Origin of the sequence: Stenotrophomonas sp. CC22-02, from assembly GCF_004365115.1 — a bacterium.
In the GTDB taxonomy this organism is placed as follows: domain Bacteria; phylum Pseudomonadota; class Gammaproteobacteria; order Xanthomonadales; family Xanthomonadaceae; genus Stenotrophomonas; species Stenotrophomonas forensis.
In genome coordinates this window covers 1,020,917-1,075,781 of the sequence record NZ_SOCO01000001.1, presented here as the reverse complement: position 1 = coordinate 1,075,781, position 54,865 = coordinate 1,020,917, and the positions used below count along the sequence as shown (strand labels likewise).

Sequence of the window (54,865 nt, the reverse complement as noted above, 5' to 3'; positions counted from 1 at the left end):
GGCAGCGCCGAGCAGCACGGAGGTGAGCGCAGCAGGCTGCGAATCGCCGCCCCCGGGCAAGCAGCGCCAGGCTGAAGACGATGATGGCCGCTCCACTCAGCATCGGCGCGGCCTGCACCGCTCTGGCCGGCAGGCCCGGCATCAGGCCCAGTTCGCTCAGATGCTGTGACATGGAGTCGTAGCCAGGCACCGTGAACGCAAACCCGATCAGGGCCAGCATGGCGCCCAGCGGAAGGTACTGCGCTTGCCGGATCGCTGCGTCACGCGTGGAGCACACCGCCATGGGCCAGGGAACGCGGACGGTAGCAGCTGTACCTGTGCGGGTGCATATGCGGTTTGGCAGGGGCACTTCGCGAGGGGCTGCACAGAAAAGAAAAAGCCCTGACCGGAATCAGGGCTTTTCAATTGGAGGCCTCAAGCGGAATCGAACCGCTGTAAACGGATTTGCAATCCGGTGCATAGCCACTCTGCCATGAGGCCAACGTACTGCGCGCCAGGAACGAAGCCCTGACAAGACAAAACCCCAAGATGGGGCCTGTCGGAACATGGAGCGGGAAACGAGACTCGAACTCGCGACCTCAACCTTGGCAAGGTTGCGCTCTACCAACTGAGCTATTCCCGCGTAAGCCGACATGGTACCGGAAATCCGGGACACACACCAGCGATTTCACCTTTCTGACTGCGCGCAAAGCCTTGTGGCCCAACGTGCCCCGCCTTGCCGTGGCGGGAGAAAAACAAGGCCCCTACCGGGGCCCTGTAGAATCTGGAGCGGGAAACGAGACTCGAACTCGCGACCTCAACCTTGGCAAGGTTGCGCTCTACCAACTGAGCTATTCCCGCAGATTCTTCGACCTGCGTCGAAGGAGCGCTATTGTGTCCAAATTCCTTCACGCCGTCAACAGTCTTCACACGATGCGGTCACGGGCGTCCGCACTGGGGTACGCTGCTCCGCCCAGCTCCCTTCGGCCATGTTCCTTCGCGGCAAGCCCCTGTTGATCGCCCTGCTGCTGCACCTGCTGGTGGCACTGCTGTACTGGACGCTGATTCCGCTGGGGATGAACGCCTATCGCGACCATTTCGGATTCACCTCCCATCGCGACATCGGCCTGGGCATCGCCCAGTTCCACCTGTTCTGGATGTTCCTTGCCGCCCAGCCATTGATCGCTTTGCTGCGTCCACTGTTCGCGAAGCTGCTGGTGCTGGCGATCCCGCTGGCGTTCGCGACCTGGACACTGATGCACAACCATCCGCTGCGCCTGCTGTATTTGACCGTCGGGCCCGGCCTGCTGGCGCTGGCCGCCATCGCGGTAAGCCTGCGCTATTCGTCGCTCGGGACCTCACGCCCCACCACGGACATCGCCGATGCCTAGACGCTACGTCCGCCTGTTCTGGCTGCTGGTCTCGCTCACCTGGCTGGCGCTGATCGCCGCGCTGGTCAATGCCGGTTTTACCCCGGACTACTGGCTGCTGCATCGCCTCGAAGGCGTCGAGCCGCGCTACCCCACCAGCAGCGTCATCGTTTTCGCGTTGCTGGGAACGGTGGAGCTGGTGGTGGCCGCACTCATCGTGCGGCCCTGGAAGCTGAAGCGGCTGTGGCTGCGCCTGTTGATTGCGTTCGCGTTGTTGGTGGCGTGGTCGGTACCGTGGATGCTGTCGGCCATGCACCAGCCTCCGGTGCACGGCATGCATCTGCTGTGGTTGCTGCTGCTCGACGTGGGACTGCTGCTTGCACTGTGCGGGGTATCCGCAGTGAGTGCCTGGCGGGCGCTCAGGCACCGCGCGGAAGACGGCCCGGCCCCGCTGCAACGCTAGTATTACTTCCGGAACTCCACCCGCACATGCTGGCCGAAGCGCGCCTTGGCCGCGCCGTCGAACTCCAGCACGCACTCCACCACCTTGGCCACGCCGCGCCCTGCGTCTTCGGGCAAGCGTGCCTGCGCGAACACGGGGCTGATGCGCACCACGCGTGCGGACGGCAGCGTACTGGTGTTCTCGGCGCCATCACTGTCCTGCACCACGGTGGCCTTCATGCCCACCTGCACGGCATCGGCATAGGCAGCGCTCAGTTCGGCACGCACCTGCAGCGGGCGTGCCGGCAGCAGCGAGATCGCTGGCTTGCCCGCCTGCACGAAGGCACCAAGGCCCGGTACCTGGCCGACTACAGTGCCGGCTTCCGGTGCACTCAGTGACATCTGCTGCAGTTTCAGTCTGGCGTGTTCCAGCTTGTGCTGGGCCATGTCGACCTGCGCGCCAGCCACGTCGACGTCGGCACGCACGCCGGCCAGCTGCTGCTTGGCCGCATCGGCCTGCTGATTGGACGACACGCCTTCGCTGGCGCCGGTGGACAGGCGGGCAGCATTGCGCTCCAGTTCGCGCAGCTGCGCCTGGCTGCCTTTCAGGCGATCGTTGGCGAGGGCCAGATCGGCGGTGGCCATTGCCACCTCCTGCTGCAGCAGCGCACCGTCCAGCGACAGCAGCAGCTGCCCCTTCTTCACCGTGGCGCCCTCCTTCACCGGCGCGGCGGTGATCGATCCATCCACCGGCGGCGCCAATGCGATCAGCCCGCCCTCGACATCGATGATGCCGCGCGCCACCGCGACCTTGCCGGCGGTGGCAGCGCTTGCTTTACCTGCAGGTGCCTGGGCGGGCGCGTCCCTGGAACAGGCGCCAAGCAGCAATGCCGCGGACAGGGCCAGGCTGAGGGGGAGCAGGTGCGACGTCTTGGTCATGGGGCGGACTCTACAGTTTCGTTCTGGCGGCGGTCATCACGGACCATGCCGTCTTCCATGGCGATCACCCGATCGGCATGCCGGATCAGGCGCGGATCGTGGCTCACGCACAGCACGGTGGCGCCATGCGCGCGTGCATAGCGATGCAGGATGTCGATCACGCGCTGGCCGTTCTCGGCGTCCAGCGCGCTGGTGGGTTCATCGGCGAAGATCAGCGTCGGTGATTTGGCGAAGGCGCGGGCGACGGCAACGCGCTGCTTCTCGCCGCCGGACAGCTGCGCCGGGCGCATATGGCTGCGATGGCTCAAGCCGACTTCTTCCAGCGCCCTGCGGGCCAGCGGCTCGCTTTCGCGATTGCTCATGCCACGGTAGCCCAGCGGCAGCTGCACCTGTTCAAGCGCGGTCAGTGCAGGGAACAGGTTGAAGCCCTGGAACACAAAACCAACGTGGTGCAGGCGGAAACGCTCGACCTCGCTGCGGGTCATGTGGCCCACATCCTGGCCCAGCGCATGCACGCGGCCACCATCCGGTGAAGACAGGCCAGACAGCAGCGACAACAGCGTGCTCTTGCCGCAGCCCGACGGCCCCGACACCAGGGTCAGCTCGCCGGGGTAGATGTCCAGCGACAGGCCGCGCAGCACGGGCACCTGCACATCGCCGGACATGAAACCCTTTTCCAGTGCGTCGGCCTGCAGGGTCGGGGCGACGGCGGGTGTGGAAGTCATCGGCCGGTCCTCAACGCAGCAGCAACGATGGATCGGAGCGGACCACGCTGCGGACCGCCATGATGCTGGACAGCATGGCCATCACCGCGACCAGTGCCACGCAGCCGATGATGACCATCGGCGTCAGCTGTACCGGCACACGCTGGGTCTGCGCGATCAACAGCACGACGGTGCTGAACGCCGCCGCCAGCAACATGCCGACGCCGCCGATCAGCAGCGCCTGCTCGAACACCACCCGCGCCAGCGCATAGCGGCCCGCGCCGAGCGCATTGAGCGTGGCGTATTCGCGAACCGAGCCGGCCACTACCGAAGCAAACGACTGGTTGGTGATCACCGCGCCGACGAAGCAGACGATGACCGCCATGAACAACACCGCGATGCCGGCACCGGTATCGAACAACCAGTACTGCTGCGAGCGACTGGCAAACTCGGGCGCCGTCCAGAACTCGACCGGCGTCGCCTGGCCCATCGACGCGGCCAGACGATCGCGCACGCGGTCGGCCAGCTCCGGCGAACGCAGGCCCGCCACGAAATAGGTACTGCCTTCATGCGGGTCGGTACCGGCGATGGCACGCGCGGTATCCAGCGACGCCAGCACGTTGACACCGCCAAGGCCGCGCAGCCCCGGTTGTGCGGCGACCACACGCACCGCCTTGCCGTTGATCCAGGCACGGTTGTTCTGCAGGTCCACACCCAGCGTATCCAGATCGGCACTGTCGACGATCACCGCGCCCGGCTCGCGCAGCTGCGCGCGCAGGTCGGCCGGCAGGATGCGCGCGAACATCATCGCGTCATCCTGGGTGGAGATACCGGACAGGTACACCGAGACGTTGCCGGTGCCCTGCGCGCCGGAGCGCCATTCGCCATCGACCCATTCGTAGGGTTCGACACGGGTCACATCCGGGTCCATGCGTAAGTGGCTTTCCACATCCGTGCTGATCGCGTGGCCATAGTTGACGCTCTGGGTGCCGGGAAAACCGGCCCAGATATCGGCCGAGGATGCCTTCACGTAGATCGCGGCGGTACCGAAGATGCCCAGCACCAGCGCCGCCTGCACGATCAGCAGCACACCGGCGAAGCACATCGCCAGCACCACCGGCAGGAACCGGCGCCACTCGTAGGCCAGGGTCTTGCGGGCCAGTGCGATCATTGCGACTCGCCCTCAGCCTCGACCGGCAGCGGCGCGCCGCCCAAGGCGCGGTACAGCGAGGCGAATGCCAGCACACGCGCACCCTGCGCACCGATCAGATCGGCCTGCGAGGACAACGCAGCGCGCTGCGTGTCGAGGCCATCGAATTCGCTGGACAGGCCCAACTGCACCTGCCGCACCTGGCGCTTGACCTGCTGGCCGGCAGCATCATTGGCCGCACGCAGCGACTGGATGCTGCTGTCCTGGCGTGCCAGGCTGCCCAGTGCGCCCTCCACTTCGCTCACACCTTCCAGCACCGCCTTGCGGTAGCCGAGCAGCGCGGCATCCAGCTGCTTCTCATCGGCATGGAAGCGTGCGCGGCGCTGGCCCCAGTCCCACAGCGGAATATCGATGTACGGGCCGATCGAGGGACTGGAGTCGGAATTGGAGCGGGCGTTCTGGGTGAGGTTGTAGGCGTACAGGATCGAACCGCCGAGGCTGACCCGCGGATACATCGCCGCACGTGCGGAACCCTTGCTCGCCGCAGCCTGCATCACTTCCGATTCGGCCAGCAGGATCTGCGGGCGGTGGCGAAGCAGATCGGCCGGCACCTGCTGCAGCGAGAATGCGCCCAGCGTCGGTGGCGTGCGATAGGCATGCCAGGCCGGGTCCGGGCCATCGCGGCCCAGCAGCAGGGCCAACGCGCGGGCGGCATTGTCCGCATTCTCGCGGGCCTGCGCCGTGGCTGCCCGCGTGGCTGCCTGGCGGGCCCGCAGCCGATCAAGTTCGCCCGGTTCATCCAGGCGCAGGCGCTGGCGCACCCGGGCCAACTGCTCGCCGCGATCATCCACCGCCTGTTGCCGGGCCAGCAGGTCCTGCTGGGCTTGGGCCACGGTCAGATCCAGGTAGCTGCGCACCACGTCGGCAATGACCGCAACCTGCGCGGCATTGCGCAGCGCCCCGGCATTGCCGGCCGAGGCCTGCGCGCTCAGCTGCGCACTCTCGGCCGCGCCGAACAGGCCCAGGTCCCAGATCGCTTCAATGCCCGCATGGAAATAGGTGTCGACCGCGGCGGCGTCCTGCACCTGCTTGGCGCTGGCCGAGATTTCCGGCAGGAAGCGCGAGTCCGAAGTACCGGCGACAATCCGCACGGCCTGCAGGCGCAGCGTGGCCTGCTGCAGGTCGAGGTTGCCGGTGATGGCCTGATCGACCAGTCCATCCAGCGCCGGGTCGGCCAGCACCTTCCACCATTGCCTGGCGTCCACCGCCACGCCCTGCCCCTGCGGCACCTGGGTCCAGGCGCTGGGCGTGCGGTCGGGCAGGTCCGGCACCGGCACCGACATGCAACCCGCCAGGGCCAGGCTGGCCAGCAGTGCGCCGGGGCGCAGCACCGCCTGCAGGGAGAATCCGCGCCCGGTCCTGGGCACTGCCACTGGAGTGATACGCCTGACCACCAGCCCGCCAACGTGTAGAAGGAGCATGAAGGCTACCGTGCGATTGTGGAGCGAACATGGAGAAATGGTCCGAAAAACGTCACAACACGCGTGCGGTTCAGGCAACGCTGGCGTTGGCCTTTCGCCAGCCTTTCACCACATGGGACGCGCAGAACGCTGGTGCAGATTCCAAGCCATTGAACCCTGCTGCCGCCCAGCCCCGAGCCTTGCACCCGCGATCGTCCCCACGACCGCACGCCCCGCCATTCCGATTGCGACACTGATGTCGGGATCACCCCGCAGGCGCACTGATACCACGCCTTTCATGAAGATGCCGTGGCGTGACTGTAGCGACTGCAGCGGCCGGCATCATGACAAACGAAAAAACGCCCCCTTGCGGGAGCGTTTCTACTGAATCTGGAGCGGGAAACGAGACTCGAACTCGCGACCTCAACCTTGGCAAGGTTGCGCTCTACCAACTGAGCTATTCCCGCAGATTTCGTTCGACCTGCGTCGAAGGAGCGCTATTGTGTCGATATTGCTGCACGGCGTCAACAGGAATTTTCACCTCATATGTGGGGTCGCACTCGGGCGTCACGGCCCGCTCCCTTCACATGCGAAGACCTCGACGGTGGAAGTAGATCTGCTCGGCGATGCGCCGTGTAACCGCCGTATGCAGCAATGCGTTGAGCGGCCAATCGGCCTGCAGGTGATCCATCGCCCAGCGCAGCAGGCGCTTGCCGCGGAAGGCCGGCGCCGCCTGCCGCGCCACCCGCTCCGGCTGCGGGCCACTGCCCCGCAGGTGCCGACCGATGGCATCGCCCACGGCCCAACCGTGCCGCCATGAGGAATGGATGCCGCCGGCCGAGAGCGGCGAGACGATGCCCGCGGCGTCGCCGGTCAGGATCAGGCGAGGGCCCGTGATCGGGCCTTCCGGCCGGCCGCACGGCACCAGGCCGGCGCGGGTCGCCGAGGGACTCGCTGATTGCGGAATGCCGACCACATCGCGCACGTGGCTGATGAACCCGTCGATGTCCGGCGCCCGCACCCGTTGCGGATCATGACGCAGCGCCAACCCGACCTGCAGGCCCGTCGGATTCTGTGCGACCCAGCCGATGTAGCCCGGTGCGAAGCGCTTGCTGATGAAGCAATGCAATGCATCGCCCTGCGGCAATTGCAGGCCAGCGAACTCGCGCTCGACGCCGTACAGGTTGTCACGCACCTGGCCGAGGCCGGTGCGCTGGGCCACGCGCGAACGCGCGCCATCGGCACCGACCAGATAGGCGCAGCGCCCCGCACCCTCCACCTGCCAGCCGTCGCCACTGCGACGGGCATCGATGAAGGACTGTTGCAGTCGCAGGTCCACGCCGTTCGCACGCAGCTCGCTGGCCAGCCAGCGCATCAGGTTCGGCGTATCGGTGGTGAGGAAGTAATAGCCCGGTGCAGTCAGCAGCACGCTGCGCAGGTTCGGCGCATACAGGCGCACATTCGCAACGCGTTGCACAAGGTGTTCGGGCATGCGACCCAGCCAGGTCTGCTCCATCGCTTCCTTCACCACGATGCCGGTGGTGTGCAGGCGTTCGCCGGGATCGGCTTTGCGTTCGAGCACGCAGACGCGCAGGCCGTACTGGGCAGCAGCCAGTGCGCAGGCGGCACCGGCGAAACTGGCGCCGACGATGACCACGTCATGGTCGTAGGCGGAGGGGATGTGGGGCATCGCTGCATCACCGGCTGGAAACGAGGGATACAGCTTCAGTCCAGCGCATGGTGGGACGATGGGATGACGGTGAAGTGGGGATGAAGCGATGCCCTGCACGTGTTGCGCCGGAAGAGCAACGCTCCCTTCGGGGAGCGTTGCCTGCAGAGCGTCCTGGCGCTATCAGGCGACCACGATCCTGAGCGGGTCGGCCAATGCCAGGATCTCCGCACGCTCACCACTGGGCGGATAGATCCATTCGGTGTTGATGCGGGTCTTCAGCGCCTTGGCTTCCGCACCGGACAGCACGACCTGGCGGTCCCAGCCCTCGGTGTAGACGGCGCCCCACGGCCCCAGGTCCAGGCAGGTCACGTACTTGGGCTGCGCATACGGAATCATCGCTTCCCCGATCAGATCAGCTGCAACGTTGTGGCCAGCCGAGCGTCCCAGGTTCATCGCGTGCTGGCAGGACATCATCGCTACGTTGCCCTCGTCGTCCGTGGCGGCGTGCGCGCAGTCACCCGTGGCGAACACCGCGTCGACACCCGTCGCCTTGAGGGTGCGATCCACGTGCAGGCGACCCACGGCGTCGTGCTGGCCGGGGATCTGCCCGGTCAAGGCGCTGGCGCGTGCACCGGCCGTCCAGATGACGGTCGCGGCGTCGATGCGTTCACCGTTCTCGAGGGTCACGCCATCGGCATCCACGTGGGCCACGCCCGAACCCAGCCGCCACGACACGCCCAGCTCGGTCAGGGCCTGGGTGATGACCGGGCGCGGGCCTTCACCGAGGTCAGGGCCCAGCGCATCGGCGCGCTCGACCATGATGACGTTCACCGCGGCATCGGCACCGAGTATGTCGCGCAGGCGCGCCGGCATTTCGGCTGCGGTTTCGATGCCGGTGAAGCCGGCGCCTGCGATCACCACCGTGTTGCGTCCTGCGCTTTCCGGCCGGCCGGCAAGACGCTGCAGATGCGCCTGCAGTCGTGCCGCGTCGGCGATCTGATCGACATTGAAGGCGTGCTGCTGCAGGCCGGGAATCGGCGGGCAGTTCAGGCGACTTCCAGCGGCCAGCACCAGGCGATCGTAGTGCAATGCCTGCGTTGCGGCATCGGCTCCCACGCCCACCACCTGTACCTGCCGGTTGGCGACATCGATGTGTTCGACGCGGCCGGCAAGATAGCGCACGCCAACGGCATCGAAGATGGCCCGCAGCGGTGCCGCCATGCGCTCCGGCCCCTTTTCGTAGAGGCGTGGGCGCACATGCAGCTCAGGGGACGGCGCGACCAGCACGATCTCCACATCATGACGCGCAGCCTGATCGAGAAGACGGGCGGCGGCCAGCGCGCTCCACATGCCGGCAAAGCCGGCGCCGATGACAACAATGCGTTTGGACACGGAAGTAGATCCTTCAGGGGACATGAGATTCAGGCGCCCCTCCGCACGCGGACGGCAGGGGCGAGAGTGATGTGCTGCGCCGGCACGCCGCATAACGCGGATCATATTAGTCCGCGTTATGTGAGGCAAGCGACTGATGGCGGATGGTTCAGGCCAGCAGTCCCTGCCCCGCACACCCTCACGGCCACAACGCCAATGAAATCAAGGCCCTGGATCAGGTGCTCCGCGCTTGCAGCGGGTAACTCAGGCCCCTATAGTCCGCGTTACATTTTTCTGGACCCGCCCCATGGCCCACATCGGAACGGGCGTCGAGTACGCCCTGCACTGCCTGCTCTGGCTGGTCCCGCCGCTGGAACAGCGGCCCAGCAGCCGCGACCTGGCCGAACTGCAGGGCGTGCCGGCAGCCTTCATGGCGAAGATCTTTCCGAAGCTGGAGAAGGCGGGCATCGTCGAGTCCACTGGCGGCATCCGCGGCGGCTACCAGCTGGCGCGTGCGCCCGAGGACATCAGCGTGCTGGATGTGGTCGACGCCGTTGAGGGACAGAAGGCATTGTTTGATTGCCAGGAGATCCGCGGGCGCTGCGCGCTGTTCGATGGCAGTCCACCGCGCTGGGCCAACCGCGGCGTGTGCGGCATCCACGCGGTGATGATCAATGCGCAGAAGGCCATGCGCGAAGAACTGGCGCGTTCCAGTCTGGCGTCGATTGCCGAAGGTGTGCAGGGCAAGGGGCGCCCGGCGAGTTTTGCAGGCGATGTGCAGGAGTGGTTTTCCGACCGCCAGGTGGCACGCGAGGAAGCGCGCATCACCGGCATGCGTGCGCGCACGTCGACGCAGGACGATGACTGATCACGGTGGCGCGCACGCAAACGAAAAACGCCCCCTTGCGGGAGCGTTCTTCTTGAATCTGGAGCGGGAAACGAGACTCGAACTCGCGACCTCAACCTTGGCAAGGTTGCGCTCTACCAACTGAGCTATTCCCGCTTGGGAGGCGAAATTCTACCTGTTCCAGGAATGGCGTCAAGCGGTTTTTTCAGGCGTATGCGAGGCACCTGGCATTGCCTATCTACGCATGGCATGGATGCATGCATTTCCAGTAGATCCACGCCATGCGTGGATGTCGCGCCCGATCAACCGTTGCCCAGCTTCTTCTGCCGCGAACGCTCGCGCGCAGCGCGCTCGTCCTCGCGCAGGCTCGGCCAGGCGGCGTGCAGGTACTGCAGGCCCGACCACAGGGTCAGCACGGCGGCAATCGCCAGGGTCCAATCGCCGATATGGAACACCGGCCAGCCCATCCAGATGTCCTGCACAGGTACGTTCGGCGCCACTGAATACAGCAGGCACAGCAGCGCGACCATCTGCGCGGTGGTCTTGACCTTGCCGATCATCGCCACGCGTACCTTGGCACGCTGGCCCAGTTCAGCCATCCACTCGCGCAGCGCCGACACCGCGATCTCACGGCCGACGATCACCGCCGCCCAGAACGCCATCCACGGCGTCGGATGACCCTGCACGATCAGGAACAGCGCCACTGCCACCATCAGCTTGTCCGCGACCGGGTCCAGGAACGCGCCGAACGCCGACTCCAGCTGGTAGCGGCGTGCGATCCAGCCATCGAGCCAGTCGGTGATCGCGGCCAGGCCGAAGATCGCCGCCGAAGCGAAGTTGGTCCAGGTGTAGGGCAGGTAGAACACCAGCACCAGCACCGGGATCATCACGATCCGCAACAACGTCAGCCAGGTGGGGAGGGTCAACTTCATGGCGTGCGTGCTTCTCTCTCTACTCGGCCGCATCGGGCGTGGCCAACCCGTGCAGGTTAGCGTAGATACGTGCCGCGAGGGCGTCATTGATGCCTTCCACCTTGGCGATTTCCGCTTCGCCAGCGGCTTTCAGGCCGACAAGACCACCGAAATGCTTGAGCAGGCTGGCACGGCGGCGCGGCCCGATACCGGGGATGTCCTCCAGCTTGCTGGTCATCCGCGCCTTCTGCCGGCGGCCGCGGTGGCCGGTGATGGCGAAGCGGTGCGCCTCGTCGCGCACCTGCTGGATGAACTGCAGCGCGGGATTGGCCGCGCCCGGGCGCAGTTCGCGGCCGTCGGGCATCACCAGCGCTTCATGGCCGGCGCGGCGTTCCACGCCCTTGGCCACGCCTACCAGCAGCACGCCTTCCACGCCCAGGTCAGCCAGCGCGGCCTGGGCCTGTGCCAACTGGCCGGCGCCACCGTCGATCAGCAGCACGTCCGGCAACACGCCCTGCTCTTCCACGGCACGGCGGAAACGGCGGTCGATGGCCTGGCGCATGGCGGCGTAGTCATCCCCCGGCTCGATACCGCTGATGTTGAAGCGGCGGTACTGCGCGCGCACCGGGCCGGCGGCGTCGAACACCACGCATGAGGCCACGGTGGCTTCGCCGAGGGTATGGCTGATGTCGAAGCACTCCACCCGCTTGACCGGCTCGGCCAGGCCCAGCATGTCGCGCAGCGCATCGCTGCGTGCGTGCTGTGCGTTGCGGCTGTTGAGTTCGGTGGCCAGGGTCAGCTGCGCGTTGCGGCTGGCCAGTTCCACATAGCCGGCACGCTCGCCACGCACGTTCCACTTCAGCTGCACCTTGCGCTCGGCCGAGGCCGACAGCGCGGCGACCAGCAGGTCGGCATCGGGAATCTCGCGATCCAGCAGGATCTCGCGCGGCGGCTCGAATTCGATGTAGTACTGCGAGACGAACGCGGCCAGCACTTCCTCGGGACTTTCCTCGCCATTGGTGCGCGGGAAGAACGGACGGGTGCCCAGGTTGCGCCCATCACGGAACGCCAGCAGCAGCACACAGGCCTGCGAGCCCTGCATGGCCACCGCCAGCACGTCCAGGTCGGCGGCGCGGCCATCCACGTACTGACGGGTCTGCATGCTGCGCAGCGAGGAAATCAGATCGCGCAGGCGCGCGGCCTGCTCGAATTCCAACGCCTCGCTGGCCGCCTGCATCTGCTCGCCCAGCTCGCGGGTCAGCTCGTCGCTCTTGCCTTCCAGGAACAGCGCGGCACGACGCACCGACTCGGCATATTCGCCGGGCGCCACCAGCTCCACGCAGGGCGCACTGCAGCGGCCGATCTGGTACTGCAGGCACGGCCGCGAACGATTGCGGAACACGCTGTCCTCGCAGCTGCGCAGCTTGAACAGCTTGTGCATCAGGTTCAGCGTCTCGCGCACTGCGGTGACGCCCGGATACGGCCCGAAATAGCGGCCGGGAATGGCACGTGGACCGCGATGCAGCGCGATGCGCGGCCAGTCCTCACGGGTCAGCAGCACATGGGGATAGGTCTTGTCGTCGCGCAGCGAGACGTTGTAGCGCGGCGACAACGACTTGATCAGCTGGTTTTCCAGCAGAAGCGCCTCGGCTTCCGAGCGCGTGACAGTGACGTCCATGCGCGCGATCTGCGAGATCATCGACATGATCCGCGCGTTCTTCGGGCTGCCGTTGAAATAGCTGCCGACGCGGTTGCGCAGTGCACGCGCCTTGCCCACGTACAGCAACGTGTCGTCGGCCGCGTACATGCGGTACACGCCGGGCGCGGTGCTGAGATGGGCCGCAAAGGCCTTGCCGTCGAAGGCCGGGGCGGGAACGTCGGTCATTCGCTGATCGGCACTTCGCTGAGCACGCCACTGTCAGGGTCCAGGCGCAGTACGGCGTGGGCGTCGGTCTCGGCGATCCACACCGCGCCTGCGCCCACGGCCAGCCCGGCCGGGCCCTGCAGGCGACGCGGTAGCGGCTGGGTGGTAAGTTCGCCACCGCCCAGGCGAAGCGTGCGCAGGCGGCCGTTGCCGGAATCGGCGATCCACAGCAGTGGAGCGTCCGGACTCAAGGCGATCGCCTGCGGGAACTGCAGGCGGGCCTGCGCGCGCGGGCCATCCTCATTGCCGAAGCGCCAGGGCCCCTGCCCGACCAGCGTCTGCACCAGATCGCCGCGCAGCTGCAGCGCACGGATCGAAGAACCCAGCGCGTCGGCCACGTACAGCACCTGCTGCACTACGGCCAGCGCGGTGGGCTGGGCGAAGGCGGCCAGGTGGCCACTGCCGTCACGCTCATCGATGGCACCGCTGCCAGCGCGCCATTGCAGGCTGCGCTGGCCCAGGTGATAGCTCCAGATGCGGTTGTCGCCGGCCATGGCGATATGCAGCTGGTTGTCGGCGATGGCCAGGCCGATCGGATGGTCCAGCGATACCTGCCGCGCCTGCGCAACCGGGCCCTCTACCGGCGCGCCGGGGCGGCCATTGCCGCACAGCGTGTCGACGATGCCGGTGAGCAGGTTGATGCGTCGCACCGCATGGTTACCCGTATCGGCCACGTACAGCGCGTCGCGTTCAAGGACCAGCGCCTGCGGTCGATGGAACGCCGCCTCGGCAAGGTTGCCATCCATGAAATCGGCGGTGCCCAGCCCGAACTGGCGCAGGATGCGGCCACCATGGCTGCATTCGAGGATGCGGTGATGGCCGCTGTCGGCGATGTACAGGCGCTCGGTGCTGACGGCCAGCCCCAACGGAAAACGCAGGGCCTGGCGCGGCTCCGGATGCAGTTCGCTGCCTCCCCGCGGCGGCGCCGAAGGGGCGCCCTGGCACAGCGCGTTCAAGGCACGCTCAAGCTCACCGGGCGCGCCCTGCCCGACCAGCCGTTGCTGCTCGCGGCCCTGCGCGTCCAGCAGCACCATCGTTGGCCAGGCGTTGATGCCGAAGCGACGCCAGCCATCCCAGTCGGCATCCAGCAGCACCGGCATCGTCAGGCCCTGCCGGCGCAGCAGCTTCAGTGCGGCCCCCGGGTCGCGCTCGAAATCAAAGCGCGGCACCTGCAGCACCAGCGGCTGCAGCTTGCCCGGGTGGCGTGACAGCCACTGGCCGAACTCGGCCAGCCGCTGCGCGCTCCAGGCGGAGGCGGCGTTGACGAACAACAGCGCCACCGGCCGACCGCGCAGTTCGGTCAGGGTGCAGGGGGTGGCGTTGAGCCAGGTGGCGAACTCGGGCAGGTCCGGGACGGGCTGGACGTTCATGGCCCGATTATGCCGGAGTCGGCGTCATGCAACAGTCGTGCCACGACACGTTCTGCAGCAGTGTCGACCAGCGTCCAGACCTGTCGAAGTGATCGTTGCCGCCGGTGTAGGGATCCGGGATCGCCACCCGCCCCTCTCCGCCCGACCACGGCAGGTACAGCGCCAGCTGCTCGCGCTGGGCGGGTGCAGCCAGGCGACCGGCATCACGCAGATTGGCTTCGTCGGCGCACAGGATCCAGTCGAAGCGGTCGAAATCCGCAGCCTGCAACTGGCGCGCGCGCAGGCCACCGATGTCCACGCCGTGCCCGGCCGCGCAGGCGATCGCGCGCCGGTCCGGTGGCTCACCGACGTGCCAGTCACCGGTGCCGGCCGAGTCGACCTGCACCCGGCCGGCCAGCGGCGAGGCGTCCAGGCGTGCGCGCAGCGCACCCTCGGCCATCGGCGAACGGCAGATGTTGCCGAGGCAGACGACCAGCAGTCTCATCGCGCGGCCATTGCCTGCAGCAGCGCTTCGGCGCGCTCGAGGTCCTCGGGGGTATCGATGCCCGGCGGGAACGGTTCCGGCGAGATCGCCACGCTGATCGGATAGCCGGCCTCCAGCACCCGCAGCTGTTCCAGCGACTCGACCTGCTCCAGCTGGCCCGGCGGCATCGCCGCGAACTGCTGCAGGAAGCCGGCGCGATACCCATAGATGCCGATATGGCGCAGCCAGGCATGGCCTTCCGGCAGGGTGTCGCGGCTGCGGGCGAAGCCATCGCGGTGCCAGGCGATCGGCGCACGGCTGAAGTACATCGCCTCGTTGCGCACGTTGCGCACCAGCTTGACCACGTTCGGGTCGAACAGGGTGTGCGCGTCCTCGACGGTGGTGGCCAGGGTCGACATCGGCGCATTGCCGCCGACCAGCGCGTCGGCCACTGCCCGGATGCCGGCCGCAGGCGCGAACGGTTCATCGCCCTGCAGGTTCACCACCACGGTGTCGTTCGCCCAACCGGCAATACGCGCGCACTCGGCCAGGCGGTCGGTGCCGGACGCGTGCGACGTCGCGGTCATCGCCACCTTCACTTCGGCCAGCCCGGACAGCGTGTCGGCAATGCGCTGATCGTCGGTGGCGACCCATACCTCGCCAGCGCCCGCCTGCAGCGCGCGGCGCGCCACGTGCAGGACCAGCGGCTCACCGCCCAGCAGGCGCAGCGGCTTGCCCGGCAGCCGCGATGCGGCGTAGCGGGCCGGGATGGCGACGACGAATTCGGTCATGCGGGCGGTACTCGGCAGGCTCGTTGCAACAGGAATGCGGCCGGCGACGGGTGAATGCAAGCGCCGCCGCGCCACTCAGTTCGGTCTCAGCTTGTCCAGGCGATCGGTCAGCGCCACCCAGAACGCAGCAGGCAGCTCGGCGCGCAGCGGGACGGCGTAGTGCCAGTCGTTGCCGAACTGACGGCACTTCACCGCGTCCTTCTCGGTCATCAGCACCGGCAGCTGGCTGCCGAAGGACAGGTCCTGCGGCTGATACACCTGATGGTCGGCGAAGGCATGCGGCACCACGCCGATGCCACGCGCGCGCAGCATGTCGAAGAAGCGCTGCGGATGGGCGATGCCGGCCACCGCGTGCACACGCTGGCCCTTGAAATACGACAGCGGGCGCGCACGGCCACCGGCCAGCGGCTGCGCACTGTCGATGTGCAGAGCCATCGGCCACTGGCCGAATCCACAGGCCTGGGCTGCGGCGTCCTCATCGGCCTGGCCGAGGTTGACCACACGGAAGTCGCACTCGGTAGCGCGGCTGACCGGCTCACGCAGCGGCCCGGCCGGAATCATCCGGCCATTGCCGTAGCGGCGCTGGGCATCGACCACTTCAATCTCGATGTCGCGAGCCAGACGATAATGCTGCAGGCCATCGTCGCAGACGATCACATCACAGCCGGCCTCGATCAATGCCTTGCCAGCGGCAACGCGGTCACGGTCCACGCGCACCGGCACACCGGTCTTCCACGCGATCAGCACCGGTTCGTCACCGCCCTTGGCGGTTGGCGTGTCGGCCTGCACCCACAGCGGCGTGTCCGCATCCTCGCGGCCATAGCCGCGGCTGGCCACGCCCGGCTTCCAGCCGGCGGCGCGCAGGCGCTCGACCAGGGCGATCGTCAACGGCGTCTTGCCGGTCCCACCCGCGGTGATGTTGCCGACCACGATGACCGGCACCGGCAGCGTGTAGTGCTTGCGCCAGCCGCGCCGATAGGCACGCCGGCGCAGCGCGGTGACACCGGCGTACAGCGGCGCCAGCAGGCGCATCGCCCAGGGAACCGGGCTGCCGTCATACCAGTACGGCGGGGTCTGGGTACCCTTGCCAGCCATCAGTCCTGCCTTTCGCGGAACTGCATGCTGTGCAGATGCTGGTACAGGCCACCCATGCTCAGCAGCTCCTTGTGGGTGCCACGTTCAACGATGCGACCGTGGTCCATCACCAGCACCTGGTCGGCATGCTCGATGGTCGACAGGCGGTGCGCGATGACCAGCGTGGTGCGCTCGGGCATCAGGCGCTGCAATGCGTCCTGCACCAGCCGCTCGGATTCGTTGTCGAGCGCAGCAGTGGCTTCATCAAGGATCAGGATCGGGGCATCACGCAGGATCGCGCGCGCGATCGCCAGGCGCTGGCGCTGGCCACCGGACAGCAGCGCGCCGTTCTCGCCGACCGGGGTCTGCAGCTGCTGCGGCAAGCGCGCGATGAATTCCCACGCGTTGGCCGCTTCGGCGGCCGCGCGGATCTGATCATCGGTTGCCTCCATGCCATAGGCGATGTTGGCGCCGATGGTGTCGTCGAACAGCATGACCTTCTGACCGACCATCGCCACCTGGCGGCGCAGATCGGCCAGCGGATAGTCGTCCAGCGCCACGCCGTCGAGGGTGATGCGCCCGCCACTGGGTTCGTAGAAGCGCGGTACCAGCCGGATCAGGCTGGTCTTGCCGCTGCCGGAACGGCCGACGATGGCGGTGACCGTGCCCGGCTTGGCAACGAAGCTGATGTCATCCAGCGCGATGCCACTGTCGGCGCGGTAGCGCAGCATGACATGCTCGAACGCCAGTTCGCCCTGCACGCGCTGCACCGTGTTGCGGCCTTCGTCGCGCTCGACCGGCATGTCGAGGATGCCGAACAGGCGTTCGGCAGCGGACACGCCACGCGAGATCGAGGACTGCACGCTGGTCAGGCGGCGCAGCGAGGGAATGATCGCGGTCATCGAGATCATCAGGCCCATGAACTGGCCGGCGTTCAGACGGCCGGCGAGTGCTTCGCGGGTCGACACCCAGACGATCACCGCCAGCGCCAGAGCGGCCAGGAACTGGACCACGCTGGACGCACCGGCACGGGTGATCTCCACCTTCATGTTCAGCGCCAGCATGCGGTTGGCCAGGCGCGAGTAACGCGACATCTCATGCTGCTGGGTGCCGTGCACCTTCACTTCCTGCTGCGCGGCCAGCGACTGCTCGGCAGTCTGCGCCATCGTGCCCATGCCGTCCTGGATGCCACGGCTGATGCGCCGGTAGCGCTTGCCGACGTAGGACACGATCACACCGATCATCGGCACCACCACCAGCATCGCCACGGTGACCTTGACGCTCATCTGCAGCATCACCGCCAGCATCGCGATGATGGTGAGGGTATCGGCGACCACTGTCTTGAGTGCATCGGCACTGGCCTGGGTGACCTGCTCGGTGTCGAAATTCAGGCGGCTGACCATCACCGGGGTCGATTCGGTATCGAAGTGCGAGGACGGCAGGTGCAGGTACTTGGCCAGTACCTGCTCACGCAGGTCGCGCACCACGCTGCGGCCGGTCTTGGCCAGTGCGTAGTCGCTGACCCAGGTGGCGGCACTTCGCATCAGGAACAGGCCGAGGATGGTCAACGGCAGGATCACCGCCATCTTTGGCTCGGGATTGACGAAGCCGCGGTTGACCAGCGGCTCCATCAGCTTGGTGAAGAAGTAGCCGGCCACCGACTCCACCGCCATGGCGATGACAGCGGCGACCATCAGGACCCAGTAGGCGCGGGTATATCCCAGCAGACGCTTGTAGATCGGCCACACCGGCGCGTGTTTGGAACTCATGGACGCACCTCGGGTGCTGTTGCAATGGCAATACGGCGGAAGCCGAGCTGGCCCAGCGCGTCCTGCGCGGTCACCACGGCCTGGTACGGAGTGCGTGCATCGGCGCGCAGCAGCACGGTCTGCTCGCGATCGCTGCCCGCCACGGCGGCAATGGTCTGCTTGACCGACTCCACGTCGCTGCGCAGCACTTCCTGATCATTGATGAAGTAACGGCCTTCGGCGTTGATCAGCACGCTGAGCGAGCGCGGCGGCTCGTTGGTCTGCTGCTGGCTGGCGGTCGGCAGCTGCACCTGCAGCGTCGAACGCGCATCGAACGTAGTGGTGACCACGAAGAAGATGATCAGCACCAGGATGACGTCGATCAGCGGTACCAGATCGATATGCGGCTCATCCTGTGACCGGTCGTTGCCGATACGCATCGATCAGGCCTTCGCCGTGGCAGCGTTGGACGCACGCACCGCCGCAGCTGGGTTCATCACCCCGGGGCGGCCATCGAGCGTATCCAGCAGTGCGCTGGCTTCCTGCTCCATCTCCACCACGTAACCATGGATGCGGCCCTTGAAGTAGCGATGGAACATCAGCGCCGGAATCGCCACGATCATGCCGGTGGCGGTGCAGACCAGGGCCTTGCCGATGCCACCGGCCAGCTGGTTCACGTCGCCCACGCCGTGGTCGAGGATGCCCAGGAACATCTGGATCATGCCGATCACCGTGCCGAGCAGGCCCAGCAACGGGCCCGCCGAGGCGATGGTGCCCAGTGCGTTGAGGAAACGTTCCATACGGTGCACTAGGTGGCGGCCGGTGTCCTCGATGCGCTCGCGGATCTGGTCACGCGGGCGATTGCGCGCTTCCAGCGCGGCGGCCAGCAGCGCGCCCAGCGGCGAATTGGCACGCAGGGTCTGCAGATGGGCCGGATCGAGCTTGCCGCGTGCGGCCCAGTTGCGCACTTCCTGGCCGAGGCCGGGCGGCAGCACTTCCGTCCGCCGCAAGGACCAGAAACGCTCCAGGATGATCGCCAAAGCCAGTACGCCCAACAGCAGCAGCGGCACCATCGGCCAGCCACCGGCCTTGACCAGTTCCCACACGTTTCAACCCTCCGGCCCAACGGCCGCTTGTTCGATCGACGATAGGATAGCAGCCGACCGCGCCCGCCCAGCGGCATCCCACCAACGGGATGCGTGGACACGCTGTTCACGCAGCTGCAGCCCTTGCGCGCCAAGCCATACGCGGATCGCCCCGGTGTCGGCGGTCGCCAGCACCTCGGCTCCCTGCGCCTGCCAGCGCTGGACCACCTCCCGGCGCGGGTGGCCGAAGCGGTTCTGGTGCCCGGCCGAAACCAGCGCCAGCCGCGGTGCCACCGCCGCCACCCACGCCGCGCTGGAGCTGCCGCCACTGCCATGATGCGGCACCAGCACCACGTCGGCCTTCAGCGCCGCTGGTGTCGCCTGCAGCAGTCGCTGTTCCGTCGACCGGCCAATGTCACCAGGCAGCAGGACAACGCCGTGACGGCTGGCGATGCGCAGCACACAGCTGTCTTCGTTGCCGGCCTGGCGGCTGCCGGGCGCCGGGTGCAGTACCTGGAAATCAACACCGTCCCACTGCCAGCGCATTCCCTGCTGGCACGGCAGGGCCCCGGCAATCGCGCTGCCGGGCGGGGCCAGCGCCTGCAGCCCGGGCAGTTGCCGCCGCAGGCTGGGCAGGCTGCCGATGTGATCCAGATGGTCATGGCTGAGCATCACCTGCCGGGGAGGCCCCTGGCCCAGCGCGCGCAGGGCCGGGACCAGGATCCGTTCATTGCCGTTGCCACCGTTCGGCGGCCCGACGTCATACCAGAGCGCGTGCTGCGCCGTGCGCACCAGCACCGCCGCGCCCTGGCCGACATCGTGCACCAGCAGTTCCAGTTCGCCCTCTGCGGGTGCCTCGCGCGCCGGCCACAGCAACGGCAGGCACAGCAACAGACCGCTGAGTGCACCGCCTGCCCCGCGCGGCAGCAGCCACCAGAACACCCCCAGCAATGCCGCCGGCACCGCCCAGACGGGCGCTTCGGCCAGCCACCACATCGCCCGCGGATGCAGCGCCAGGGGCTGCAGGGCCTGCCAGCTGAGCTCGAACAACCCGGCGGCGGCACGCCACGCCCATCCGCCCGCGCCGTCGTGCAGGGCGTGAAGAGCGGTCCCCAACAGCGACAGCGGCACCACCAGCAGCGTCCACCACGGGATGATCGGCAGGTTGACCAGCGGCCCCAACCGCGCGGTACCGCCGAACAAGGCCACGCACAGGGGCAGCAGGCCCAGGCTGGCCACCCCCTGCGCCGCCAGGAAACCGCGCAGGCCACCGCCGATGCCTTCCGGCCCGGTGCGCGGCAGGCACCACAACAGCCACAGCACTCCGCCAAAGCTCAACCAGAACCCTGCCGACAGGACCGACATCGGCGCCGGCAGCAGCATCACCATCGCAGCCAACGCCAACCCCTGTCCCGCAGCAACCGGGCGGCGTCCGGCCCGGGCCAGCGCAACCAGGCCGATCATCAATGCCGCGCGCACGGTCGGCAGCGCGCCGCCGGCCGCAACGGCATAGGCGGCTGCGGCCAGCGCGGCGCCCCACGCGGCGGCCTGCGGCCGTGGCCGGACCCGCCCCAGCGCCGGGCACAACCACCACGACACGCGGCACAACAACACACCGAATCCAGCCACCACGCCCACGTGGAATCCGGAAATGGCGACCAGATGGGTCAGGCCCAGCGCGCGCAGGTGCTCCCAGTCGGCATCGGACACGCCACGGGTGTCGCCCAGTGCCAGCGCCTGCACGAACCGTGCAGCCGGATGCGCCACCTGCGTGGCAATCGCGGCGCTGCTGCGTTCACGCCAGGCCTGCAGGCCCCGTGCGGGCAGCCGCTCACGAGCGCTTGCCGGATCACGAACCGTGCCATTGCCGGAAATGCCCCGCTGCAGCGCATGCCGCTCGGCATCGAAGCCCCCCGGATTGATCCGTGAACGCGGCGCCCGCAGGCGCAATGACAATTCCCAATGCGCCCCGGCGCGCACTGCGTGGCGCCCGCCGTCACTACCGGCGCTTGCAGCCCCGCGCCACGGATCATTCCAGGTGACCTGCAGGCGTGTGCCACGCAACGCTGGCAGCGTCTCGGACTCGTCCACATGCAACATGAAGCGCGTGTAGCCCGGCCCGCTGTGGGGAAGGTCGATCACGCGCCCCTGCACCCGCACATCCTGCGCCAGCGCAGCCGGAGCTATCTGGTGGTGCAGCGCCCAATGCCCGTGCAGCGTCGCCCATGCCAGCCCGAACACCGCCATCGCACAGCCCCGGCCCCGCCAGCGCGCCAACCAGCCGGCAACAGCGGCAACCGCCAACGGCGCGCACAGCCACAACGGCAGCAGCACCGGCAACTGCATGCAGGCCAGCGCGCCCAGTACCAAGCCTGCGGCACTGCCCGCACCGAACAGGGGCGACGCGGAGTGTTCGGGAGCCATCCGTGCAGCCTGCCGTCGAACGTGACGGGCTGCCTATCGGGCAATGCCGCGTGCAGGTGTCAGCGCCGAACGGTCCCGCGATGGAAATTGACCCGGAAGCTGGCGCCGCCGCCGGTCGCTTCGCCGACACTGACCGAGCCGCCGTGGTGCTGCACGATCTCCTTCACCAGATGCAGGCCCAGTCCGCTGCCACTGCCGGCCGCACGCAGCCGGTGGAACGGCTCGAAGATCGCCTCGCGATCATTGACCGGAATGCCGGCACCCTGATCGCTGACCTCCAGCAGGCCGCGCTCATCCAGGCGCACGCAGATGGTGCCGCGCCCGCCACCGTGAACGATGGCGTTGTGCACCAGGTTGGCGATCACCCGCCCCAGCGCCAGGCTGTCGCCGTGGATCCACGCCGGCGCGTCCGGCGCATCCACCTCGAAGCCATAGCCCGCCCCTACCACCAGCGGCGCCAGCTCGGCAGCGGCTTCGCGCACCAGCAGCGCCAGGTCCAGCCGTTGCAGCGCGCCGACATTGCGGTCGAGCCGCTGCAGGTCAAGCAGATGCTCGGCCACGTTGCCAAGGCGGGCGACGTCAGTGAGCAGCTGTGACTTGAGTTCGCCCTGCGGCAGCTGTGACAGGCGCGCCTGCACCACCGCGATCGGCACGCGCAGCTCGTGTGCGGCATCGGCGAGGAACTTGTCGCGCGCCGCGTAGCCCTGCTGCACCTTGTCGATCGCATCGTTGAACGCTTCCACCAGCGGTGCAACTTCGGTCGAAACCAGCTGCGCATCCAGCCGCGCGCCCGGCTGGCCGATATCCAGCTCCTTGGCCTGCTGCGCGGAACGCCGCACACCGCGCATCGCGCGGTGGATCACCGTCGGCATCACCAGCAACGTGACCACGATCAGCGGCAGGAAGAACCACAAGCCAATCAGGCGCAACACCATCAGTGCGCCATCCAGCAGCCCACCCTTCGGTGCGCCCCCCACCATCACCGTGATGCGCCGACCATCCTCGTTGCGGATCATCACCCTTGCCACATCCAGATACGGCGGCACCAGCGAACCGAGTTCGGTGGCGCCCAGCGCCGGCAACCGCGCCAGCAGCGGCGCGTGGATGGCTGGAATGGTTCCGCGTTCCAGCCAGCCCCCCTTGTCGTCGACCGCCGCGAACCAGAGGTTGCCCCCTGCATCCGCGTCCAGCCTGCGCCAGCGCGCCTCGTCCAGCACCAACCTGCCACCCTCACTGTGCACGGCCTTGGCCACCGCCTCGGCCATGAACATGTCCATGCCCCAGGAGTCCTTGTCACCCCAGGTCAGGATCAGCGCGACCACCGCGAACAGCACGGTGAATGCCTGCGCCAGGAACAGCCGCCAGGCCAGGCCGAGCGTGATGGAACGGATCGGGCGCGCCATCTCAGGCCTCCGCCAGCAGGTAGCCGACGCCCCGGATCACGTGGATCTCCACGCCCGCCCCGGCCTGCTGAAGCGCCTTGCGCAGCTTGGAGATGTGCGCGTCGAGTGCATTGGACTGGATCTCATCATCGAAGCCGTAAACCGCCGCTTCCAGTGCACTGCGGGTAACCGTGCGCCCCTGCCGCATCGCCAGCGCCTGCAGCACCAGCACCTGCCGGCGCGGCAGCGGCAGCGGCTGGCCTTCCACCTGGGCCTGCAGCGATTCGAAGTCGAATTCGAGGTGTCCCAGCCGCAGGCTCGGCGTCACCATCGCAGACGGCCGCCGCGACACCGCGCGGATGCGCGCCATCAGTTCCTCGATCGCCACCGGCTTGACCAGGTAGTCATCGGCACCGACGTCCAGCCCTTCGACCTTGTCCGACAACGTCCCCTTGGCGGTCAGCATGATCACCGCCAGGTTCGGGCGCAGTGACCGCGCAGTGGCGACAAAACCGGCGCCGTCACCATCGGGAAGCTGGCGGTCGAGCAGCATCAGCTGGTGCACCTGTTCGCGCAGCGCGATGGCCGCCTCGGCCAGGCTGCCGACCACATCGGCCACCACGCCCTGCCGTTCCAGGCCCGATTGCAGGGCACGGGACAGATCAGGATCGTCTTCGACCAGAAGGATGCGCATCAGGGACTCGGCTGCCGGAAACGGTGCCGATCATAGTGCCTGGCGCCTGCCTTGGGCGTCATTGCATGCCGATTGCCCAGGCGCAATGTTCTGACAATGTTGGGCCCGCACCCTGCACAGCCATCCCCCGCAAAGTGGCTGATCGATGCCGTCGCTGTCCCCGACCCTGCTGCGCCCCCTGCTGTTCTCCGCTGCCATCGGCCTGCCGTTGATCACGCATGCCGCCGACCGCAGCCCGGGCGTGCAGGCCGGCATCACCGCGGGTGCGACGTCCGGCGCGTATGCGCACTACGACGTCAAGCCGCTGGTCGTACCGGCGATTTCCTGGCAGGGCCAGCGCTTCTTCGCCAGCCCCGGCTCGCTGGGCATGTACCTGTACAAGGGCCAGGGCCTGCGGCTGTCGGCAGCACTGACGCCCTACACGCTGCGCTTCAAGACCGACGACGTGAATGATCCGCAGCTGCGCCGCCTGCACAGCCGGCAGATGTCGGCCATGGCAGGAATCAACGGTGAATACAGCGCCGACTGGGGCATTGTCGAGGCCGGTGTGATGCGTGAGATCACCGGGCATGGCGGTGGTTTCGAATCGCGCCTGCATTACAGCTATCCGATCCAGGCCGGCCGCTTCACCTGGGTGCCACGGGTGGGCGTGGTGCACTCCAGCGCACGCCTGCTGGACTACTACTACGGCATCAGCGACGAGGAAGCACTGCGCTCGGGCCTGGCGGCCTACCGCCCGGGCAGCACGACATCGCCGAGCCTGCAGATCGCGGTCAGCACGCCGCTGGGTACCCAGTGGCGTGCGACAGGCGTGGTCGCCAACCAGTGGTTCGGCGATGCGGTGAAGGACAGCCCGATGGCACGACGTGGTACACAGACGTCGGCCTTCGTTTCCCTGATGCGCTCGTTCTGATCGAGCGCCTGCTACGGACAAGGACCCCCCCATGGCCTCCGTCTCCCCTGCTGCAGAAGCGCACGCGATCCTGCGTGCTCCCGACCTGGAAAGCGCCGAGCGCGCCTACCTGGGCCTGATGCCCGACCTGGAACACGTGAACGCGTTGGCGCGGCGCGCCCTGGGACTTTCGCGCGTTGCCGATGCGGCACGCGGCTACGCGCTGTCGATGACCCTGGTCGGGCTGCGCCTGCAGGAGCTGGAGATGGGTGAGGCCACCGCGAAGGAACAGCGCCAGGCGACCCTGCGCAGCCTGCGCCAGGCCTTCAACGCCTGAGCGCAGGGTAGCAACGGCGCCTGCAGCCGGTGCTGCAGCGCCGCGCAAGGACTCAGCGGAAGGTGGTCCAGGCCAGGACCGCAGCCAGCAGGGCCACCCAGACCACCGCCTTGAACGTGCCCTCCAGCATGTTGCCGCCGAACAGCAGTTCAAGCACTGGGTTGGGCCGGGACACCGGGACATGATCGCTCATCGGGAAATCCTTCTGGTAATGAGGGGAAGGCAGGCGCGCATGCCTGCGCGGGTGCCACTCTAGTACAGGCGCGGCACCCGCGCGCGCGTGGCGAACATCGGCTTAACAACCTGTGCGCCAGTTCCGGTATGTTCGGCCCAACGCTGCGTTCAAGGATGATCGATGATCAAGCGCGTCCTGTTCCCCGTTGTGGCCCTGCTGCTGTCTGCGCTGATCGTCGCGCTGGGATGGCAGAACCGCCAGCTGCGGCAGATCAACCAACAGATGGCCTCGCAGCTGCAGGAGATGCGGCTTGAAGCGCACGGCCTGGCACTTGGCAGCGTTCCCGGCCCGCTTGCGCTGAAGACCACGCAGCAGGCCCGTGTGCAGCTGGGCGGCCCACGCGCTGCGCCGCAGATCCTGTACTTCTTTTCCACGACCTGCCGCTACTGCCTGGCCTCGATGCCACATGTGCGGAAGATCGCCGCTGCACGGGGTGCCAGCGAACTGATCGGTGTGGGACTTCCCCCCTACGATGAACTGGCCGACTACGCCGGCGCGCACGATCTGCGCTTCCCGGTCGCCATCGACAGCGAAGGCGATGCATCGAAGCGCTATCGCGCAACGGTCACGCCGATGCTGATCGTGCTGGGCAGCGATGGGGGCGTGGCCTACAAGCATGTGGGCCAGCTTGATGAGCAGGTCGTACAGGCCGCCATGACGTCGTTGGCGCCGGACCTCGCCCTGCCCTGACCTGGCACGCGCCAGCCCCTCATCACCACATCACGCGCCACCACTGGCACTCACGTGCCTTCGGCAACTGCAACACCACAACGCCAACCAAGGAGATACACATGATCGGAAAGAAAGTCCTTTCGTCCGTCGCCGGTATCGTCGTTGTCGCGGCCATGGCCTTCGGCGCCGCCCAGGCCTTCGCCGTCGCGCCCAAGACCGGCTACGCGCCGGGCTGCGAACCACACCCGAGCTGTCCGTTCGGAAATTCCGGCAAGCCCGGTCAGGTACTGTGCTGTGATCCGTTGTAATCCCATCCGTTCCGAAGCCCGGGTTCTCTGACCCGTTGCCACCGCCGCGCCGCTGTTCCGGCTCCGCGGCGGTGGCAGGGCCAGGGATCATGGCTACCCTGCCCCGGATTCATCCTCCACGGACCGGCTTGAAGCGCGCTTTACCGGCTTTCGTCGCATACCGGTTTCACCGCGCAGGAGGCAGTGCCACGCTGGACTCCCTTCTCCGGAGCACCGTGCCATGCCGATGCTTGCCCTGCTGCTGTTGTGCGCTGGATTGTTCGGCCGCGACGCCGACGCCGGGGATACCTCACTACGCCGCCAGATCCTGCAGGCCGACGCCGAACACGCAGGTGCGCCGGCGGCACGCGATCCGGCGACCCTGCAGCTGTACCGGCTGCGCCAGGACCGCGTTCTGCGCGTGGGCTACCAGCCTCTGGCCGCAGACGGCCAGCAGCAACGGTCCAGGTCGGCGCGCTTTGCGCAGGTCTGGGAGTGTGTCGAAGGCCACTGGAAGCTGCAGCGCATGATCAGCCTCGATGAATGGGTCGCCCAGCGCTGATACACAGCGAGGCAACCCTCACACATGAAAAAAGCCGGCCCAAGGCCGGCTTTCATCGTGATCCACCACTGCACCGGTCATACCGGGAGCCAGGTGGTGGGCGGTACAGGGTTCGAACCTGTGACCCCTACCATGTCAAGGTAGTGCTCTACCGCTGAGCTAACCGCCCATCTTGTTCTTGCCGCCCGAAAGCTGGCCTTGCTACGTAAAAACCCGGCGCCAGGGCCGGGCTTTGCAGTTCACGACAGCCCCCTTCCAGGGACTTCGTGGTGGGCGGTACAGGGTTCGAACCTGTGACCCCTACCATGTCAAGGTAGTGCTCTACCGCTGAGCTAACCGCCCGTTTTTGCTTCTGCATTTCCGCGATTGCGTCGGTGCAGGCCGCGTATATTACGGATGCCAGCCGTGAAGCGCAACACTTTTGTGAAGATGCGGCTGCCCTGCCGCGTTCAGCCCAGGCTGGCTTCCTTCAGCTGCCGGATCTGGTCGCGCACGCGTGCCGCATCCTCGAACTCCAGGTCCTTGGCATGCTGGTACATCTGCTGTTCCAGCGTCTTGAGCCGGGTCGCCAGCTGGGCCGGGCTGAGCGACCGGTAGTCAGCCCCTTCCTCTGCCACGCCTGCCCGGCTCTTGCCCTTGCCCTTCTTGGCTTCCTTTTCGGCCGCGTCGGAACGGGCGCCTTCCAGCACGTCGACGATCGGCCGTGCCACCGAGCGCGGCACGATGCCGTGTTCCTCGTTGTACTCGACCTGCTTGGCGCGGCGTCGGTCAGTCTCGTCGATCGCCGCCTGCATCGAACGGGTGATCTTGTCGGCATAGAGAATCGCCTTGCCGCGCACGTTGCGCGCCGCACGGCCGATGGTCTGGATCAGCGAGCCGGTGGAGCGCAGGAAGCCCTCCTTGTCGGCATCCAGGATCGCCACCAGCGACACCTCGGGCATGTCCAGGCCTTCGCGCAGCAGGTTGATGCCGACCAGCACGTCGAACTTGCCCAGGCGCAGGTCGCGGATGATCTCCACGCGCTCGACCGTGTCCACGTCCGAATGCAGGTAGCGCACGCGGATGCCGTGCTCGGTGAGGTATTCGGTGAGATTCTCCGCCATGCGCTTGGTCAGCGTGGTGACCAGCACGCGGTCGCCGGCCTTGATGCGCTCGTTGGCCTCGCTCATCAGGTCATCGACCTGGGTACCGACCGGGCGGATTTCCACCACCGGGTCGATCAGGCCGGTCGGGCGCACCACCAGTTCGGTGATCTCGTCACCGGCTTCACGATACTCATAGGGACCGGGCGTAGCCGACACGTAGATCGCACGTGGGCAGCGCTCTTCCCACTCCTCGAAGCGCAGCGGACGATTGTCCAGCGCAGAGGGCAACCGGAAGCCGAATTCGACCAGAGTCTCCTTGCGCGAGCGATCGCCCTTGAACATCGCACCGATCTGCGGAATGGTCACGTGCGATTCGTCGATCACCAGCAGTGCGTCGGGCGGCAGGTAGTCGAACAGGGTCGGCGGCGGCTCGCCGGCATTCTTGCCGGTGAGGTGACGCGAGTAGTTCTCGATGCCGTTGCAGAAGCCGACCTCGGCCATCATTTCGATGTCGAACTGGGTGCGCTGGGCCAGGCGCTGGGCCTCGACCAGCTTGTTCTCCGCGTACAGCTGCTCCAGCCGCTCCTTCAGCTCGACCTTGATGGTGTCCACCGCCGCCAGCACACGCTCGCGGGTGGTCGCGTAATGGGTCTTCGGATACACGGTGAAGCGCTGCATGTTGCGCAGCGTCTCGCCGGTGAGCGGGTCGAACAGGGTGATCTTCTCGACCTCGCCATCGAACAGCTCCAGGCGCAGCGCCTCGCTGTCCGACTCGGCCGGGAACACATCGATCACTTCGCCGCGCACGCGGAACGTACCGCGCTGCAGTTCGTACTCGTTGCGCGTGTACTGCAGCTGGGTCAGGTGATTGATCAGGTCGCGCTGGTCGATGCGCTCGCCCTTGGACAGGATCAGGCGCAGCGACAGGTAATCTTCGGGGGCACCCAGGCCATAGATCGCCGATACGGTCGCCACCACGATCGCATCCGGGCGCGACAGCAGGGTCTTGGTCGCGGCCAGGCGCATCTGCTCGATGTGCTCGTTGATCGAACTGTCCTTCTCGATGAAGGTGTCCGACGACGGCACATAGGCTTCCGGCTGGTAGTAATCGTAGTAGCTGACGAAGTACTCCACCGCGTTGTGCGGGAAGAACGCCTTGAACTCGCCATACAGCTGTGCCGCCAGCGTCTTGTTCGGCGCCATGATCAGCGTCGGCTTCTGCACGTTCTGGATGACGTTGGCGATGGTGTAGGTCTTGCCCGAGCCGGTGACGCCCAGCAGGGTCTGCTTGGCGATGCCCGCTTCGAAGTTGCTGGTCAGCTTCGCGATGGCATCGGGCTGGTCGCCCGCCGGCGAATACGGCGAGACGAGTTCAAAACGGTCGCTCATGGTGTTGCCAGTTCCCGGGAAAGGTGAGTATACGGGGCCAGGAGTGACGGCCGGCTGAGGGGTTTCCGGGCAGCCGAGCGCGGTGCTACCTGATGGCGCAGCCCCTGCGAGGCAGCGAGGCTGGATGCATGCGCCTCCCTCCTGCTTCCAGCCCCGACACGCAGCACGGCATGCATCTGCTCGAACTGCTGGTGGTGGTGGCGGTCCTTGCTGTCCTGCTGGCAGCCGGCTGGCCCGCGCTGCGGGAACTGATGCTGCATCAACGGGCGGAATCCACCCGGCTCAGCCTGCAGTCTGGCCTGGCCACCGCGCGCTACCAGGCCATCATGCGCAGTGCGCTGATCGGCCTGTGCGCAAGCCCCGATGGGCACCACTGCGGCGACGATTGGAGCCAGGGCTGGATCGTGTACAGGACCAACGGCCGGCGAGAGCCCCCCTCCTCCATCGACTCCATCCTGCTGCACCAGTCCGGCCTGTCCAGCGTCAGGATCAGCGCGGCCAGCAGCAGCGGCCGGCCGCAGATCTACTTCCAGCCGGATGGCCGCAGCCCCGGTGCGAACCTGACGCTGCGCATCTGCGCGGACGACCGGGAGCGTGCCCGGGTCATCGTCAGCAACAGCGGCAGAATCCGCTCGACCCGCAGCCAGGACGGCCCACCCTGCTGACAACAAAAAAGGCCTGCGGATAACCGCAAGCCTTTGATGCGTAATGCTTGGCGCCCGAAGTTGGACTCGAACCAACGACCCCCTGATTAACAGTCAAGTGCTCTAACCGGCTGAGCTATTCGGGCGGGGAGGCGCATTGTAATCACCTCGAACAGAGAGTGCAACACTCTTTCACGCAGCCCTGCAGGCAGCTTCCCGCTCGCGTCACCAGCAGTCGGACAGCGTTGCCTGCGACGTCTTCACGTTGGCCTGGTTGAGCGTCAGGTCGCCACATTTGTCCTTGGTCTGCGCATTGGCCGCCGCTGCAGTGAACGTGAACGTCGACTGCCCGGTCTCCATGGACAGGGTATAGGCCGCGGTGCCGCCCTCGCGTGGCGAGTTGATGGACTCAGCTCCGCCGGGGAAGGTGAAGCCCACATAGGTGTTGTTGATGGTGTGGTAGCGCTCGGCCAGCTGCGCGTACTCCACCAGATCGGCCTTGGCCTGTGCACGCCGCGACTTGAGCACGTGCGCGCTGTAGTTCGGATAGGCGATCGCAGCGAGGATCGCCACGACCGCCACCACGATCATCAGTTCGATCAGGCTGAAACCGCGGGCCAGGCGGCCCGCCATGTACGGTGTGCGCATTGCAGTGGCTCCTGGTGCCAGCGTAGAAGGAACGTCGATCACTGGATCTGCCTCCACGACTGGCGACCGCAGGGGTACGGCAGGTACATCGGATCCGCGCCAGCCACCGAAATCTGCATCATGCAGGCATCACCTGGAGGTTTCGGCGGCGGACTGCCAGGCTTGCCCGCGTCCGGCGGCGCCAGCCGCGGCACCACCGAGGTGGTGACATCCCTCACCGGCGCGTTGCCGCCGGTGTTCAGCGCGACACCCGCCGTCCCTGCGCCCTGCGATTTTCCGTCCGGTGCGCCAAAGCGCACCTGCGACATCGATGCCTCGCCACTGCTGGCCTGGAGGCCGAACAACCAGTTCGAGCCATCCACCGAACAGCCCTGGGCCTCGGAAGGAATATAGGTCGGGAAGAACACCACGCCGGAGACGATGCGCGGATTGCCCACGGCCCGCTCCTTGTTGGCGAGCGTCACTGTCCAGCCACGACTGACCGTGGGAATGCTGCCTGCACTCAGCGTGCGCAGATTGTCACTGATGCCGGCGGCATACGAACGCAGGTTGGCCGAAGTCAGTGTCGCGGTCGACAGGCCGGCCTCGGTGTCGTTGATGCCGTACAGCGCCTGCAGCGCCGAATCGTTCTCGTCGCCGTAGTAGGAGAAGCTGCCGGTGCCGAAGATCAGCATCACACCGCCGGACGGCCCCGTGGTCACGGTCATGCCACCGGTGATCGGCTGACGATAGGTCAGGCGATCACTCGCATCGACATGCGTATCGGTGGTGAACAACGGTACCGTCGGTGCAGCATCGTTGCGCAGGTCGAACTTCCAGACCGCGCCGCGCTTGTCGGCCGCATAGACAGTATCTGCCAGGCCATCGCGCACCTGTTCGTTCTGCCCCGCTCCACCCCAGCGATCGACCACGACGATGTTGCCCAGCCCATTGCTGCCGGCCGGCAGGTTGGTGCCGGACTCGACGGCTTCGATCATGCGGATGGTCGGGGTGCTGCCGGCCACCATATCGACCACGAACAGGACCGCCTTGCCGCTGCTGCTTTCATAACCATTGCCGAAGATCGCGCGGAAACTCACCGAACCGTCTGCGTTCTTCATCGGCACGATCACCGGCTTGCCCAGTACATGGCCGATGTTGGCCCGAACTTCGCTGTCCAGCGCCGAGTTCAGATCGCTGATCTCCCACAGCAGCGAACCGGTTCCCCCGAAGCTGCCCGGATCGGACACATCCAGTGCGAACACGCTGCGCCCGCCCGCGCCGGCAGTACCCACCAGCGAGGTGGTCCAGCCATTGCTGCCATAGGTGTCGCTGACCGTTATCGGGCCATCGACGTAGTAGCGATGCTGGAAGCGCTGGGTGTTCTCATTGGTCGGATCGTAGGGCAGCAGCAGATTGCCCATATGGCCCAGCGCGGTGGACGGAATGTAGGCGAACAGTTCCTTGCCGCCGTCACTGTCCATTTCCCCAGTCGCGCCCATGCCGCCATCGAAGGCATGCAGCATGCCGTCATTGGCACCGGCATAGACCATGTAACGACGATCATCCCGCTTGGTGGTCATGTACTCGGCGTAGCTGCTGCCAATCGCACCCGGCAGACGGCGGAAACCGTAGTCGTCCAGGGGCGAGCTCAGCACCGGCGTGGAGGTGATGATGTCGCCCAGCACGGTGGTGCGGTCACGCAGCTTGCCGCCATTGCGCTTCTCGTTGCCGGTAGCACCCCGCAGATAGGCCACCGCCGTTGCCGAGTCGGTGGCCAGCGTGGTGATCTCCGATTCAGAGCAGATCTTCATGCCCGGGTACAGCGAGCCCGACTTGTCGCACAGATTGGCCAGGCTGACGTTGCCACTGGAGAAGTCCACCAGCGCGCCGTTGCGCCAGAAACGGATGCGGCGTGAATCGGCCGCCGGCATCTGCGCGGAGGCTTCCCAGGCCTCCTCCGAAATGACCTTGCGGGTGGATTCTTCCACCTTCAGGTTGAAGGCGTGCAGTTTGCCGTACCAGTCGGTGCCGTTGTTGGTCGCTTCGTAGAACGGCTCCACCGACAACGAGCCTACGCCGATGCGCGCGCCGGTCAGCGAACGCGAGCCGGACGGCGTGGCGCCCTGGGCGACATTGCTGATGATGCGGCGCATCGCAGCGGTGATATCGCCCGGACGGGTGGCATTGACCATTTCGCCGCGGGTGTCATACACCGCGTTCCACAACTCATCGACCGCTTCCGGCTTGAGATCCTGCGTCGACGTGGGGAAGCTCGGCTTGTTCACATAGGGATTGGGGCTGAGTACCCACGGCCGTTTGGGATCCGGCAGGTACTTGACGCCGAACTCCTTGCCCAGCGTACCCAGGGTGACGCCGTAGAAATTCATGTGCAGGTGCGTCTTGCAGTCCAGCGCCGGGTCTGGATTGGCCCCCTTGCACTCGGAAGGCACTGGCACGGAATTGGTCTCCTTGGTATCCACCAAGGACTTTTCGTAGTACGGCGCCACCAGGTCCTTCATCAATGTCCTGTTTTCGGTCTCATTGATGTAGCCGTCGGTAAACAGCATGCCGGCGTTCTTCTGGCACGACAGCAACACCGGCGCTTTCGCGTCGGTACGCTTGAACTGCTGCCCCAGGTAATCGGCGGCCGATCGATTGGGCGTACTGCTACTGGCCCGCATGTCCTTCATGATGTCATCGAGAAGCGTCGACTTCTCATCATCATTGGTCATGTTGTACATCGTGACGTTACGCCGGTTGTTGATGCGGAACCAGCCGACTCGCAGGTTGGTCTGGTCATGCAGTGCAGTGGTGGCTGCGCCGATCAGCGATTCGCGACGCGTCCGATACAGGCTGAACCATCGGGCGAAGTTGCCCATGGCCTGGTTGTACTTGGCCGTATTGTTGCCAAAATTGGCGAGCTTGATTTCGTACTTGTACAGGGTGCCCGGGCGACCACCGACAGGGTTGGTCACCGCGACCGGTGACGCGGTATAGCCATAGTCTTCAGGCAACGTAGCCCGATCCACCAGATAGAACGTGGCCGGGAAGAACACCATGGCCGCACTGCAGTTCCCGGTGAGGGTCACGGCCTTGGAGCCGACCACGCTGAATCCGCCGTCGGTCGAGCTGTTGTTGCGGTTCAGATCACCACAGCGGTCGCGTTCGATACGCGTGCCGGACGGAAGCACCATGCCGCTGTAGAACTGGAATCGCCAGGCCACGTTGCTGCCATTGACCACGACGGCATTACTCGTCGAATCGGCGGTCAGGTTCAGCGTACCCGTCTTCAGAGAGAAGGCGCCGCTCGGCCGAGGATCCAGCGGCGCACTCTTGGGATCGATGCCCTGTTTCGGGAAGTCGGCATTGGGTTCCGGAAGGCCCGTCTTCCAGTAAGAGTATGTTTCGCGTGGATCGAAGTAGGAGGCATTGACGTCCGGAGAACGTGCGAAACCGTAAGCATCCAACGGCGGAAGTGCCAGATTGGAGTCCCGACCGTAGCTTGGAAACACATAGTGGTACAACAGCCCGCGATCAACGTAGCCGTTGGCCTCGCTGCCCGTGTAGAAGCTCTTGCCGCCCCAGCGGTAAACGCCGTCGCGGGTATTGTTCAGCACTTCCCAAAGCATCGAACCGGAATCGTCCAGCGCCATCAGGAACGCTGGCGGCGTCTGCACCTGGATGTTCAGCGGCGCCTGTGCCAGCGTGCCCTGGGCCTGGGCGGCCATCAGGCTGTAGATGAAGTAGCCTCCCCCCAGCGCCAGTGCGGCGCCGCCTGCGGCCATGAAGCGGAATTTGCGCGAAGCCATGGCCTGCGTCCTCAGAGTTTGAATACGGTATCGATCACCACCGACGACGAGCTCGCATCCGCATCGTCGGTAGCGAACCCGGTGATCTGGTAGATCGGTGTGGTGTCATCCAGCGGTCGGCCCATGTCCAGCGACGATTCGCCGACCACGCAGCTGTCGATCTGCCGCACGTTGACGGCCGGCGCCGTCTCGTCGCGCCGGTCCTCCGCCCAGCTGGCCGGGTCGAAGCCGTCATCGCAGACACGCGATACATCCCCTGCCTGCAGCAGGCTGCCCTCGCTCACGCTTTCGCGATTGGTGATCTGCTCGACCGAACGCTCGGCCGCCCGCACCACGCCTTCCGAATTCTGGAAGGCGCGGTTGGCCGCCCGGTAGTTGGCCGCCATCTTTTCCTGCATGCCGGCCACCTGCATGCCGGCAATTCCGAGCAGCGCCAGCAGGATGAGCATCACCAGGGCCACATACAGCACCGCACCGCGCTGCTGGGCGGGAGCGGCGACAGGCCGGAAGGAACGCGGGAAAGGAGTCATGGTCAGTTTCCGAACAGGCGATTGCGCAGCGCAATCGACACTTCATAGCTGGAGCGGTAATGACCGTCGGACTTGTCGCCGTTGGCAAAGCCCACGCCGAGCACAGACAGCGCATTGGCCGAGCGGGTCGAGGACGACGGCGACGGACTGCGTGCCAGCAGCCCCACCTGCACCTGCCCCACGCGCAGCCATTGCGCGGCCCCCTTGGCATCGGCATCGGTGCTGACGCCATCGGCCGCAGCGAACTGCGTGATGTTGCCGGCGGGCGGCGTGTCCAGGCCGATGTTGGCGGTGTTGTCCAGGCCATACATCAGCTGCAGGCTTTCGATGCCTTCCACCAGTTCTTCGTTGACCGAGTAGGCGCCGTCACTGTTGGCGCGCGCGCGACGCAGGCCCGGCTGCTTCGTCTCCGGATTGATGCCCACGTAATAGACCATCGACTCGGCGCGATAGAGCATGGTCTGACCGGTGGGCTGCGCGGCATAGCGCGACAGGTCGAGCGAAGCGGCGGTGACCCGTGCGGCGCTCAACGTGCCCGCGAATACATCCGCGTGGCCGCAGTCGGCGATGCCGAACAGGGTCGGATCGCCCACGCCACCGCCGGTCAGGCGGGCGACGCGGGTGCTGTCCATATCCAGCAGCGCATTGCCGCCGTCCGCGGAAATGGCCGTGACCGGCACGCCTTCCGGCGCGAAGAAGCGCAGGACCAGCACGTCGCTGCCGCCGGCCGGTGCCGGGATGAGCCCTTCGATCGCGGTAGGCAGGCCGGTCGGAGCCGACCAGTCCGCGCCCAGCGTCAGGCTCCCGCCCGGCGTCGTCTCGGGCGCATCGAAGCCCTGGATGGACACGCTGAAATCCAGCGGACTGCCATCGCCCGAGGTTGCCCCCAGGTGTGACACCGGGTCGCCCTGGTTCTTCACCACGTGAGCCTGGTCGTTGACGCAGCCCATGTGTCCGGCCATGCGGATGTCGCGCTCGAGGAAATCCAGCGCGAAGCGCGCGTTTTCCTGCACGCGGGAAGCGCCCTCGGACAGGCGGGAGGCCGTCTGCGAGGCGATGAACACCTGGACCACGCCCAGCATCAGCACGAGGCTGATCACCAGCGCGACCATCAGTTCAACCAGCGACAGGCCGGTCATGGCGGCACGACGGTTCATGGCCATGCTCACAGCTCCGTATCCAGGGCGAAGGTGGTGGCCTTGTCCGGATGGTCCGGATCCCAGCGCTGGTCGCCCCAGCTGACGGCCACCTTCACCTTGCCGCCGTTGTAGGTGACTTCCGCGCCGGCGTCATCACCCAGCGCCTTCACCACCTGGCACTGCCAGCGCGCGACCTTGGCGGAAATGGCGACGTCGCCGGTGTCGGCACTGCATGCCTTCTCCGCGGTCTTGCTGCCTGCCGCGAACGACGCAGTGGTGTACCACGCCGCCTGGTAGCGGTTGCTGCGCATCTGCTCGGTCAGGTCATAGGCAAGATTGGTGGCCTGGGTGCGGTAGTTGGCGCTCTGCACGAAGCGGACGTTCATGGTCTGCAGCAGCGCGAAACCCAGCAGGCCGAACGCCAGCACGATGATGGCGATCAGCACTTCCAGCAGGGTGAAGCCCCCTGCCTGCCGCGCGCGGATGGAGCGGGATTTCATGGGCAGGCTTCCTTGGTGCTGCGGATCTGCCCGGAGGCGTTCACCGTCAATGTGCGCTTGTGCAGTGCGTCCTTGCTGCAGACATCCGGCTCCAGCAGGATCTCCTGATCGGTGCTGGCCCTGCGGCGCCCGCGGCCGTCGAAGGCGATCACCTCCGATGGCCCGCTGACCGTCAGCTTCGGGCTTCCATTGACGAAGCGCAGCACGGTCTCGCCCGACGACATCTCGCCGTCACCATTGGTATCGGCGAAGGCCAGCATGCCGCCGGACCAGCTGCCGTCGCAGCTGGCGCCATCGCTGCTGCCGCACACGCCGCCGCCGCGGTTGCTGCGGATCGCCTCGCTGCGGGCCAGGCTGAGCAGGCCAAGGATTTCATTGTTGCCCGAGGTCACCCGGCTGGAACGCAGGGTGCCCTGGAAGCTCGGAAACGCGATCGCGGCCAGGATCGCCACCACGGCGATGGTGACCATCAGCTCGATCAACGTGAAGCCGCTTTCCCGGCGCAAAGACATTGGACGCTCCCCAGCGTATTGATGGCCACGATGGGCCATCGCCCTGCCACCGGCAAGCGGCGGCAGGATGAACGGTCAATCCGGGACGACGGGCGTCAAAGGCTTGACGACCCGCCCTTCCCTTTCCGGCCCGGCGCGATCCCCATCGCGCCGGTGCAGGCTCAGGCCAGCACCTGGTAGCAGGGCTGGTATTCGCCGGAGATCTTCATCCGGCGCTGCTCGACGAAGGCGCGCAGCAGCGCGTCCAGGGCCTGCATCATGTCGGTGTCACCGTGGATCTGGAACGGCCCGAACTGCTCGATGCGGCGCATGCCGTCTTCCTTCACGTTGCCGGCCACGATGCCCGAGAACGCCCGGCGCAGGTCGGCCGCCAGCGCGTGCGGCGCACGCCCGTGGTGCAGGTCCAGCGCGGCCATCGCCTCGTGGGTCGGCACGAACGGCTGCTGGTACTCCCACGGAATCTCGATCGACCAGTTGAAGAAGAACGAATCCTTCTGCGCCAGGCGGTGTTCGCGCACGCGCTTGATGCCGCTGGCCATCTTCTTCGCCACCGCCACCGGGTCACCGATGATGATCTCGTAGCGCTCGGCGGCTTCATCGCCCAGGGTCAGGCGGATGAAGCGGTCGATCTGCTCGAAGTACGGCGCGGCCACGGTCGGGCCGGTCAGGATCAGCGGGAACGGCAGGTCCTTGTTTTCCTCGCGCAGCAGGATGCCGAGCAGGTACAGGATTTCCTCGGCGGTACCGACGCCACCGGCGAACACGATGATGCCGTGGCCGATGCGGACGAAGGCCTCAAGGCGCTTCTCGATGTCCGGCATGATCACCAGGTGGTTGACGATCGGGTTCGGCGACTCGGCGGCGATGATGCCCGGCTCGGTCAGGCCGATGTAACGCGTCACGGTACGGCGCTGCTTGGCGTGGGCGATGGTGGCGCCCTTCATCGGGCCCTTCATCGCGCCCGGGCCGCAGCCGGTGCAGATGTCCAGGCCGCGCAGGCCCAGCTCGTAACCCACCTGCTTGGTGTACAGGTACTCGTCGCGCGAGATCGAGTGGCCGCCCCAGCACACCACCAGGTTCGGATCACCCGGGTTGAGGATGCGGGCGTTGCGCAGCAGCCCGAACACCGCGTTGGTGATGCCTTCGGACGACTCCAGCTCGGCCGCATAGGCCGGTCCCATCTCGATGGCCATGTAGGCCAGGTCACGCACCACCGCGAACAGCAGTTCGGCGACGCCGCGGATGATCTCGCCATCGACGAAGGCCATCGCCGGCGCGTTGACCAGGTCGATGCGCACGCCGCGATCCTGCTGCGCCACCTGGATGTCGAAATCGGGATACAGATCGCGCGCTGCACGCGGATCGTCAGAGGCGCTGCCGCTGGTCAGCACGGCCAGCGCGCAACGGCGCAGCAGCTCGTGCATGCCGCCGGCGGAGGCATCGCGCAGGCGCGCCACTTCGGCCCGCGACAGCACATCCAGCCCACCGCGCGGGTAGATCCGTGCGTCCTGCACCGGCAGCGCGCGGGCTGCTTTTTCGTTCGTGGTCATATCCAATTTTTCGCTTCCTTCAAGGTTTCCGACTGTACTGCCGCCCCCTTAAAAAGCAAAACGGCCGGGAAACCCGACCGTTGGATATGTGCCGCCCGTGATCACCTGTCCGGGACCGCTTCGGCGGCAGTGGCGCCGCGCACATTTCCGGATGCTACGCCCATGCAGAGCCGCCTGCAAGGACTTTCGCCTGAACGGAAAACGGCCGGGTTTCCCCGGCCGTTTCCACTTACATCTTCAGGCTCTGACGGATCAGAACTTGTACTTCAGGGTCAGCTGCATCGACCAGCGCGACACCGCGGTGTTGCCCTTGTCGTTGTTGTTTTCCTGAACCTGCGCGTTGTCGGTCGAACCGGTGAACGAGTACACGTACTTGCCGGTGGCCGGATCGATACCCGCGTAGTTGGCAACGCGACGGGTCGAGTAGAAGCCGTAGTCGTCGATCAGGCCCCACTTCTTGTTAAGCAGGTTGCCGACATTCATGATGTCCAGGGCAACTTCACCCTTGTGACCCTTCATGAAGCCCGGGAATTCCTGGCTGATGCGGACGTCGAAGCTGTTCACCCACGAAGCGCGGTGCGAGTTCGCCGGGACCACGCTGCCACGGTAGGCATCCAGATCCGGGGTCTTTGCCAGCCAGTCGAAGAACGCCTTCTCCATCGCGGCGCCGCCGGTGAACAGCACGTCGCCCGGGCCCTTCGGCACGTAGAACAGGTCGTTGGTGGTCGCACCGTCGCCGTTCGCGTCGTTGTAGAAGATGTAGCTGTACGGACGGCCCGAACGGCCTTCGTAGAACAGACCGACGCGGGTAGCGTTGTCACCGAAGAAGTTGTGCTTCCACTCCAGGGTGCCGGTGATGCGGTCCTTCATCGCGTAACGCGAGTTGTAGGCGACGTTCTCGTTGGCGTTGAAGATCAACGTGTTGTTCCAGTTCGAGGTGTTCTGCGAGCTGGACAGCGGGCTGACCTCGGACGACTTGGTGTAGGTGTAACCCAGCGACCAGCCCCAGTTCTCGGTCAGCGGCTTGGCCAGCGAGAAGGTGGCCTGGGTACCGTGACCCTTGTCGGTGTTGCGCAGGACCAGCACGTCACCGATGTCGGTCGGACGGTTGAAACGATCAACCGCGTTCTTGGTACCGGTGGAGATGCCGTAGTCCACACCCTTGTCGATACGGGTGTTGGCCGAGTTGCGCCCTGCATCGTTCCAGTAGATCGCACGGCCGTCCTGACCGGTAGCGGTCGGAGCCGACACGTCCAGACGGTCGAAGTAGATGCCGTCCTTGACCTTGGTGAACAGCAGTTCGGCCGACGCCACGATGCCGTACCACGGCAGCTCATGGTCGAATGCCAGGTTGGCCTTCCACACCGACGGCAGGCGGGTGCCCGGCGCGATGATGTCGACGTTCTGACGGGCCGAAGCCGGGCCACCGGCCGGGATGTACGGGTTGTTGCCATCCGGGGTGAAGGCACCGGCCGGGATGCTGCGCTCGTCGTACTCGATGTAGTTCAGGCCGGTGTTCTGGTAGGCACCTGCCAGCCACACGTTCGGGGCAGCGCCGCCGAACAGGCCCACGCCGCCGCGCAGCTGGGTCGGGCGCTCGCTGTCGAAGGTGTAGTTGAAGCCAACGCGCGGCTGCACCAGGTTCTTGTCGACCAGCTTGGTGTTGTTGAAGCCGTACAGCTGCTCGATGCGCGGGTTGTACAGGCGCTGGGTGCTGAAGTCAGGCATGTCGATGCGCACGCCGAACATCAGGTTCAGGTTGTAGTTGATCGCCCAGGTGTCCTGCACGAACACGCCGGTGTTCTTCAGGGTGAAGTCGGCCGGGATGTCGCTGCGGCTGCCATCGGCGCGCGGCGCACGCAGCTGGTAACGCGACGCCTTGCCCGCCAGGAAGTCGTTGACGCTGTTGAATTCGTACACGCCGTTGAGGTTGCGGCCGTAGAAGTTCATCAGGTCGTTCTTCGAGTAGTCGAAGCCGAACTTGACGGTGTGGTCACCGATGTACCAGGTACCGGCACCGAAAGCGCTCAGTTCCTTCGACTCGACGATGTTGACGTGGGTGTTCTGCTCGGTACCGACGTACAGCGAGTCATTGCCCGACTTGATGCGGATCTGCGGCATGTCGACCAGCGGAACGCGGTTGGCCGAGTAATCCTTGTGCGAGACCTTGAACTCGGTCGAGAAGTTCTCGGACCAGTCACTGAACAGTTCGCCCATCCAGGTTTCGTATTCGGTCGGCTGCTGGTACCAGAAGTTGCTCAGCGAGATGGCGCTGCTGCTGACCTGCGGGAAGCGAACGACGTTCTGCTCCATCTTGTTGTAGCGCAGGGCCGCACGGTGGTTCTCGTTGATGTTCCAGTCCAGCTTGACCGCGTACTCTTCGATCTCGGTCTTGCTGTTCGGCGCAGACAGGCTGCCCGGGTCATAGCCCAGCTTGCCCAGGAAGTTCTGGACATCGGTGATCTGCTGCTGGGTGATCGTGCCACGGCCGATCGGCGTGTCGCTCAGGGAAACGCCAGCCGCCGCGCGCTCGTACTTTTCATAGTTGGTGAAGAAGAACAGCTTGTCCTTGACGATCGGGCCGCCGAAGGTCATGCCGTAGGTCTTCTCGTCCTTGAAGCCGTTGAAGTCCTGCTTGTCACCTTCCAGGCGCGAACGGACCATGTCCTTGTCGCGGTAGGAACCGTAGATGGTGCCGTGGAATTCATTGGTACCCGACTTGGTGACGGCGTTGATCACCGCACCGGTACCACCGGAAATGGTGGTGTCGTAGTTGGCCAGGTCGATGTTGATTTCCTGGATGGCGTCCATCGACACCGGCTGACGCTCGGTCGGCAGGTTGTTGGAGCCCAGGCCGAACGGATCGGAGGCGCTGATGCCGTCGATGCGGATGGCGTTGTAACGGGTGTTCTGGCCACCGGCCGAGATCGCGCCGTCAGCCTTGCTGACCTGCGAGATGCGCGGGTCCAGACGGATGTAATCCTGGATGTTGCGGCTGGCCGACGGCAGCGCATCCATCGTTTCACGGGTCACGTTGGTGCCGGTGCCCATCTTGTTGGCACTGAACAGGTCCAGGCCGCCAGCGGTGGCGACGACGTTCACGGCGTCCAGGTTGGTGGCAGCCAGATCACCGCCGAGGTTGGCGTTGACGGTGTTGACCTGGTTCAGGTTCAGGTAGACACCTTCTTCGGTCTTGGTGCCTTCACCGGACTTGGTGATGGTGATGGTGTACGGACCACCCACGCGCAGGCCGCGCGCATTGTAACGACCCGCCGCATCGGTGGTGGCACGCGAAACGGTGCCCGACTCGGTGTGAGTGATGGTGACTTCAGCGCCGGCGACAGGCTGGCCTGCGGCGGACATCACCTGGCCGCCGACGCCGGCGGAGGTGCTGCTCTGGGCGAAGGCGGGAGCGGCGGCAAGTGCAGCCACGAGACCAAGGGTAAGCTTGGACATCCGGAGTGGGTGGGTCATTTTTCGGTAGCCTCGATGCGAGTTGGCGATGGCGGAAAAAAAGCGCATCCAAACAGCCCTGCGGGTGGCTGGTCGGAGAGTTATCTGGGGTTCCCTACCGCTTGGCTGAAGGCAGCCATAACGGTTAACACTAGATTAACACGCTACGCCATCAATGTGACGGTTGTGCGACAAACGGCACCGGATCGCAACGCAATCGTGACGGGTTCTTCACTCCGTCTTTCCCCGGGACTCACTCGCCGGGGAATGCTCCACTGGCATCGAGAATCTGGCCCCGCCAGGCCTGACCGGCCAGGGACAGCAGGGTCACGGCGGCCGCGGCCGCCTGCCCAGGCCCCTGAGCCGCCGGATCCTGGTCAACCGAATAGGCACGGGCACGCAGCGCCGTGCGCAGCGGCCCCGGGTACAGGCCACTGACCCGCACCGGGCTGCGGCCGAGTTCGTCGTGCAGGCTGGTGATCAGGCCACGCAGGCCATGCTGGGCCACGCCATAGCCGCCCCAGTAGGCCTGCCCGACCCGCTCCGGCGCATCGACCGCAAACACCAGGGCGGCATCCTCACGTTGCCGCAGCAGCGGCAGGCAGGCCTGGGCCAGCCACGCCGGGGCGGTCAGGGTGACGTGCACCGCGCGGGCGAAACTGGCCGGATCGGCCAGCTCGAACGGGGTCAATCCGGGAAAGTGCGCGGCGCAGACCAGCAGCCCGTCCAGCCGCCCCAGCTCACGCTGGAGCGCCTGGGCCAGCTCGGCATAGTCGTCCGGGCCTGCCCCTTCCATGTCCAACGGGTACAGCAGCGGTTCCGCGCCAACGGCCTGGACCTGGGCATAGACCCGGTCCAACCGGCGCGGCTTGCGCCCGAGCAGCACCACCGTGGCGCCGGCCGCCGCGGCCGCCACCGCCGCTGCACTTCCCAGCCCACCGCCGGCGCCGGCAACCAGCACCACGCGATCCTGCAACGGGCGGCCATCGAGCGCCCCGTCGGTCGGTGACGTCGATGGCCAGGCACTCATCCCTGGGTCGCCTCTTCGACGATGCGCTTGAGCTCGCCGGATTCGAACAATTCCAGAACGATGTCGCAGCCGCCGATCAGTTCACCGTTGATGAACAGCTGCGGGAAGGTCGGCAGGTTGGAGAAGCGCGGCAGGTTGGCGCGGATCTCGGGCTCCTCGAGCACATTGACGGTGCGCAGGGTGGCAGCGCCGGCCGCCATCAATGCCTGTACGGCGCGACTGGAGAAGCCGCACATCGGGTACTGCGGGGTGCCCTTCATGAACAGCACGAGCGGGTAACGATCGACCTCGGCCTGGATTTGCTGCATCACCGCCACAACCACACTCCTTGCTTCGCCGGACAAACCGACCGCGGTGGTCGGCTAGACTGCCCACGGTAGCCGCCATTGTAAGCGGATGGAACCGGCTGCCGCCGCCCCTCTGGCCACGAACCTGTCCATGCCCGTCGAATTGCCCGCCCTGCCCTACCTTTCCGGCTCCCTGCAGCCGCATCTGTCCGCACAGACCGTGGAACTGCACCACGGCCGCCACCACCGCGCCTATGTCGATGCGGTCAACGCCGGCATCCTGGGCACCGAGTGGGAAGACGCGTCACTGGAAGAGATCGTCCGCCACGCCCAGGGCAAGTTGTTCGATGCCGCCGCCCAGGCCTGGAACCACGGCTTCTACTGGCAGTGCCTGCGCCCGCGCGGCGGCGGCGAGCCGCAGGGCCGGGTGGGCGAACTGGTCAAGCGCCAGTTCGGCGATGTCCAGCGACTGCGCGAGGAATTCAACCGCACCGCGCTGGGCCTGTTCGGTTCCGGCTGGGTGTGGCTGGTGCAGCACCCGGGCGGGCAGCTGGGCATCCAGGCCACCCGCAATGCCGGCACCCCGCTGACCGGCGACAGCACGCCGCTGCTTTGCTGCGACGTCTGGGAGCACGCCTACTACACCGACTACCAGAACGACCGTGCGCGTTACCTGGACGCGTTCTGGCAGATGGTCAACTGGGAATTCGCCGAGAGCCAGCTGCGCTGAGCCGGCTGTTCGACCGCGGGTAGTGCCGGCCGCTGGCCGGCAATCCCACAGGCGCTCATGAGGTGCCGAATCTGCCGGCCAGCGGCCGGCACTACCGGGAAACCGAGCGTGGCACTACGCGCTCTCGTGCGCGGCCACCGCGTCCATCACCCGTGCCGAATACACCAGCGCGGCGCCGGCATTGAGCGACACAGCCACGCCCAACGCTTCGGCGATCTCCTCGCGGTTGGCACCGTGCTTCAGCGCAGCATCCACGTGCACGGTGATGCAGCCATCGCAGCGGGTGGTGACCGCCACTGCCAGTGCGATCAGCTCGCGGGTCTTGGCATCAAGGTGGTTGGTCTGGGCGCCCGCATTGGACAGCGTGGCATAGCCCTTCACCGTATCCGGCGAGAGCTTGCCGATCTCGCCGATGCGGCCCTTCAGTTCCTTGCGGTAGGCATTCCAGTCAAGCATGGTCGTGACTCCTGGGAAAGGAGCTCCACGCTATCACCGGGAACGTTGCGCCGATGCTTGCACCGGCGCGCCACACCGTTGCATTGCCGGCCAGCGGCCGGCACTACCGGGCTCAGCGATTGCGCAGGGCGTGCACGGCCGGCGCCACCTGGGCCTGGCGACCCAGCTCCAGGCCGACCTGGTCCAACGCGTCGGCCAGTGCCGCGGCATCGTCATCGCGCAGCGTGGCATGACCGACCTTGCGGCCCTCACGTGGCTCCTTGCCGTAGTCGTGCCAATGGCCACTGGCCTGGCCCAGTACCGGCGCCGGGTCCGGCATCGTGCCCAGCCAGTTCAGCATGCAGGCATGCCCAAGCATGCGGGTGCTGCCCAGCGGCAGGCCCAGCACGGCGCGCAGATGGTTCTCGAACTGCGAGGTCTCGCTGCCTTCGATGGTCCAGTGGCCGGAGTTGTGCACGCGCGGCGCCATCTCGTTGGCCAGCAGCTCGCCGTCGCGGCAGAACAGTTCCAGCGCGAACACGCCCACGTACTGCAGGTGCTCGGCAACGCGACGGGCATAGCCGATCGCGGCCTGCTGCTCGGCGTCGGACAGCACGGCCGGCGCCACGCTGGCCGACAGCACGCCGTCGACATGCCAGTTGCCGGTGATCGGCCAGGCCTCGAAGCTGCCATCGCGGCCACGCACGGCGACCACGCTGACCTCGCGCTGGAAGGCCACGAAGCCTTCCAGGATCAGGCCCGTGCGTTCGACCTGCGCACCCAGTGCGTCCCACGCGGCGTCGATGTCGGCTTCGCTGCGCAGGCGGAACTGGCCCTTGCCGTCATAGCCGAGGCGGCGGGTCTTGAGAATGCACGGCAGGCCGAATTCGGCCGCCTTCGCGGCCAGCTCGTCGCGGCTGCGGATGTCGGCGAAGGCCGGCAGCGGGATGCCCAGCTGCTGGAACAGGGTCTTCTCGCTCAGCCGGTCCTGGGCCACGGCCAGCGCGGCCGGCGGCGGGTAGACCGGCACGCGGTCGGCCAGGAACTGTGCACTGTCGGCAGGCACGTTCTCGAAATCGAAGGTGACCACATCCACCTTCGCCGCGAAGTCCGCCAGCGCCTGGCGGTCATCGAAGGCGCCGACCGTCAGGGGCGCCAGCGGGCCACTGCAGGCGTCGGCCGCCGGATCGTACAGTTCGAAGCGCAGTCCCAGCGGCGCACCGGCCAGGACCATCATGCGGGCGAGCTGGCCGCCGCCCAGGATGCCGACGGTCAGGCTCATTGGCGCGGGTCGTCGTGGGCCATCACGTCTTCGGTCTGGCGCGCACGGAAGGCGTCGAGCGCCTGCCCGATCGCCGGCTGGTCGCTGGCCAGCATCGCTGCAGCGAACAGCGCGGCATTGGAGGCGCCGGCATTGCCGATGGCGAAGGTGGCGACCGGGATGCCGGCCGGCATCTGCACGATCGACAGCAGCGAATCCATGCCGTTGAGGGCCTTGGACTGCACCGGCACGCCCAGCACCGGCACGGCGGTCTTGGCGGCGATCATGCCCGGCAGGTGCGCGGCCCCGCCGGCACCGGCGATGATCGCGCGCAGGCCACGCGGGCCCGCCTGCTCGGCGTAACTGAACAACACATCCGGCGTCCGATGCGCGGACACCACCTTCACTTCGAACGGAACACCCAGGGCTTCAAGCTTCTGGGCGGCGTGCTGCATGGTTTCCCAGTCGGAACGGGAACCCATGACGATGCCGACAAGCGGCGCGATCGGGTTGGGGGTCATTGGCCGTCACCTGCCTTAAAGACGTATTCTAGCCGTCTTCCACGCAAGACGAAGAACCATGGATCGCAAGCTGCTCGACCTGCTGGTGTCGCCGGACACCCGCCAGCCCCTGTCCCTGCTGGATGGCAAGGGCCTGGAAGCCCTCAACAAGGCCATTTCCGCCGGCGCGGTGAACAAGGCCGATGGCAACCCGCTGGCGCAGCCGCTGCGCGAAGCGCTGGTCACCCGCGACCGCAAGCAGGTGTTCCGCGTCGACGACGGCATCCCGGTGCTGCTGGCCGAGGAAGCCATCCCGACCGCCCAGATCGCCGACTTCCCGGCCGCATGAGCGTGCTACCGACGCCGGATGCGGCCGTTGTCGCCGCCGATGTCGCGCGTGCGCTGGCCGAGGATCTGGGCAGCGGTGACGTCACCGCCGCCCTGCTGCCCGACCAGGCCGACAGTGCCTACCTGCTGTGCAAGCAGGACGGGGTGATTGCCGGCCGCCCCTGGTTCGACGCCACCCACCGTGCGCTCGACCCGGACGTGCGCATCGAATGGCAGGTTTCCGAAGGCGACGCGGTCACCGCAGGCACCGTGCTGGCCCTGCTGTACGGGCGCAGCCGCAGCCTGGTCAGTGCCGAACGCACCTCGCTGAATTTCCTGCAGACGCTGTCCGGCACCGCCACCACAACCGCCCGCTATGTGGCCGCCGTGGCAGGTACCGGCACGCGCATCCTCGACACCCGCAAGACCCTGCCCGGGCTGCGCCTGGCGCAGAAGTACGCCGTGCGCTGCGGCGGCGGCGAGAACCACCGCTTCGGCCTGTACGACACAGTGATGCTGAAGGAAAACCACATCCGCGCCGCCGGTTCGCTGGCCGCCGCGGTCGCCGGGGCGCGCCGGCAGTGGCCCGCGCTGCCACTGGTGGTCGAGGTGGAGGATCTGGCGCAGCTGCGCGAGGCGCTGGAGGCGGGGTGCGAACGCATCCTGCTGGATGACTTCAGCCCGGACCTGCGCCGCGAAGCGGTGCGCATCACCGCCGGCCGCATTCCGCTGGAAGTCTCCGGCAGCGTCGGCCTGGGCGGCCTGCGCTCGATCGCCGAGGATGGCGTGGACTGCATTTCCATCGGCGGCCTGACCAAGCATGTGCAGGCCATCGATCTGTCGTTGAAGCTGGGCCCGCCGCCGGGTTGAGGTGACGGTTGCGTAGTGCCGGCCAGCGGCCGGCACTCCCGCTCTCACACCCTGCGTTCACGACGGCACTGCGACGCTGCGGCAATCCCCCACAGGAGCCGCGCATGCGCCGGATGCTCTTGCCTGCCTGCCTTCTGCTCGCGGCCGCCCCCTTTTCCGCAGCGGCTGCGGAGGCCTGTGACGTACCTCCCCGTTACGGCCTGAGCCCGTTGGCAGTGGCCATCCGCAACACCGCCTGCAACGAACACCGGCTGTGGTTCCGGCCTTTCATCGATCGCGATGGCCGCGCTGCCAGCCTGAGCGTCACCGAGGCCGAGAGCGAGCATCTTGCCGACAACGGCCTGATCGCCTGGCAGCGCGTGGCCGGCTATTGGCGCGACAGCGGCACGCTCAATGCAATGGGCAGCATCGCGGGCGCCAGCAGCTGCCTGGCGCCGCTGGGCACGCGCTACACCGACAGCGATTGCCGCGCCTTCCTGGTCGACAACCCCTGGTCGGCCGCCTTCATTTCCTGGGTGATGGTGCGTGCCGGCGTACCCGGCTTCAACACCTCGCCGCGCCACATCGACTACATCCGTGCCGCCTACCAGGCCGGCCCCTCCGGTGTGCCCTATCGGCTGGTCGATCCCGCGGCCGCAAAGCCCGCGCCGGGCGATCTGCTGTGCTTCCTGCGCGACCGCAGCACCACGCTGAGCTACAGCGGACTGGTGCAGGCGCTGGGCAATGGCTCGGTGGGCCACTGGAAATCACATTGCGAAGTGGTGGTGGCGGCCAACCTCGGTGGCGACCAGACCCTGTATCTGGTGGGCGGCAATGTGATGAATACCGTGGCGATGCGGCTGCTGCCGCTGGACCGCACCGGGCTGATCCAGCTGCCGCCGGCACGCGAACGCAGCAGCACCGGCATCGACCCCAGCTGCACACCGGGCCGCGAAGACGAATGCAGCTTCAACCGCCAGGACTGGGCAGCACTGCTGCAGCTGACCGCCACATCACCCCTGGTGATGCCCTCGCCCACTGCGACGCCGATGCAGACCGCGCCGGCGCCGCAACCGGCCATCGTGCCCGCGCAGCCAGTGTCCAGCGAACCGCAGCCGAGACGGTGACTGCAACGCTTGATCCAGCGCGCGTTCGCCGCCATCTTTGCCGGATCGACCTCTGACCGCTGACGCCATGCCCACCCTGCTGCTGTTGCTGATTGCCGGCGGAATCATCTATTTCTTCTGGAACGCCGCCCGTTCGGCCGCCGAGCGCGCGGTCGAGCTGGGCCGCAATGCCTGCCGCGCCGCCGACGTGCAATGGCTGGACCAGGCGGTGCACGCCACCGGCCTGCGCCTGTCGCGCGGCGAGGATGGCCGGCTCGGTTTCGAGCGCACCTTCAAGTTCGAGTATTCCTATGACGGCATCGATCGCCACGTGGGCCGCATGGTGCTGCGCGGCGACCAGCTGATCTCGTTTACCGGCCCCGGTGCGGCGCGGATCAGCCAGATCCGGCCGGATGTGGACGATACCGAGGATGTGTAAGGTTCAAAGGCGTGCCGACCAACGGTCGGCACCCACCCTTACTTGACCACGCGCAGGTTCGGGCGCCCCTTGGGCGGCGGGCTGGCCGGCGGCGTATCGTCCGGCGGCGTACCTTCGTCATGCAGCAGTTCATCGCTGGTCGACGCGGTCTCGTTGCCCGGGATGTCGTCCGGCAGCGCCATGCCCTGCCCGGTCTCGCGGGCGTAGACGGCCAGCACGGCGCTGATCGGCACCTGCACCGGATAGCTGGTGCCGGAGAAACGCGCCGAGAAGCTCACCATCTCGTTGTCGATCATCAACCGGACGACGGCACGTTCGGCGATGTTGAGCACCACCCGGCCATCCTTGACCGCCGAAGGCGGGACCTGCACGCCGGGGACGCCGGCGTCGACCAGGATGTGCGGGGTCAGCTGGTTGTCGTTGATCCATTCCACCAGCGCCCGCAGCAGGTACGGGCGGTGGCTGGTCATGTGGAAGAAGTCTTCGGTCATGCGTGAAGTGTACGCGCCCGGCGCCCCGCCGGGGCGGATCGCCTGCACACCGGTCGGCGTGCAGACGGGTAAGGCCTGGCCGGATCAGACCGGCAGATCGCGCAGCTTCTTTTCCTGCTCGGTCAGGCTGCGGACGAAACCCGGGTGGCGGAAAATACGGTTGCCGTAGTCCTCGATCGCCTTGCCGTCCTTCGGCAGCGGCACGTCCAGTGACTGCAGGCGCCAGATGATCGGTGCCATCGCGCAGTCGGCCAGGCTCATTTCCGGATTGAGGAAGAACTTGCTGGCCTTGAACAGCGGCAACGACGCAGTCAGCAGTTCCTTCAGGCGCTTGCGACCGGCCTCGGCCTGGGTCTTGTTGCCCAGCTGGATGGCCTGCACCTGCGGCACCCAGTCGTGCTCGATGCGCAGCATGGCCAGGCGGATGCGTGCGCGCGAGAGCGGATCGACCGGCATCAGCGGCGGATGCGGGTAGCGCTCGTCCAGGTATTCGCTGACCACCGACGCGGCATACAGCACCAGTTCGCGCTCGACCAGGGTTGGCACCGAGTGGTACGGATTGAGGTCGATCAGGTCTTCAGGCGGGTTCTGCGGATCGACCGGAACGAAGTCGAAGGTGACCCCCTTGGCCGCCAGGACCAGGCGTACACGGTGGCACAGCACATCGTCGTTCGAGGAAAACAGCGTCAGTGTATTGCGCATGCGTACGCTCGCCGCCATCAAAGGCTCTCCTACGACAGGAGACCGCCTGCCGCATCGGCGCCGCCAGCACCGTGCCAGCGGTCGACTCCTCCCCGAGTGTGCAACCGACCATCACAAAAGCCAATAGGCCCGTGCGATGGCCGGCCGCAGAATCAGTGAACGTCCTTCCAGTATTCCTTCTTCAGCAGATACAGCAGGAAGGTCAACAGGGCCAGGAACAGGATCACCCACACGCCCAGCTGCTGCCGCTTGAGCGCGGCCGGCTCGCCGGCATATTCGAGGAAGTTGGTGATGTCCCGCACCGCCTGGTCGTACTGGCCGGCATCGACCGAACCTGGCGTTTCGAGCTTGAGCCCGGTCACCGGCGGGTCCATGCCCGGCGCTTCGGGCTTGCCGTGCACGGCGTGCTGCAGGCCCTGCATCTCCCACAGCGGGTTGGGCATGGACGCGTTGGCAAACAGCGCGTTGTTCCAGCCCAGTGGCCGGCTGCTGTCCAGGTAGAACGACTTGAGGTAGGTGTAGACCCAGTCACTGCCCCGCACCCGCGAGATCAGGCTGAGGTCCGGCGGCATCTTGCCGAACCATTTCTCGGCATTCTCCTTGGGCATCGCCACCGGAATCGGGTCGCCGATCGCCGAGCCGGTGAAGTTGAGGTTGTTCATCACCTCTTCCTCGGTCAGGCCCAGGTCCTGCGCCATCCGCGAATAGCGCAGGTACTTCAGCGCGTGGCAGCCGGAGCAGTAGTTCATGTACAGCTGCGCGCCGCGCTGCAGCGATGCGCGGTCACCGAGGTCGTTGCCGGCCTGCAGCAGCTTGGTGCCGCCTTCGGCGGCGGAGGCCAGGAAACTGCCCAGCATCAGGGTGGCCGCAAGGGCCAGCCGGACCATCCAGCGCTCAGTCATGCGTGGTCACCCTCTCCGGTACCGGCTTGGTCTTGTCCAACCTTGTCCATAGCGGCATGGTGATGAAGAACGCGAAGTACAGGAAGGTCAGCACCCGCCCGATGTAGGTTTCGTGCACGTCGGTGCCGGGGCCGGAACCGATCACGCCCAGCCACACGAAGCACACCGCCAGCACGCCCAGCATCACCTTCGAGATCCAGCCGCGGTAGCGCACGGACTTCACCCGCGCCTTGTCCAGCCACGGCACCAGGAACAGGATCGCGATGGCCGAGAACATCACCAGCACGCCGCCCAGCTTGTTCGGCACCACGCGCAACATCGCGTAGTACGGGGTGTAGTACCAGACCGGCTTGATGTGTTCCGGGGTGACCAGGCGGTTGGCCTCGGTGAAGTTGTCGTGCTCCAGGAACAGGCCGCCGAAACCGGGCGCGAAGAAGATGATGAAGGCAGCGATGATCAGCAGGAAGCCGGCGCCGACGCCATCCTTGAGCGTGTAGTACGGGTGGAACGGAATGCCGTCGGCCGGGGCCTTCGGCGACCAGCGGTTGCCCTTCGGGCCCTTCTTGATCTCCACGCCATCGGGGTTGTTCGAGCCCACTTCGTGCAGCGCGCCCAGGTGCAGCACCACCAGCAGCAGCAGCACCAGCGGCAGGGCGATGACGTGCAGCGCGAAGAAGCGGTTGAGCGTGGCGTCGCTGGGCAGGTAGTCGCCCATGATCCATTCGGTCAGGCCGTTGCCGATCACCGGTATCGCGCCGAACAGCGAGATGATCACCTTGGCGCCCCAGAACGACATCTGCCCCCATGGCAGCACGTAGCCCATGAAGGCTTCGGCCATCAGCACCAGGTAGATCAGCATGCCGAGGATCCACACCAGCTCGCGCGGCTTCTGGTAACTGCCGTACAGCAGGCCGCGGAACATGTGCAGGTAGACCACGATGAAGAACAGCGAGGCGCCAGTGGAGTGCATGTAGCGGATCAGCCAGCCCCACTCCACGTCACGCATGATGTATTCGATGGAGCCGAACGCCTCGGCGGCGTTGGTCTTGTAGTGCATCGTCAGGAAGATGCCGGTGACGATCTGGTTGACCAGCACCAGCAACGCCAGCGAACCGAAGTAGTACCAGATGTTGAAGTTCTTCGGCGCGTAGTACTCGCTGACGTGCTTGCGGTACACCGGCATCAGGCCCGGCGCGCGGGCGTTGACCCAGTCGGCGACGCCGCTGGCGGTACGGGCGAGGATATTGGCCATCAGGCTGCCCCCTGCGGATCGACACCGATGATGATGGTGTTGTCGTCCTGGTAGTGGTGCGCGGGCACCTTCAGGTTGATCGGTGCCGGCACGTCCTTGAAGACGCGGCCGGACATGTCGAAGCGCGACTTGTGGCAGGGGCAGAAATACCCCCCCTTCCACTGCGGGTCGTAGGGCTCGGGCCGGATTTCGGCGACCATTTCAGGCGAGCAGCCCAGGTGCGTGCACAGGCCGACCAGCACCGAGATGTCCGGCTTGATCGAGCGCAGCTCGGGATTCTGCTTCAGCACGTAGTCCGGCTGCTGGTCCTTCTCGCCGGACTCGGGGTCCTTGAGGCGGCCGTCGAGCCCGTGCAGCGCATCCAGGATCGCCTTGGACCGCTTGACGATCCAGATCGGCTGGCCGCGCCATTCCACGATCAGGCGCTGGCCTTCCTGCAGGGCGCTGATGTCGGCCACCACCGGTGCGCCGGCAAGCTTGGCGCGGGCACTGGGGTTCCAGGACTTGATGAAAGGAACTGCGGTGAATCCGACGCCGACGGCGCCCACCACGGCTGTGGTGGCAGAAAGAAAACGCCGACGTCCGGTGTTGACTGGATCGTGTACCCCATCGTTGGCCATCCGGCACTCCGATATTGATTAGGTAGCTTTAAGGCTGCCAGCGGATCCGGTGGGGGCCAGAGCCGCATTGAATCTTGGACGAGTGTAGCGGAACCGTCGCGCGCCACACAACGCACTGCAACAACATTGATTGCGGGGTTGCCGGCCAGCGGCCGGCACTACCCATGCAAAGGCGTGCCGACCAACGGTCGGCACCTACTGGTGACTCAGGGCACTGCGGTAGCGGTCCGCCAGCTGGCCGACCCGGCGCACGTAGTACTGGGTCTCGCTGTACGGCGGCACGCCACCATGACGGTCGACCGCGCCCTCGCCCGCGTTGTAGCCGGCCGCAGCGAGAGTCAGGTCACCATTGAAGCGCTTCAACAGCCACGCAAGGTACTGCACGCCGCCGCGGATGTTCTGTCCGGCGTCGTAGGAATCGCTGACGCCGAAGCGGGCGGCGGTCGGTGGCATCAGCTGCATCAGGCCCTGCGCACCGGCACGGCTGAGCGCGGTCGGGTTGTAGGCGGATTCGGCGTGGATGATCGCGCGCACTACGGCCTCCTCAACACCGAACTCGCGCGCTGCCGAGGTGATCTCGCCCTGGAACGCCGTGGTGTTCAGGCGCACCGTGCCGAAGTCCACGCGCGGATTGACCCCACAGGCGTAGCAGCGCTCCATGAAGCTGTAGCGGATGGTGCGCACCGGGCCGAGGTTGGCCACCTGGGTCGGCCGCGCACTGGTGTAGTGGCGCACGCCGTCCTTCATGAAGGAATAGACCTGGCCGCTGACCATGCGTCCAGCGCGCGAGGCGGTTGCCGCCGCGGGCACGGAAGCAGGTGCGGGTGCAGCCACTGCAGGCGTCGCAGCGCTGGCCGCCACGGCCACCGGATTGCGCTCGATGCTGGCCACAGTGGTGGCTGGCGCGGGTTTCGGCGCGGCCACCACCGGGCGCGACACCGGGCGGGTATCGCGGCTGTAGCTGATGGCGCTGCAGCGGGCCCCAGCCACGCGTTTGCTGACGTAACTGGTGACGCCGTCGGCGCCCTGGCACTTGTACAGGGTTCCGGCGCTGGCCGGCGCAGCGGTCAGCGCAGCGATGATGATCGCCGTTGTCCCCAGTATCCCCTTCATGGCGGCGAGTGTCCCAGCTTCGCCGGGGCTTGCCAAGCGACGTGGCTCAGGCTGTGACCGGCGGCACAGCCAGCAGCTGGCCCAGGCCCGCCAGGCGCTGAGCCAGTTCGTCGCGCAGCTCCGGAGGCGTGGTCCACAGCGCTACCGGCACGCGGTCCAGGCTGAGGATCTGCGCCAGCATCATGCCGCGGCTCTCGGCCCCCATCCGCAGCAGGCAATGGTCGGTGCCATCGGCCTCCAGTACCCCGCACCACGGCGGAATCCGGCCTTCCAGCTCGGAATGGCTGCCGGCCAGGCGCAGGATGGCCTGCAGCGCGAACGGCGCCTGGCTGACGGCCTGCCGCACCATCACATCCGGCGGCGCCGGGGTGCGCCGATGCAGGCCCGGCTCGGTGCATTCGCGCACCGCGCCCATCCGGTCCACGCGCAGGGTGCGCCAGTCCTGGCGGCCCAGATCCCAGGCCAGCAGGTACCAGCGGCGGCCATAGTTGACCAGATGCTGGGCGTCGACCTCACGCTGGGTGACTGCGTCCTGCGCACTGCGGTACTCGAAGGCCAGCCGCGAGGCCTGCCGGCAGTGCTGGGCCAGCCGTCCGAGCAGGCGCGCATCGGTGGCCGGCAGGTCCGACAGCGTGGCGGTGGCGGCATGCACTTCGCCGGCCTGCTGGCGGCGACGGGTCGGCACCAGCGGATCGAGCTTGGACAACAGGCCACGGGCGGTGTCGTCGATGCCGGCGACGGTCGCCGAGGCCGCGCGCAGGGCAATGGCCAGGGTGGTCGCTTCCTCTTCGTCCAG

Annotated in this window: 53 protein-coding genes, 8 tRNA genes and 1 pseudogene (1 of these 62 only partly in view); 14 read left to right on the top strand and 48 right to left on the bottom strand. The window is 66.7% G+C overall.

Features of this window, described 5'->3' with window-relative positions; all coding sequences use genetic code 11:
- Positions 1-406 precede the first annotated feature (406 nt).
- The 3 genes from N440_RS05110 to N440_RS05100 form a co-directional block, all read right to left on the bottom strand.
- Positions 407-480: transfer RNA gene (locus N440_RS05110), tRNA-Cys, on the bottom strand.
- 66 nt (positions 481-546) lie between these two features.
- Positions 547-622 (bottom strand) — tRNA-Gly (locus tag N440_RS05105).
- A gap of 142 nt (positions 623-764) precedes the next feature.
- Positions 765-840 (bottom strand) — tRNA-Gly (locus N440_RS05100).
- A 128-nt stretch (positions 841-968) separates the two neighbouring features.
- On the opposite strand from N440_RS05100, the gene N440_RS05095 reads away from it, so the two are divergent.
- Positions 969-1,370 (top strand): hypothetical protein, encoded by a 402-nt coding sequence (locus N440_RS05095; RefSeq protein ID WP_133934303.1) that lies wholly within the window; start codon positions 969-971, stop codon positions 1,368-1,370.
- On the top strand, positions 1,363-1,812 hold the full coding sequence (locus N440_RS05090; protein WP_049456508.1) for a hypothetical protein: 450 nt from the start codon (positions 1,363-1,365) through the stop codon (positions 1,810-1,812). Before N440_RS05095 ends, N440_RS05090 begins: the two co-directional genes overlap by 8 nt.
- Before the next feature lie 2 nt (positions 1,813-1,814).
- Here N440_RS05090 and N440_RS05085 read toward each other — a convergent pair whose 3' ends face one another.
- The 7 genes from N440_RS05085 to N440_RS05055 all read right to left on the bottom strand — a co-directional run bounded on the left by N440_RS05085 (position 1,815) and on the right by N440_RS05055 (position 9,107).
- Positions 1,815-2,729 (bottom strand): HlyD family efflux transporter periplasmic adaptor subunit, encoded by a 915-nt coding sequence (locus N440_RS05085; protein ID WP_133934302.1) that lies wholly within the window; start codon positions 2,727-2,729, stop codon positions 1,815-1,817.
- Entirely contained in the window at positions 2,726-3,454 is a 729-nt protein-coding gene (locus N440_RS05080; RefSeq protein ID WP_049456510.1) for an ABC transporter ATP-binding protein, read from the bottom strand. The genes N440_RS05085 and N440_RS05080 overlap by 4 nt, the downstream gene beginning before the upstream one ends.
- A gap of 10 nt (positions 3,455-3,464) precedes the next feature.
- Complete coding sequence (locus N440_RS05075) at positions 3,465-4,604, bottom strand: ABC transporter permease (protein ID WP_133934301.1); 1,140 nt, start codon at positions 4,602-4,604, stop codon at positions 3,465-3,467.
- On the bottom strand, positions 4,601-6,064 hold the full coding sequence (locus N440_RS05070; RefSeq protein WP_133934300.1) for a TolC family protein: 1,464 nt from the start codon (positions 6,062-6,064) through the stop codon (positions 4,601-4,603). The genes N440_RS05075 and N440_RS05070 overlap by 4 nt, the downstream gene beginning before the upstream one ends.
- Positions 6,065-6,434: 370 nt before the next feature.
- Positions 6,435-6,510 (bottom strand) — tRNA-Gly (locus N440_RS05065).
- Between the two features lie 116 nt (positions 6,511-6,626).
- Complete coding sequence (locus N440_RS05060) at positions 6,627-7,733, bottom strand: NAD(P)/FAD-dependent oxidoreductase (RefSeq protein ID WP_133934299.1); 1,107 nt, start codon at positions 7,731-7,733, stop codon at positions 6,627-6,629.
- A gap of 162 nt (positions 7,734-7,895) precedes the next feature.
- Positions 7,896-9,107 (bottom strand): NAD(P)/FAD-dependent oxidoreductase, encoded by a 1,212-nt coding sequence (locus N440_RS05055; RefSeq protein ID WP_133934298.1) that lies wholly within the window; start codon positions 9,105-9,107, stop codon positions 7,896-7,898.
- Between the two features lie 286 nt (positions 9,108-9,393).
- Between N440_RS05055 and N440_RS05050 the strand changes: the two genes are divergently transcribed.
- Positions 9,394-9,954, top strand: a complete 561-nt coding sequence (locus tag N440_RS05050) for an Rrf2 family transcriptional regulator (RefSeq protein ID WP_133934297.1) — start codon at positions 9,394-9,396, stop codon at positions 9,952-9,954.
- A 59-nt stretch (positions 9,955-10,013) separates the two neighbouring features.
- Here the strand turns inward: N440_RS05050 and N440_RS05045 are convergent.
- The 13 genes and pseudogenes from N440_RS05045 to N440_RS04985 all read right to left on the bottom strand — a co-directional run bounded on the left by N440_RS05045 (position 10,014) and on the right by N440_RS04985 (position 23,799).
- Positions 10,014-10,089: transfer RNA gene (locus tag N440_RS05045), tRNA-Gly, on the bottom strand.
- Positions 10,090-10,235: 146 nt separating this feature from the next.
- The gene (pgsA, locus tag N440_RS05040) at positions 10,236-10,865 is read right to left on the bottom strand and encodes a CDP-diacylglycerol--glycerol-3-phosphate 3-phosphatidyltransferase (RefSeq protein WP_040008180.1); all 630 of its coding nucleotides are present in this window, start codon (positions 10,863-10,865) and stop codon (positions 10,236-10,238) included.
- Positions 10,866-10,884: 19 nt separating this feature from the next.
- Positions 10,885-12,729, bottom strand: a complete 1,845-nt coding sequence (gene uvrC, locus N440_RS05035; protein ID WP_133934296.1) for an excinuclease ABC subunit UvrC — start codon at positions 12,727-12,729, stop codon at positions 10,885-10,887.
- Complete coding sequence (locus tag N440_RS05030; protein ID WP_133934295.1) at positions 12,726-14,138, bottom strand: hypothetical protein; 1,413 nt, start codon at positions 14,136-14,138, stop codon at positions 12,726-12,728. The genes uvrC and N440_RS05030 overlap by 4 nt, the downstream gene beginning before the upstream one ends.
- A pseudogene (locus N440_RS05025) lies at positions 14,135-14,622 on the bottom strand (low molecular weight protein-tyrosine-phosphatase). Before N440_RS05025 ends, N440_RS05030 begins: the two are co-directional and overlap by 4 nt.
- Positions 14,619-15,392 (bottom strand): 3-deoxy-manno-octulosonate cytidylyltransferase, encoded by a 774-nt coding sequence (kdsB, locus tag N440_RS05020; RefSeq protein WP_133934294.1) that lies wholly within the window; start codon positions 15,390-15,392, stop codon positions 14,619-14,621. Before kdsB ends, N440_RS05025 begins: the two are co-directional and overlap by 4 nt.
- A 75-nt stretch (positions 15,393-15,467) precedes the next feature.
- Positions 15,468-16,487 carry a tetraacyldisaccharide 4'-kinase gene (gene lpxK / locus N440_RS05015; RefSeq protein ID WP_133934293.1) on the bottom strand — a complete coding sequence of 340 codons (1,020 nt, stop codon included), beginning with the start codon at positions 16,485-16,487 and terminating at the stop codon, positions 15,468-15,470.
- Entirely contained in the window at positions 16,487-18,235 is a 1,749-nt protein-coding gene (gene msbA, locus N440_RS05010; protein WP_133934292.1) for a lipid A export permease/ATP-binding protein MsbA, read from the bottom strand. The genes lpxK and msbA overlap by 1 nt, the downstream gene beginning before the upstream one ends.
- Positions 18,232-18,654 carry a biopolymer transporter ExbD gene (locus N440_RS05005; protein WP_004152323.1) on the bottom strand — a complete coding sequence of 141 codons (423 nt, stop codon included), beginning with the start codon at positions 18,652-18,654 and terminating at the stop codon, positions 18,232-18,234. The genes msbA and N440_RS05005 overlap by 4 nt, the downstream gene beginning before the upstream one ends.
- A gap of 3 nt (positions 18,655-18,657) precedes the next feature.
- The gene (locus N440_RS05000; protein ID WP_133934291.1) at positions 18,658-19,320 is read right to left on the bottom strand and encodes a MotA/TolQ/ExbB proton channel family protein; all 663 of its coding nucleotides are present in this window, start codon (positions 19,318-19,320) and stop codon (positions 18,658-18,660) included.
- A 3-nt stretch (positions 19,321-19,323) separates the two neighbouring features.
- Positions 19,324-21,723 carry a DNA internalization-related competence protein ComEC/Rec2 gene (locus N440_RS04995; RefSeq protein ID WP_133934290.1) on the bottom strand — a complete coding sequence of 800 codons (2,400 nt, stop codon included), beginning with the start codon at positions 21,721-21,723 and terminating at the stop codon, positions 19,324-19,326.
- A 59-nt stretch (positions 21,724-21,782) separates the two neighbouring features.
- Positions 21,783-23,126, bottom strand: coding sequence for a HAMP domain-containing sensor histidine kinase (locus N440_RS04990; protein WP_133934289.1), 1,344 nt, complete (start codon positions 23,124-23,126; stop codon positions 21,783-21,785).
- A 1-nt stretch (position 23,127) separates the two neighbouring features.
- On the bottom strand, positions 23,128-23,799 hold the full coding sequence (locus N440_RS04985) for a response regulator transcription factor (protein WP_133934288.1): 672 nt from the start codon (positions 23,797-23,799) through the stop codon (positions 23,128-23,130).
- 145 nt (positions 23,800-23,944) lie between these two features.
- Here N440_RS04985 and N440_RS04980 point away from each other — a divergent pair, with 145 nt between their 5' ends.
- A complete protein-coding gene (locus tag N440_RS04980; RefSeq protein WP_133934287.1) occupies positions 23,945-24,712 on the top strand; it encodes a MipA/OmpV family protein in 768 nt (255 codons plus the stop codon).
- 31 nt (positions 24,713-24,743) lie between these two features.
- A complete protein-coding gene (locus tag N440_RS04975; RefSeq protein ID WP_133934286.1) occupies positions 24,744-25,028 on the top strand; it encodes a hypothetical protein in 285 nt (94 codons plus the stop codon).
- A gap of 52 nt (positions 25,029-25,080) precedes the next feature.
- On the opposite strand, the gene N440_RS20315 is transcribed toward N440_RS04975, so the two are convergent.
- Positions 25,081-25,221 (bottom strand): hypothetical protein, encoded by a 141-nt coding sequence (locus N440_RS20315; RefSeq protein ID WP_008268513.1) that lies wholly within the window; start codon positions 25,219-25,221, stop codon positions 25,081-25,083.
- A 162-nt stretch (positions 25,222-25,383) separates the two neighbouring features.
- Here N440_RS20315 and N440_RS04970 point away from each other — a divergent pair, with 162 nt between their 5' ends.
- The 3 genes from N440_RS04970 to N440_RS04960 all read left to right on the top strand — a co-directional run bounded on the left by N440_RS04970 (position 25,384) and on the right by N440_RS04960 (position 26,784).
- Positions 25,384-25,953, top strand: a complete 570-nt coding sequence (locus tag N440_RS04970; RefSeq protein WP_133934285.1) for a TlpA disulfide reductase family protein — start codon at positions 25,384-25,386, stop codon at positions 25,951-25,953.
- A gap of 101 nt (positions 25,954-26,054) precedes the next feature.
- Positions 26,055-26,243, top strand: coding sequence for a hypothetical protein (locus N440_RS04965; RefSeq protein ID WP_008268658.1), 189 nt, complete (start codon positions 26,055-26,057; stop codon positions 26,241-26,243).
- Between the two features lie 220 nt (positions 26,244-26,463).
- A complete protein-coding gene (locus tag N440_RS04960) occupies positions 26,464-26,784 on the top strand; it encodes a hypothetical protein (protein ID WP_133934284.1) in 321 nt (106 codons plus the stop codon).
- Positions 26,785-26,878: 94 nt separating this feature from the next.
- Here the strand turns inward: N440_RS04960 and N440_RS04955 are convergent.
- The 3 genes from N440_RS04955 to uvrB form a co-directional block, all read right to left on the bottom strand.
- Positions 26,879-26,953 (bottom strand) — tRNA-Val (locus N440_RS04955).
- Between the two features lie 98 nt (positions 26,954-27,051).
- Positions 27,052-27,126, bottom strand: a tRNA-Val gene (locus N440_RS04950).
- A gap of 107 nt (positions 27,127-27,233) precedes the next feature.
- Entirely contained in the window at positions 27,234-29,258 is a 2,025-nt protein-coding gene (gene uvrB, locus N440_RS04945) for an excinuclease ABC subunit UvrB (protein ID WP_133934283.1), read from the bottom strand.
- A 128-nt stretch (positions 29,259-29,386) separates the two neighbouring features.
- On the opposite strand from uvrB, the gene N440_RS04940 reads away from it, so the two are divergent.
- Complete coding sequence (locus N440_RS04940; RefSeq protein WP_279587424.1) at positions 29,387-29,923, top strand: GspH/FimT family protein; 537 nt, start codon at positions 29,387-29,389, stop codon at positions 29,921-29,923.
- A gap of 48 nt (positions 29,924-29,971) precedes the next feature.
- On the opposite strand, the gene N440_RS04935 is transcribed toward N440_RS04940, so the two are convergent.
- From N440_RS04935 to grxD, 11 genes are all read right to left on the bottom strand, one after another.
- Positions 29,972-30,048: transfer RNA gene (locus N440_RS04935), tRNA-Asn, on the bottom strand.
- A 79-nt stretch (positions 30,049-30,127) separates the two neighbouring features.
- A complete protein-coding gene (locus N440_RS04930; protein ID WP_133934281.1) occupies positions 30,128-30,550 on the bottom strand; it encodes a type IV pilin protein in 423 nt (140 codons plus the stop codon).
- Positions 30,551-30,588: 38 nt separating this feature from the next.
- A complete protein-coding gene (locus N440_RS04925) occupies positions 30,589-34,341 on the bottom strand; it encodes a PilC/PilY family type IV pilus protein (RefSeq protein ID WP_133934280.1) in 3,753 nt (1,250 codons plus the stop codon).
- An 11-nt stretch (positions 34,342-34,352) separates the two neighbouring features.
- On the bottom strand, positions 34,353-34,871 hold the full coding sequence (locus tag N440_RS04920; protein WP_006429636.1) for a PilX N-terminal domain-containing pilus assembly protein: 519 nt from the start codon (positions 34,869-34,871) through the stop codon (positions 34,353-34,355).
- A gap of 2 nt (positions 34,872-34,873) precedes the next feature.
- A complete protein-coding gene (locus N440_RS04915; protein ID WP_133934279.1) occupies positions 34,874-36,034 on the bottom strand; it encodes a PilW family protein in 1,161 nt (386 codons plus the stop codon).
- Between the two features lie 2 nt (positions 36,035-36,036).
- Entirely contained in the window at positions 36,037-36,510 is a 474-nt protein-coding gene (pilV, locus tag N440_RS04910) for a type IV pilus modification protein PilV (RefSeq protein WP_049456558.1), read from the bottom strand.
- Positions 36,507-37,022: a GspH/FimT family pseudopilin gene (locus N440_RS04905; protein WP_133934278.1), complete on the bottom strand. Its 516-nt coding sequence runs from the start codon at positions 37,020-37,022 to the stop codon at positions 36,507-36,509. The genes pilV and N440_RS04905 overlap by 4 nt, the downstream gene beginning before the upstream one ends.
- A gap of 161 nt (positions 37,023-37,183) precedes the next feature.
- Positions 37,184-38,572, bottom strand: coding sequence for a nucleotide 5'-monophosphate nucleosidase PpnN (ppnN, locus tag N440_RS04900; RefSeq protein WP_133934277.1), 1,389 nt, complete (start codon positions 38,570-38,572; stop codon positions 37,184-37,186).
- A 252-nt stretch (positions 38,573-38,824) separates the two neighbouring features.
- Positions 38,825-42,046 carry a carboxypeptidase regulatory-like domain-containing protein gene (locus N440_RS04895; RefSeq protein ID WP_133934276.1) on the bottom strand — a complete coding sequence of 1,074 codons (3,222 nt, stop codon included), beginning with the start codon at positions 42,044-42,046 and terminating at the stop codon, positions 38,825-38,827.
- A gap of 232 nt (positions 42,047-42,278) precedes the next feature.
- Positions 42,279-43,055: an SDR family NAD(P)-dependent oxidoreductase gene (locus tag N440_RS04890; RefSeq protein ID WP_133934275.1), complete on the bottom strand. Its 777-nt coding sequence runs from the start codon at positions 43,053-43,055 to the stop codon at positions 42,279-42,281.
- Complete coding sequence (gene grxD / locus N440_RS04885; protein ID WP_006429513.1) at positions 43,052-43,372, bottom strand: Grx4 family monothiol glutaredoxin; 321 nt, start codon at positions 43,370-43,372, stop codon at positions 43,052-43,054. Before grxD ends, N440_RS04890 begins: the two co-directional genes overlap by 4 nt.
- Positions 43,373-43,493: 121 nt before the next feature.
- Between grxD and N440_RS04880 the strand changes: the two genes are divergently transcribed.
- The gene (locus N440_RS04880; protein WP_133934274.1) at positions 43,494-44,072 is read left to right on the top strand and encodes a superoxide dismutase; all 579 of its coding nucleotides are present in this window, start codon (positions 43,494-43,496) and stop codon (positions 44,070-44,072) included.
- A gap of 114 nt (positions 44,073-44,186) precedes the next feature.
- Here N440_RS04880 and N440_RS04875 read toward each other — a convergent pair whose 3' ends face one another.
- The 3 genes from N440_RS04875 to purE form a co-directional block, all read right to left on the bottom strand.
- A complete protein-coding gene (locus N440_RS04875) occupies positions 44,187-44,528 on the bottom strand; it encodes a carboxymuconolactone decarboxylase family protein (protein WP_006429504.1) in 342 nt (113 codons plus the stop codon).
- A gap of 112 nt (positions 44,529-44,640) precedes the next feature.
- On the bottom strand, positions 44,641-45,789 hold the full coding sequence (locus N440_RS04870; RefSeq protein WP_133934273.1) for a 5-(carboxyamino)imidazole ribonucleotide synthase: 1,149 nt from the start codon (positions 45,787-45,789) through the stop codon (positions 44,641-44,643).
- Positions 45,786-46,289 (bottom strand): 5-(carboxyamino)imidazole ribonucleotide mutase, encoded by a 504-nt coding sequence (gene purE / locus N440_RS04865; protein ID WP_005412808.1) that lies wholly within the window; start codon positions 46,287-46,289, stop codon positions 45,786-45,788. Before purE ends, N440_RS04870 begins: the two co-directional genes overlap by 4 nt.
- Positions 46,290-46,347: 58 nt before the next feature.
- On the opposite strand from purE, the gene N440_RS04860 reads away from it, so the two are divergent.
- From N440_RS04860 to N440_RS04845, 4 genes are all read left to right on the top strand, one after another.
- The gene (locus N440_RS04860; protein WP_005408847.1) at positions 46,348-46,617 is read left to right on the top strand and encodes a Trm112 family protein; all 270 of its coding nucleotides are present in this window, start codon (positions 46,348-46,350) and stop codon (positions 46,615-46,617) included.
- Positions 46,614-47,465 carry a carboxylating nicotinate-nucleotide diphosphorylase gene (nadC, locus tag N440_RS04855; protein WP_133934272.1) on the top strand — a complete coding sequence of 284 codons (852 nt, stop codon included), beginning with the start codon at positions 46,614-46,616 and terminating at the stop codon, positions 47,463-47,465. The genes N440_RS04860 and nadC overlap by 4 nt, the downstream gene beginning before the upstream one ends.
- A 104-nt stretch (positions 47,466-47,569) precedes the next feature.
- Positions 47,570-48,571 (top strand): DUF2272 domain-containing protein, encoded by a 1,002-nt coding sequence (locus N440_RS04850; RefSeq protein WP_133934271.1) that lies wholly within the window; start codon positions 47,570-47,572, stop codon positions 48,569-48,571.
- 67 nt (positions 48,572-48,638) lie between these two features.
- A complete protein-coding gene (locus tag N440_RS04845; RefSeq protein WP_133934270.1) occupies positions 48,639-48,989 on the top strand; it encodes a DUF3301 domain-containing protein in 351 nt (116 codons plus the stop codon).
- 38 nt (positions 48,990-49,027) lie between these two features.
- Here the strand turns inward: N440_RS04845 and N440_RS04840 are convergent, their stop codons facing one another.
- From N440_RS04840 to N440_RS04810, 7 genes are all read right to left on the bottom strand, one after another.
- Positions 49,028-49,480 (bottom strand): ClpXP protease specificity-enhancing factor, encoded by a 453-nt coding sequence (locus N440_RS04840; protein ID WP_133934269.1) that lies wholly within the window; start codon positions 49,478-49,480, stop codon positions 49,028-49,030.
- 84 nt (positions 49,481-49,564) lie between these two features.
- On the bottom strand, positions 49,565-50,200 hold the full coding sequence (locus N440_RS04835) for a glutathione S-transferase N-terminal domain-containing protein (protein WP_005415948.1): 636 nt from the start codon (positions 50,198-50,200) through the stop codon (positions 49,565-49,567).
- Between the two features lie 134 nt (positions 50,201-50,334).
- On the bottom strand, positions 50,335-51,084 hold the full coding sequence (locus N440_RS04830; protein ID WP_006429453.1) for a cytochrome c1: 750 nt from the start codon (positions 51,082-51,084) through the stop codon (positions 50,335-50,337).
- Positions 51,077-52,336 carry a cytochrome bc complex cytochrome b subunit gene (locus N440_RS04825; RefSeq protein WP_133934268.1) on the bottom strand — a complete coding sequence of 420 codons (1,260 nt, stop codon included), beginning with the start codon at positions 52,334-52,336 and terminating at the stop codon, positions 51,077-51,079. The genes N440_RS04830 and N440_RS04825 overlap by 8 nt, the downstream gene beginning before the upstream one ends.
- Complete coding sequence (petA, locus tag N440_RS04820; protein ID WP_004151998.1) at positions 52,336-52,956, bottom strand: ubiquinol-cytochrome c reductase iron-sulfur subunit; 621 nt, start codon at positions 52,954-52,956, stop codon at positions 52,336-52,338. The genes N440_RS04825 and petA overlap by 1 nt, the downstream gene beginning before the upstream one ends.
- 195 nt (positions 52,957-53,151) lie before the next feature.
- Positions 53,152-54,069, bottom strand: a complete 918-nt coding sequence (locus tag N440_RS04815) for a lytic transglycosylase domain-containing protein (protein WP_133934267.1) — start codon at positions 54,067-54,069, stop codon at positions 53,152-53,154.
- 46 nt (positions 54,070-54,115) lie between these two features.
- Positions 54,116-54,865: the 3' portion of a YafY family protein gene (locus N440_RS04810; RefSeq protein ID WP_049456550.1), read on the bottom strand. 219 nt of this gene lie beyond the right edge of the window; the window shows 750 of its 969 coding nt (coding positions 220-969); its start codon lies off the right edge, out of view; the stop codon is at positions 54,116-54,118.

What these genes read in the sequence shown, in the direction of transcription:
- N440_RS20315 (WP_008268513.1), bottom strand. Translation starts at nt 25,221, where the DNA reads ATGAGCGATCATGTCCCGGTGTCCCGGCCCAACCCAGTGCTTGAACTG.
- msbA (WP_133934292.1), bottom strand. Translation starts at nt 18,235, where the DNA reads ATGAGTTCCAAACACGCGCCGGTGTGGCCGATCTACAAGCGTCTGCTG.
- N440_RS04905 (WP_133934278.1), bottom strand. Translation starts at nt 37,022, where the DNA reads ATGTCTTTGCGCCGGGAAAGCGGCTTCACGTTGATCGAGCTGATGGTC.
- N440_RS05080 (WP_049456510.1), bottom strand. Translation starts at nt 3,454, where the DNA reads ATGACTTCCACACCCGCCGTCGCCCCGACCCTGCAGGCCGACGCACTG.
- N440_RS04930 (WP_133934281.1), bottom strand. Translation starts at nt 30,550, where the DNA reads ATGCGCACACCGTACATGGCGGGCCGCCTGGCCCGCGGTTTCAGCCTG.
- N440_RS05090 (WP_049456508.1), top strand. Translation starts at nt 1,363, where the DNA reads ATGCCTAGACGCTACGTCCGCCTGTTCTGGCTGCTGGTCTCGCTCACC.
- uvrB (WP_133934283.1), bottom strand. Translation starts at nt 29,258, where the DNA reads ATGAGCGACCGTTTTGAACTCGTCTCGCCGTATTCGCCGGCGGGCGAC.
- N440_RS04975 (WP_133934286.1), top strand. Translation starts at nt 24,744, where the DNA reads ATGGCCTCCGTCTCCCCTGCTGCAGAAGCGCACGCGATCCTGCGTGCT.
- N440_RS04915 (WP_133934279.1), bottom strand. Translation starts at nt 36,034, where the DNA reads ATGGCCATGAACCGTCGTGCCGCCATGACCGGCCTGTCGCTGGTTGAA.
- N440_RS05085 (WP_133934302.1), bottom strand. Translation starts at nt 2,729, where the DNA reads ATGACCAAGACGTCGCACCTGCTCCCCCTCAGCCTGGCCCTGTCCGCG.
- N440_RS04880 (WP_133934274.1), top strand. Translation starts at nt 43,494, where the DNA reads ATGCCCGTCGAATTGCCCGCCCTGCCCTACCTTTCCGGCTCCCTGCAG.
- N440_RS04875 (WP_006429504.1), bottom strand. Translation starts at nt 44,528, where the DNA reads ATGCTTGACTGGAATGCCTACCGCAAGGAACTGAAGGGCCGCATCGGC.
- N440_RS04965 (WP_008268658.1), top strand. Translation starts at nt 26,055, where the DNA reads ATGATCGGAAAGAAAGTCCTTTCGTCCGTCGCCGGTATCGTCGTTGTC.
- kdsB (WP_133934294.1), bottom strand. Translation starts at nt 15,392, where the DNA reads ATGACCGAATTCGTCGTCGCCATCCCGGCCCGCTACGCCGCATCGCGG.
- N440_RS05060 (WP_133934299.1), bottom strand. Translation starts at nt 7,733, where the DNA reads ATGCCCCACATCCCCTCCGCCTACGACCATGACGTGGTCATCGTCGGC.
- lpxK (WP_133934293.1), bottom strand. Translation starts at nt 16,487, where the DNA reads ATGGCTGGCAAGGGTACCCAGACCCCGCCGTACTGGTATGACGGCAGC.
- N440_RS04815 (WP_133934267.1), bottom strand. Translation starts at nt 54,069, where the DNA reads ATGAAGGGGATACTGGGGACAACGGCGATCATCATCGCTGCGCTGACC.
- N440_RS04895 (WP_133934276.1), bottom strand. Translation starts at nt 42,046, where the DNA reads ATGACCCACCCACTCCGGATGTCCAAGCTTACCCTTGGTCTCGTGGCT.
- N440_RS04995 (WP_133934290.1), bottom strand. Translation starts at nt 21,723, where the DNA reads ATGGCTCCCGAACACTCCGCGTCGCCCCTGTTCGGTGCGGGCAGTGCC.
- purE (WP_005412808.1), bottom strand. Translation starts at nt 46,289, where the DNA reads ATGACCCCCAACCCGATCGCGCCGCTTGTCGGCATCGTCATGGGTTCC.
- N440_RS05095 (WP_133934303.1), top strand. Translation starts at nt 969, where the DNA reads ATGTTCCTTCGCGGCAAGCCCCTGTTGATCGCCCTGCTGCTGCACCTG.
- petA (WP_004151998.1), bottom strand. Translation starts at nt 52,956, where the DNA reads ATGGCCAACGATGGGGTACACGATCCAGTCAACACCGGACGTCGGCGT.
- N440_RS04840 (WP_133934269.1), bottom strand. Translation starts at nt 49,480, where the DNA reads ATGACCGAAGACTTCTTCCACATGACCAGCCACCGCCCGTACCTGCTG.
- pgsA (WP_040008180.1), bottom strand. Translation starts at nt 10,865, where the DNA reads ATGAAGTTGACCCTCCCCACCTGGCTGACGTTGTTGCGGATCGTGATG.
- uvrC (WP_133934296.1), bottom strand. Translation starts at nt 12,729, where the DNA reads ATGACCGACGTTCCCGCCCCGGCCTTCGACGGCAAGGCCTTTGCGGCC.
- N440_RS04850 (WP_133934271.1), top strand. Translation starts at nt 47,570, where the DNA reads ATGCGCCGGATGCTCTTGCCTGCCTGCCTTCTGCTCGCGGCCGCCCCC.
- N440_RS04860 (WP_005408847.1), top strand. Translation starts at nt 46,348, where the DNA reads ATGGATCGCAAGCTGCTCGACCTGCTGGTGTCGCCGGACACCCGCCAG.
- N440_RS04920 (WP_006429636.1), bottom strand. Translation starts at nt 34,871, where the DNA reads ATGACTCCTTTCCCGCGTTCCTTCCGGCCTGTCGCCGCTCCCGCCCAG.
- N440_RS04830 (WP_006429453.1), bottom strand. Translation starts at nt 51,084, where the DNA reads ATGACTGAGCGCTGGATGGTCCGGCTGGCCCTTGCGGCCACCCTGATG.
- N440_RS05005 (WP_004152323.1), bottom strand. Translation starts at nt 18,654, where the DNA reads ATGCGTATCGGCAACGACCGGTCACAGGATGAGCCGCATATCGATCTG.
- N440_RS04985 (WP_133934288.1), bottom strand. Translation starts at nt 23,799, where the DNA reads ATGCGCATCCTTCTGGTCGAAGACGATCCTGATCTGTCCCGTGCCCTG.
- N440_RS04990 (WP_133934289.1), bottom strand. Translation starts at nt 23,126, where the DNA reads ATGGCGCGCCCGATCCGTTCCATCACGCTCGGCCTGGCCTGGCGGCTG.
- N440_RS05030 (WP_133934295.1), bottom strand. Translation starts at nt 14,138, where the DNA reads ATGAACGTCCAGCCCGTCCCGGACCTGCCCGAGTTCGCCACCTGGCTC.
- nadC (WP_133934272.1), top strand. Translation starts at nt 46,614, where the DNA reads ATGAGCGTGCTACCGACGCCGGATGCGGCCGTTGTCGCCGCCGATGTC.
- N440_RS05070 (WP_133934300.1), bottom strand. Translation starts at nt 6,064, where the DNA reads ATGCTCCTTCTACACGTTGGCGGGCTGGTGGTCAGGCGTATCACTCCA.
- N440_RS04845 (WP_133934270.1), top strand. Translation starts at nt 48,639, where the DNA reads ATGCCCACCCTGCTGCTGTTGCTGATTGCCGGCGGAATCATCTATTTC.
- N440_RS04835 (WP_005415948.1), bottom strand. Translation starts at nt 50,200, where the DNA reads ATGGCGGCGAGCGTACGCATGCGCAATACACTGACGCTGTTTTCCTCG.
- N440_RS04960 (WP_133934284.1), top strand. Translation starts at nt 26,464, where the DNA reads ATGCCGATGCTTGCCCTGCTGCTGTTGTGCGCTGGATTGTTCGGCCGC.
- N440_RS04825 (WP_133934268.1), bottom strand. Translation starts at nt 52,336, where the DNA reads ATGGCCAATATCCTCGCCCGTACCGCCAGCGGCGTCGCCGACTGGGTC.
- N440_RS05050 (WP_133934297.1), top strand. Translation starts at nt 9,394, where the DNA reads ATGGCCCACATCGGAACGGGCGTCGAGTACGCCCTGCACTGCCTGCTC.
- N440_RS04940 (WP_279587424.1), top strand. Translation starts at nt 29,387, where the DNA reads ATGCGCCTCCCTCCTGCTTCCAGCCCCGACACGCAGCACGGCATGCAT.
- N440_RS04870 (WP_133934273.1), bottom strand. Translation starts at nt 45,789, where the DNA reads ATGAGCCTGACCGTCGGCATCCTGGGCGGCGGCCAGCTCGCCCGCATG.
- pilV (WP_049456558.1), bottom strand. Translation starts at nt 36,510, where the DNA reads ATGAAATCCCGCTCCATCCGCGCGCGGCAGGCAGGGGGCTTCACCCTG.
- N440_RS04980 (WP_133934287.1), top strand. Translation starts at nt 23,945, where the DNA reads ATGCCGTCGCTGTCCCCGACCCTGCTGCGCCCCCTGCTGTTCTCCGCT.
- N440_RS04970 (WP_133934285.1), top strand. Translation starts at nt 25,384, where the DNA reads ATGATCAAGCGCGTCCTGTTCCCCGTTGTGGCCCTGCTGCTGTCTGCG.
- N440_RS05075 (WP_133934301.1), bottom strand. Translation starts at nt 4,604, where the DNA reads ATGATCGCACTGGCCCGCAAGACCCTGGCCTACGAGTGGCGCCGGTTC.
- N440_RS04890 (WP_133934275.1), bottom strand. Translation starts at nt 43,055, where the DNA reads ATGAGTGCCTGGCCATCGACGTCACCGACCGACGGGGCGCTCGATGGC.
- ppnN (WP_133934277.1), bottom strand. Translation starts at nt 38,572, where the DNA reads ATGACCACGAACGAAAAAGCAGCCCGCGCGCTGCCGGTGCAGGACGCA.
- N440_RS04925 (WP_133934280.1), bottom strand. Translation starts at nt 34,341, where the DNA reads ATGGCTTCGCGCAAATTCCGCTTCATGGCCGCAGGCGGCGCCGCACTG.